The organism is Pseudomonas viridiflava, from assembly GCF_900184295.1.
Lineage (GTDB): Bacteria > Pseudomonadota > Gammaproteobacteria > Pseudomonadales > Pseudomonadaceae > Aquipseudomonas > Aquipseudomonas viridiflava.
This window is the reverse complement of sequence record NZ_LT855380.1, coordinates 56,150-112,879: the sequence shown is the minus strand read 5'-3', so window position 1 is coordinate 112,879 and position 56,730 is coordinate 56,150. Positions and strand designations below refer to the sequence as shown.

Sequence of the window (56,730 nt, the reverse complement as noted above, 5' to 3'; positions counted from 1 at the left end):
CAGGACAGCGACGAGATCATCGAAAACCGGATGCGTGAAGCCGTCAGCGAGATGAGCCACTACATCGAGTACGAATACATCGTGGTCAACGATGATTTCGCCGGCGCACTGGAAGACCTGAAGTCCATCTTCCGCGCCAATCGCCTGACCCAGCAGCATCAGCAAGAGCAATACAGCGAGCTTTTTCAGCAATTGCTGGCTTGATCGGGACGTTTCAACGCGGCAGACTGCAGGTCAGACAAAGACCGTTTGTGGCATGCCGCTTGCTGCTTGCAGCAGTCCGCTTGTAAACTACCGAGTCCGCTCGCCCATCCGGGCACCGCGCATACGCATTTGCTACGAGGAATACCCATGGCCCGCGTGACCGTTGAAGACTGCCTAGAACACGTCGATAACCGCTTCGAGCTGGTCATGCTCGCTACCAAGCGTTCGCGTCAACTCGCCACCGGCGGCAAAGAGCCGAAGCTGGCGTGGGAAAACGACAAGCCTACCGTTGTGGCCCTGCGTGAAATCGCGGCCGGCCTGATGGATTATGCCGTTATTGCAGAAGCCGAAATCGTTGAAGATGAACCATTGTTCGCAGCGTTCGAGGACGAGTCCAACGAGGCCGTCTAAGCCTATGCCGGGTCGACGTTGTACGGCGCAGGGTAAAAGCCATCGGCAGGGGGTAGCGCCTTGCCGAGCATAGACGCCCTCGCCGACAGACTGTCGGCCTACCTCGGCAAGGATCAGGTCAATCTGGTCCGCCGAGCGTATTTCTACGCCGAACAAGCCCACGATGGCCAGCGCCGTCGAAGCGGCGAAGCCTACGTCACGCATCCTCTTGCCGTAGCGAACATTCTTGCCGACATGCACATGGACCATCAGAGCCTGATGGCAGCGATGCTGCATGACGTGATCGAAGACACCGGGATTGCCAAGGAAGCGCTCAGCGCACAGTTTGGCGAAACCGTGGCCGAACTGGTCGACGGGGTCAGCAAACTGACCCAGATGAACTTCGAGACCAAGGCCGAAGCCCAGGCCGAGAATTTCCAGAAAATGGCCATGGCCATGGCCCGCGACATCCGCGTGATTCTGGTCAAACTCGCCGACCGCCTGCACAACATGCGCACCCTGGAAGTCCTTTCCGGTGAAAAGCGCCGCCGCATCGCGAAAGAAACCCTCGAAATCTACGCACCCATTGCCAACCGCCTGGGCATGCACAGCGTGCGTATCGAATTCGAGGACCTGGGCTTCAAGGCCATGTACCCGATGCGTTCCTCGCGGATCAATCAGGCGGTCAAGCGCGCCCGAGGCAATCGCAAGGAACTGGTCAACAAGATCGAAGAGTCCCTGAGCCATTGCCTTGCAGTCGACGGCATAGAAGGCGATGTCAGCGGGCGACAGAAGCACCTGTACGGCATCTACAAGAAGATGCGCGGCAAGCGTCGGGCTTTCAACGAGATCATGGACGTTTACGCGTTCCGCATTATCGTCGACAAGGTCGACACCTGCTATCGCGTGCTGGGCGCTGTGCATAATCTGTACAAACCGTTGCCCGGCCGTTTCAAGGATTACATCGCAATTCCCAAGGCCAACGGCTACCAGTCGCTGCACACCACGCTGTTCGGCATGCACGGTGTGCCCATCGAAATCCAGATCCGCACCCGCGAAATGGAAGAGATGGCCAACAACGGGATCGCGGCGCACTGGCTGTACAAATCCAGCGACGATGAACAGCCCAAGGGCACGCATGCCCGTGCCCGCCAGTGGGTCAAGGGCGTGCTGGAAATGCAGCAGCGTGCCGGCAACTCGCTGGAATTCATCGAGAGCGTCAAGATCGACCTGTTCCCGGACGAGGTCTACGTCTTCACGCCCAAGGGCCGGATCATGGAGCTGCCCAAAGGCTCTACGGCCGTGGACTTCGCTTATGCCGTTCACACCGACGTCGGCAACAGCTGCATTGCCTGCCGGATCAATCGCCGATTGGCGCCACTGTCGGAACCGCTGCAGAGCGGCTCGACCGTCGAGATCGTCAGCGCGCCCGGTGCACGCCCCAACCCGGCCTGGCTGAACTTCGTTGTCACCGGCAAGGCGCGCACGCACATTCGCCACGCCCTGAAGCTGCAACGCCGCTCCGAATCCATCAGCCTGGGCGAACGCCTGCTGAACAAGGTCCTCAATGGCTTCGAAAGCAGCCTGGACAAGATTCCTGCCGAGCGCGTGCAACTGGCCTTGAACGAATACCGCGTTGAAGTGCTGGAAGACCTGCTCGAAGACATCGGCCTGGGCAATCGCATGGCCTACGTCGTTGCCCGCCGCCTGCTGGGTGAGGGCGATCAATTGCCGAGCCCGGAAGGTCCGCTGGCGATTCGCGGGACCGAAGGCCTGGTGCTCAGCTACGCCAAGTGTTGCACGCCGATACCGGGCGATCCGATCGTGGGCCACCTGTCTGCGGGCAAGGGCATGGTCGTGCACCTGGACAACTGCCGCAATATCAGCGAAATCCGCCACAATCCGGAAAAATGCATCCAGCTGTCCTGGGCCAAGGATGTGACCGGCGAATTCAATGTCGAGCTGCGTGTCGAACTGGAACATCAGCGTGGCCTGATCGCCTTGCTGGCCAGCAGCGTCAACGCCGCCGACGGCAACATCGAAAAAATCAGCATGGACGAGCGCGATGGCCGCATCAGTGTGGTCCAGCTCGTCGTCAGCGTGCACGACCGTGTGCATCTGGCCCGCGTGATCAAGAAACTACGTGCACTGACCGGGGTCACACGCATCACCCGGATGCGCTCGTAGGCAATCCCTTTCTCAGGAGTTCTTCATGACCAAGACTGTCATCACCAGCGAAAAAGCCCCGGCGGCCATCGGCCCTTACTCGCAGGCGATCAAGGCTGGCAATACCGTCTACATGTCCGGCCAGATCCCTCTGGACCCGAAAACCATGGAGCTGGTCGACGGCATCGAAGCCCAGATCACTCAGGTCTTCGAGAACCTGAAGTCCGTCGCTGAAGCGGCTGGCGGCTCGTTCAAGGACATCGTCAAGCTGAACATCTTCCTGACGGACCTTGGCCATTTCGCCAAGGTCAACGAGATCATGGGCACCTACTTCGCACAGCCTTACCCGGCGCGTGCAGCCATCGGCGTTGCCGCACTGCCACGTGGTGCGCAGGTCGAGATGGACGCGATTCTCGTCATCGAATAAATCCCCCAGCGGAGCGTTGCTGCGTTCCGCTCTCCCTTAAGGAAGGAATCTGTTATGCGTTCCGCGCTCGCCATTTCACTGCTGGCCGTCGTTCTCGGCGGCTGCTCCAGCTTTGCCGACCGCAACCCGGACGGCACCTGGATCAACCAGACCGCCATCGATGCCGCAGTCAAGCAGGGCAACCTGCGTCAGGCGCTGCTCGCCAACGGTCCGAATCTGGAGTGGCAGATCAACTCCAAGGCCAATCAGGCGGTGTACTCCAACGGCTTCGAGCTGGGTGAAGGCAAGATTGTCAGTGCCGCTGAAGGCAAGCTGCACATCGACTTCTACGGCAACTTCTTCGAAGACCTGAGCGTCAAGGGTGACGAACTGGTTCAGGCAGCCAGCGAATCCGGCCCTGAACAGCACTTCGAAAAACCGAAGAACACCGTACCCGAAGGCGCACAGCCGGGCAGCACCTTTGAAAAAGCGCTGTATGCGGCCTACATGGGCGGCAAATGGACCATCGTCGAAGGCGACGGCCAAGGCAGCACCGTGCAGTTCATGCCGGACGGCAGCGTCCAGGGTCTTCCGGAAAATGATCGCTTCGCGCTGTGCCTGGCTGGCGACTGCGCCGCCATGAGCGGTGAGTACGACAGCATGTGGCTGGAAAAGGCCGAGCAGGGTAATCCCTGGATTTTCGCTCGCAAGGGTAAGCAACTGGAGATTTTCCAGGCGGTGAACAACGCAGGGGCCGATCAAATGCCCGAACTGCGTCCGGGCACTCGCCGCTGGTTGCTTGAGCAGCAGTAAGCCATAGCGTCACCCATAAAAAAGCGCCTTCAAGGGGCGCTTTTTTATTTCGGCTCATTCAGGCCTTGTCGGCGCCCAGCAAAGCCGCATATCCCGCTCGGTAATCAGGATACACCGGTACCCAGCCCAGCGCACGGGCACGCGCATTGCTGCAGCGTTTGCTGCCGACCCGCTGCACGCTGACGTCGTCAGACCATTCGGTAACGCCCAGGTACTCACGAATCCACGACACCACGTCAGCCAAAGCAGCCGGGTCGTCGTCCACGCCCAGATAGCAACTCTCCAGTGCAACGCCCCGATCATCGGCCTCAAGCAGATGCGCCAGCAGACCCGCTGCGTCGTCGGCGTGAATGCGATTGGCGTAGACCGGCGGGTCGATCCTGACGCTGTGGCCCTGGCGCACCCGGTTGGACAGGTCTGCACGGCCCGGCCCGTAGATACCAGTCAATCTCACGGCCGTGGCGGGAAGGCCGCTGTTCAGCGCCAGCTGTTCAGCCTCAAGCATGACCGTGCCGGTATAGCCGACAGGTTCGGTTGCGGACGTTTCATCGACCCATTCACCCTCCTGCTGGCCGTAAACACCGCTGCTGGACACGAAAAACAGACGTTTGGGCCGTTGACCCTGCTCTTTGAGCCAGCCAAGCACATGACGCAACCCGTTGACATAGGCGTCTCGATAACCGGCTTCGTCACGCTGCGAGGGCGTGGCGCAATACACCACATAGTCGATCCGGCCAGCCGGCCAGTCAGCGGGTCTCGCGGTCGCGAACAGATCCCCCTGGATTGGCAAGACACCCTCGGGCAGTTCGGAAACCGTGCGCCGCAGCCCATGGACAGACCAGTCATGAGCCAGCAGGCGCGTGGCCAGTCGGGAGCCGATATCGCCACAACCAGCGATCAAAACGGATGGGGCAGACATTGCATATCTCCACAGGAAGGTGATCAGTCACCGTGTAAGTCATCAGAAAACGTCAAATATTCGGGCCAATATGTAAAAAAGATACAGTATTACTTTTGTTAACAAGAACGATTTGCAATAATGGCGACCCATTTGTTCCCCTGGAACGCCGAACGCAACGCACGGCGACTGGAACGATCACTTTCTATTCTCCCAGGTCAGGCCAGCATGACACGTATCCAATCAATCGCTTCGCCAACCAAGCTATTCAGCCTGCCTAGCGCATGGCGCGGCATCGCGGCTCTCGTCCTGAGCCTGATGCTCGCACCCGTTGCACTTGCCGACCAGTCGGCACCCGCGACGCCGCCTGCCTCCACGGCCCCTGCAGCGACCAACGCCGCACCGGCGCCGGTTCAGGCTGACGCCGCAGCGCCTGTGGAGACGCTGGAACCTGCCGCCGAAGACAACAGCCTGGGCATGTCGCACGACCTGTCGCCATGGGGCATGTACCAAAACGCCGACGTGGTGGTTAAAGCAGTCATGATCGGTCTGGCCATCGCCTCGATCATCACCTGGACCATCTGGATCGCCAAGGGTTTCGAACTGCTGGGCGCCAAGCGCCGCCTGCGTACCGAAATCGCCAACCTGAAGAAGGCCCGCACCCTGTCCGAAGCCGGTGAAACCGCTGCGAAGGAAGGCACGCTGGCCAACCTGCTGGTTCACGACGCGATGGAAGAGATGCGCCTGTCGACCAACAGCCGCGAGCGCGAAGGCATCAAGGAACGCGTCAGCTTCCGCCTCGAGCGTCTGGTTGCAGCCTGCGGTCGCAACATGAGCTCCGGCACCGGTGTGCTGGCAACCATCGGCTCCACCGCGCCTTTCGTGGGCCTGTTCGGTACCGTATGGGGCATCATGAACAGCTTCATCGGCATCGCCAAGACCCAGACCACCAACCTCGCCGTCGTTGCTCCAGGCATCGCCGAAGCCTTGCTGGCAACCGCGCTGGGCCTGGTTGCCGCGATTCCTGCAGTGGTCATCTACAACGTCTTCGCCCGCTCCATTGCCGGTTACAAGGCACAGGTTGCCGATGCCTCGGCGCAGGTACTGCTGCTGGTCAGTCGCGATCTGGACCACCAGCCAGCTGCCGAACGCAGCCAATCGCCACACATGGTCAAGGTGGGCTGAACCTTGGGCATGCATCTGAAGGAAGGCGACGACGATCTCGCCGAAAACCACGAAATCAACGTCACGCCGTTCATCGACGTCATGCTGGTGCTGCTGATCATCTTCATGGTCGCGGCACCTCTGGCCACGGTGGACATCAAGGTTGACCTGCCTGCATCTACCGCAACGCCGCAACCCCGGCCCGAAAAGCCGATCTTCCTTAGCGTCAAGACCGACAAGAGCCTGTACCTGGGCGAGGAGAAGGTCGCACGCGAGCAGATCGGTCAGGTGCTGGATGCGCGCACCAAGGGCAAGAAAGACACCACGATCTTCTTCCAGGCCGACAAGGGCGTGGATTACGGCGATCTGATGGACGTCATGAACTCGCTTCGGGGTGCGGGCTACCTGAAAGTCGGTCTGGTAGGCCTTGAGACGGTTGGTAAGAAATGATCACTACGCGCCAAAAACTGACGCGCTATAGCGGTAGTCTGTTGTTGGTGCTGGCCGTGCACGCGATTGCGATCATCGTCGCTCTTCGCTGGCCGGCCTCTCAAGCCATCGAACTGCCTCCGGCAGCCATGATGGTCGAGCTGGCGCCCTTGCCGGAACCCGCACCGCCGCCACCGCCTCAGGTCGTCCAGCCGCCTCAGCCGCCCGCGCCGGAAGAACAGGTGCAGGTGCCAGAGGTCGTGGAAGCGCCGAAGCCGGAAATCGTCGTGCCCAAGAAGGTGGAAAAGCCCAAGCCAAAACCGCAGCCGCCAAAGCCGCAGAAGAAGCCTGAGCCGCCAAAGCCCGAGGAAAAACCTGCCGAAGAGAAACCGGTGGACACGCCTCCGACCACGGCTAAACCCGAGAAATCGGCTGCTCCGACACCGCCGGCACCTGCTTCGCCGCCAAGCAATGCGCTGCCAAGCTGGCAGGGCGACCTGCTGCGCCATCTGGGCAAATACAAGAAGTACCCTGAGGACGCCCGTCGTCGCGGCATGCAGGGTGTGGCTCGTCTGCGCTTCGTGGTTGATGCACAGGGCAATGTGTCGTCGTACGAGATTGCCAGCAGCTCCGGCAGTCCGGCACTGGATCGGGCGACCATGGAGATGATCCGTCGCGCGCAGCCTCTGCCGAAGCCGCCTGCAGAGATCCTCAACAACGGCACCATCGAAATCCTCGCACCGTTCGTTTATTCGCTGGATAAACGCTGAATCGCACTTTTGTTACTCAAGAGTGCTTCTGATAACGTGCGTCTATCGATTGCACCCGCTATGCTGGGGCCGCAACTTCATGGACGCACGTTATGACTCTTACAGAATTGCGCTACATCGTTACGCTTGCCCAGGAACAGCACTTCGGCCACGCCGCCGAGCGCTGTCATGTCAGCCAGCCTACGCTGTCGGTGGGTGTCAAAAAGCTCGAAGACGAACTCGGTGTGCTGATTTTCGAACGCAGCAAGAGCGCCGTGCGCCTGACGCCAGTGGGCGAAGGCATCGTCGCCCAGGCGCAAAAGGTACTTGAACAGGCTCAGGGTATCCGCGAGCTGGCACAGGCTGGCAAGAACCAGCTGACGGCACCGCTGAAAGTCGGCGCCATCTACACCGTCGGCCCTTACCTGTTTCCCCACCTGATTCCGCAACTGCATCGCGTTGCCCCGCAGATGCCGTTGTACATCGAGGAAAACTTCACTCACGTGCTGCGCGACAAGCTGCGCAACGGTGAGCTGGATGCCGTCATCATCGCGCTGCCGTTCAACGAAGCCGACGTGCTGACCCTGCCTCTGTATGACGAGCCGTTTTCTGTCCTGATGCCTGCCGACCACCCGTGGACTCAAAAAGAGACCATCGACGCCTCGGCCCTGAATGACAAGAGCCTGCTGTTGCTGGGCGAAGGCCACTGTTTCCGCGATCAGGTGCTGGAAGCCTGTCCTACACTGACCAAAGGCAGCGAGGGTGCCAGGCACACCACCGTGGAATCCAGCTCGCTGGAAACCATTCGCCACATGGTCGCGTCAGGACTGGGGATTTCGATTCTGCCGTTGTCGGCAGTCGACAGTCACCACTACGCGCCCGGCGTGATCGAAGTACGTCCGCTGACGCCGCCCGTACCCTTCCGCACGGTTGCCATCGCCTGGCGTGCAAGTTTCCCGAGGCCCAAGGCTATCGAGATTCTCGCTGACTCCGTGCGCCTGTGTTCAGTGGCACGTCCCAAGACAGAAGCGAGCTAGGCAGGAAGAAAATGAGCGAGCTTTCCAAAGTCTCGGTCACCGCGCTCAAGGGCGTCGGCGAGGCCATGGCTGAAAAGCTGGCAAAGGTCGGTCTGGAAAACCTGCAGGATGTGCTGTTTCATCTGCCGTTGCGTTATCAGGATCGGACTCGCGTCGTGCCTATTGGCGCGTTGCGGCCAGGCCAGGACGCGGTGATCGAAGGCGTCGTAAGCGGCGCCGATGTGGTGATGGGCAAACGTCGCAGCCTGCTGGTACGGCTGGGCGATGGCACGGGTGTCGTCAGCCTGCGCTTCTATCACTTCAGCAATGCCCAGAAAGAAGGCATGAAGCGCGGCACTCACCTGCGCTGTTTCGGCGAAGCACGCCCAGGCGCGTCCGGCCTTGAAATCTATCACCCTGAATACCGTGCGATCACGGGCGACGAGCCTGCGCCTGTCGAACAGACCCTGACGCCGATCTACCCCTCGACAGAAGGCCTCACGCAACAGCGTCTGCGCCAGCTCTGTCAGCAAAGCCTGGCGATGCTCGGCCCCAAAAGTCTGCCGGACTGGTTGCCGGATGAGCTGGCCCGAGATTATCAACTGGCTCCGCTGGACGATGCGATTCGCTACCTGCATCACCCACCGGCCGACGCCGACGTCGAAGAGCTGGCTCTGGGTCATCACTGGGCCCAGCATCGCCTGGCCTTCGAGGAGCTACTGACTCACCAGCTCTCCCAACAACGGCTGCGCGAAAGCCTGCGCTCGCAACGTGCACCGGCCCTGCCATTGGCGAAAAAACTGCCCAGGCAGTTTCTTGCCAACCTCGGCTTCCCGCCCACCGGCGCGCAACAGCGCGTCGGCAAGGAAGTGGCCTACGACCTCAGTCAGCCCGAACCCATGCTGCGCCTGATTCAGGGCGACGTCGGCTCGGGCAAGACCGTCGTAGCGGCGCTCGCAGCCTTGCAGGCGCTGGAGGCCGGTTATCAGGTGGCGTTGATGGCACCGACCGAGATTCTCGCCGAGCAGCACTACATCAACTTTCAGCGCTGGCTCGAGCCGCTGGGCATCGGTGTGGCGTGGCTGGCCGGCAAACTGAAGGGCAAAGCCCGCGTGACGTCGCTTGAACAGATCGCCAGCGGCACACCGATGGTGGTCGGCACACACGCGCTGTTTCAGGACGAAGTGCAGTTCAAGAATCTGGCACTGGTCATCATCGACGAACAGCACCGCTTCGGTGTTCAGCAACGCCTGGCGCTGCGCAAGAAAGGCGTGGGCGGCCTGATGTGCCCGCACCAGTTGATCATGACGGCCACACCGATTCCCCGCACGCTGGCCATGAGTGCCTATGCGGACCTGGACACGTCGATTCTCGACGAACTGCCGCCGGGTCGTACGCCGGTCAACACCGTGCTGGTCGCCGACAGTCGCCGGATGGAAGTGATCGAGCGGGTGCGCTCTGCCTGTGCGGAGGGTCGGCAGGCATATTGGGTGTGCACGCTGATTGAAGAGTCCGAAGAACTGACCTGCAAGGCGGCCGAAACGTCGTTCGAAGAATTGAGCAGCGCGCTGGGCGAGTTGCGTGTCGGGCTGATCCATGGGCGCATGAAGCCTGCCGAGAAAGCAGCGATCATGGCCGAGTTCAAACAGGGCGCACTGCAGTTGCTGGTGGCGACCACGGTGATCGAAGTCGGCGTCGATGTGCCCAATTCCAGCCTGATGATCATCGAGAACCCCGAGCGACTGGGCCTTGCCCAGCTCCACCAGTTACGTGGTCGAGTCGGCCGGGGCAGCGCTGTCAGTCACTGCGTGCTGCTTTACCATCCGCCGCTGTCGCAAATCGGGCGACAGCGACTGGGAATCATGCGTGAGACCAACGACGGTTTCGTCATCGCCGAAAAGGATCTGGAGCTGCGCGGCCCAGGCGAAATGCTCGGAACCCGACAAACGGGCCTGCTGCAATTCAAGGTCGCCGACCTGATGCGTGATGCCGATCTATTGCCTGCCGTTCGCGACGCAGCCCAAGCCCTGCTTGAGCGTTGGCCGCAACATGTCAGTCCATTGCTCGAACGCTGGCTGCGTCATGGCCAGCAGTATGGCCAGGTGTGATACAGGCTACGCTTTGGAAACCGCATGCGACCCAACTTGAATAAGGTGGTTATACTTCGGCCACTGTAGGAATTTGGACAAAGACCATGACAGAAGTTGCTCACGTCGATGATTCGCATCACGCCCCGTCGGTTATCCGGCAGTTGCTTGAAAAATTGGCGATCAGCTACAACGAAGTCGTCGATGACAAAAACCTGCAACCGGCGCGGAAGGTTCAAGCCGTCCTGGTCGAAGACGCCGTAGGCGCTCTTCTCATCCTGTTTCCGCAAAGTCAGCTGTTGGACCTCAGCCGGATTACCGAGCTGACGGGTCGGCAATTGACCGCTGTGCCGCACGAGCGGCTGCTGCGCATGCTGGCCAAACACAGCCTGCATGTACTGCCGGGCCTGCCCGCGCTGACTAGCTCACCCTGCCTTTACGATGAGCGCCTGCTGCAGGAACCCTCGCTGTTGGTAGGTTCGGGCGAACCCGGCGTGTTACTGGAAATCAGCAGCGAAGACTTCAAAGGCATGCTCAGCAAAGCCAGCGCCGCCGTTTTCGGGCAGCCTGTCAGCGCGATTCATCCCAACCTCGATCGTCCTGATGATGATCCCGCAGAAATCACCAAAGCCATGAGCAACTTCACGGCGCGCCGTATCCAGCAACGTCTGGAAGCGACACTGGAAATTCCGCCGCTGGCCGGGACTGCACAAAAGATCATCAAGCTTCGGGTCGATCCCGATGCGACCATCGACGACATCACCGGCGTGGTCGAAACCGACCCTGCGCTGGCGGCACAGGTGGTCAGTTGGGCTGCATCGCCTTACTACGCGTCGACCGGCAAGATTCGCTCGGTGGAAGACGCCATCGTCCGCGTGCTGGGTTTCGATCTGGTGATCAACCTGGCACTGGGCCTGGCGCTGGGCAAGACCCTGAGCCTGCCCAAGGATCAGCCGCAACAGACCACGCCTTACTGGCAACAGTCGATCTACACCGCAGCCGTAATCGAGGGCCTGACCCGCGCCATCCCGCGCGCGAAGCGACCTGAAGGCGGCCTGACGTATCTGGCCGGTCTGCTGCACAACTTTGGCTACCTGCTGCTCGCGCACGTGTTCCCGCCGCACTTCTCGCTGATCTGCCGTCAGCTGGAAGTGAACCCGCATTTGCACCACAGCTATATCGAGCATCACTTGCTCGGTATCAGTCGTGAGCAGATCGGTGCCTGGCTGATGCGTTACTGGGACATGCCTGACGAGCTCGCCACTGCGCTACGCTTTCAGCATGATCCGCATTACGCAGGCGAACATCACGCCTACGCCAATCTGGTGTTTCTGGCCGTGCGTCTGTTGCGTGCCAACGGCGTCGGGGCAGGGCCACAGCAGGAGATTCCGGACGAGCTGTTCGAGCGTCTTGGTCTGACCCGCGAAAAGGCCAACGAATCCGTCAAGAAAGTACTCGAAGCCGAAGTGCTGCTGCGCGAACTGGCGTCTCAGTTCAGCCAGTAAGCGCTCACTCTGCCCATCGCGTGGGCATGCACCCTGTGCGCTCTGCGTCACTTCGAAAGCGGACGCGGAGCGTCCTGAGAGGCGTTACCACGCTGTAGCGTGGAAACGATCAATATCCGAAGACGAACTTAGTCCGGCTCTCCCTCGCGCCCCGGCAAGTGCTCGTCCAGGTGCAGCCATGGCAATCGGTTTTCGATGAAGATGTGCCGCGAGGGCGCTGCCAGCTCCGGGTGGTCAAGCGTGGCGATGACCACGTCGATCTCCTGCGGGCTGTTGCGGGTGAACAGCGCCGTATGGGCTCCGCAGTTGCCGCAGAAGTAGCGGATGCAGGTCGGACCCGAGTCATAGGTGGCCGGGCTGCCCGCCAGCCATTGGAAAGACGCCAGTGGCACGGAGGTCCAGGTCATGACCGTCCCGCCGGACGTTCGTCTGCAGATGGAACAGTGGCAATGGGCGATGTCCTCCAGAGGCGCATCGAACTGATAACGCAGGTTGCCGCAATGGCAGCCGCCGGTGTGAATCTGGCTCATGACCGCGTCTCCCTGTTGTGCGTCGATAAGCGTGTCGCCTTAAAGTGACCACAAACACTGAATAAAGTGACCACAAACACCGATTGAAAGGTCGGTGAAAGCTTGCGCAATTAGCATCGCCTCACTTCCGGCAAAAAGACCGGCCAGCCCGGGTGTCGCTCAACGCGCTCTCAGGCCCAATTAACAACAATAATGGTGATTGCAATGCTTGCTGAATTTCCGATCCGTACCCTCCTTGCGCCTCCTCTCCACGTACCGCTCCTACTGAGCTGACTCGTTCGTTTCCATCGTTCTGTAGCCGTATTACGTCTGGAGTATTCCCATGCTGACTTTCCTTGGCTTCGCCATGGTCATTGCGTTCATGTACCTGATCATGAGCAAGCGACTGAGCGCGCTGATCGCCCTGATCCTGGTGCCTATCATTTTCGCCCTGTTCGGCGGCTTCGCGTCGCAGATCGGTCCGATGATGCTGGCCGGTATTACCAAGCTGGCGCCGACCGGCGTGATGCTGATGTTCGCCATTCTGTACTTCGCGCTGATGATCGACTCCGGCCTGTTCGACCCGGCCGTGCGCAAGATCCTGAAAATGGTGAAAGGCGACCCGATGCGCATCTCGGTCGGCACTGCGGTGCTGGCCCTGGTGGTCTCGCTGGACGGTGACGGCGCAACCACCTACATGATCTGCGTCGCCGCCATGCTGCCGCTGTACAGCCGCGTCGGCATGAGCCCGCGCATCATGGCAGGTCTGATCATTCTGGCCGGTGGCGTGATGAACATGACCCCGTGGGGCGGCCCGACCGCTCGTGCGGCCAGCGCCCTGCATGTCGATGCCTCGGACATTTTCGTCCCGATGATCCCTGCGATGCTGGCTGGCGTGGTTGCGATCCTGGCGATTGCCTACTTCTACGGCAAACGTGAGCGCGCCCGTCTGGGTGAACTGCACCTCAAAGGCGACGAAGTCGATCACAGCGAAATCAGTGTTTCGCAGTTCCCGGATGCCCGTCGCCCGAAACTGATCTGGTTCAACGGTGGCCTGACGCTGGTATTGATGGTCGCCCTGATCATGGGTCTGCTGCCGCTGCCGGTGCTGTTCATGATTGCGTTCAGTATCGCGATGATCATCAACTACCCGAACCTGCAGGATCAGAAGGACCGCGTTTCGGCTCACGCCGGTAGCGTTCTGGCGGTGGTCGGTCTGATCTTCGCTGCCGGTATCTTCACCGGCATCCTGTCGGGCACCGGCATGGTCGATGCCATGTCCAAGAGCCTGCTGGCCGTGATCCCTGACGCACTGGGCCCTTACCTGGCGGTCATCACCGCGCTGGTCAGCATGCCGTTCACCTTCTTCATGTCCAACGATGCGTTCTACTACGGCGTACTGCCAGTGCTGTCCGAGGCCGCCGCCCACTACGGCATCAGCCCGGTGGAAATGGCTCGCGCCTCCATCGTCGGCCAGCCGGTTCACCTGCTCAGCCCGCTGGTGCCTTCGACTTACCTGCTGGTCGCACTGGCCGGGATCGAGTTCGGTGATCACCAGCGCTTTACCCTGAAGTGGGCGATTCTGGTGTGCATGTGCATTCTGGTTGCAGCGCTGGTCATGGGGATTTTCCCGCTCTACAGCAGTCTATAACTTCAGGCTGTGACAGGCCCGCCATTGACCCGAGGGTTGATGGCGGGCTTTTTCATGTTTGAGGACACCCCATGGAATGGCTGACCAATCCCGAGATCTGGGCTGCATTTTTTACCCTGACCGCCCTGGAAATCGTTCTGGGCATCGACAATATCATCATGATTTCCATCCTCGTCGGGCACATGCCCAAGGCGATGCAGCCACGCACCCGGATCGTCGGGCTGGCGCTGGCGATGGTGACGCGGATTCTGCTGTTGCTCTCCATCACCTGGGTCATGCGCCTGACCGATGATCTGTTTTCGGTGCTGGGCAAAGGCTTTTCCGGGCGTGATCTGATCCTGTTCTGCGGCGGGCTGTTTCTGCTCTGGAAAAGCTCGCAGGAGATCTATCACGGGCTGGAAGGCGAAGAAGAGGGCGCAACGCCCAGAGGCGGCAACGGGCAGTTCTTCTACACCATCATTCAGATCGCCATTCTCGACATCGTGTTCTCACTGGATTCGGTCATCACCGCCGTGGGCATGGTCTCCGATATTCCGGTCATGATCGCGGCCATCGTGACGGCGGTCCTGGTGATGATGCTGTGCTCGGGCGCCATCAGCGACTTCATCAATCGGCATCCGTCATTGAAGATGCTCGCCCTGTCGTTTCTGATTCTGGTCGGAACCGTCCTGATCGCGGACGCGTTCGACGTGCACGTGCCCAAAGGCTATGTGTACTTCGCAATGGCGTTTTCGCTGGGGGTGGAAACCATCAATATCCGGATGCGCATGGCCAGGGCTGTCCGTAAGGAACCCATGAGTGACTCAAGCGATAGGCGCTGACTGGAAGTACAAGCCGCCTCTTATCAAACAACCTGTAACCCACTGAAGGAACGCGATTTTGTGGGAGCGGACTTGTCCGCGAATACTGTATTTCAGGCGATGAATATTCGTCGGATGTACTGGCCTTTTCGCGGACAAGTCCGCTCCCACTGAGTTTGATGCGCGACAGCGCTACGTCGAAGACGTAGTGGCGCCTCCCACAGTCCAGAGACTCTGCGTCACTCAGTGGGAGGGGGATTTATGACACTTTTATTTCAATGAAACCAAGGCTGTGCGATGCTGGCGTCAAGGCCAAAGGCCGACTAAAGCTTAGTAGAGCGCTACAAAACACTTCCCCGCTCGCTACACGCTGCACCTTTCAATCCAATGCCTGTATGGGCAAACCTCAGGGGCTCTCAGTATGCTGACCCTGCTCGATTTGCTATCCGCCGTGGCCCTGCTGATCTGGGGCACGCACATTGTGCGCACTGGCATCCTTCGTGTTTACGGCGCGCAATTGCGGCGCGTGCTCAGCCAGAACATGTCCAAACGTCCGCTGGCCTTCATCGCCGGTATTCTCGTGACCGCCATGGTGCAGAGCAGCAACGCCACGGCAATGCTGGTGACCTCGTTCGTGGGCCAAGGTCTGATGACGCTGACGCCAGCACTCGTGATCATGCTCGGCGCCGACGTCGGCACCGCACTGATGTCGCGAGTGCTGACCTTCGATCTATCCTGGCTGTCGCCGCTGCTGATTTTCCTCGGCGTGGTGTTCTTCCTGTCGCGCAAGCAGACCCGAGCCGGGCAGTTGGGCCGCGTCGGTATCGGCCTGGGGCTGATCGTGCTGGCGCTGCAACTGATCGTCGAAGCGGCCGCTCCGATTACTCAGGCGGCAGGGGTGAAGGTGCTGTTCGCGTCGCTGACGGGCGATCTGCTGCTGGATGCGCTGGTCGGTGCAATGTTCGCCCTGATCTCCTATTCAAGCCTTGCGGCCGTGCTGCTGACCGCCACACTGGCGGGCGCGGAAATCATCGGGCTGCCCGTGGCCATTGGTCTTGTGATCGGCGCCAACATCGGCAGCGGCCTGTTGGCATTCCTGAGCACCAGCATGCAGAACGTGGCGGGCCGGCAGGTCGCGCTGGGCAGTCTGTTATACAAGCTGCTGGGCCTGCTGCTGATCATTCCGGTGCTCAATCCGCTCGTAGCCTGGATCGACACCCTGGGCTTCAGCCCTCAAGAGCTGGTGATCGGCTTCCACCTGATCTACAACACCGCGCGCTGCCTGATCATGCTGCCCACTGTCGGCCCGATGGCACGCCTGTGCACCGCGTTGCTGCCACAGCAGAACGAAGTCGGCGGCCTGGCCAAACCGCGCCATCTGGACCTTACCGCACTGGCAACGCCAAGCCTGGCGCTGGCCAATGCCGTACGCGAAACGCTGCGCATGGGCGATCTGATCGAAAGCATGCTCGGCTCGATGCTGGCCGTGCTGCGCGGCACACAGACCGCCGTCACGCAGGAGGTACGTCGTCTCAACGATGACGTGGAAGCGCTCTATAACGCGATCAAGCTTTACCTGGCGCAGATGCCGCGTGAAGAGCTGGGCGAGCACGATAATCGTCGCTGGGCGGAGATCATCGAGCTGACCATCAACCTGGAACTGGCCGCCGGTCTTATCGAGCGCATGCTGCGCAAGATCCAGCAGCAGAAGACCTCGCAGCGTCGCTCGTTCTCGGAAGTCGGGCTGGAAGAACTGGCCGATCTGCACATCCAGTTACAGTCCAACCTGCGTCTGGGGCTGTCGGTCTTTCTCAGCGGCGACGAAGAAAGCGCCCGCCAACTGCTGCGTGAAAAACGTCGTTTTCGGGCGCAGGAACGGCGTCTGGCGCATGCTCATGTCAGTCGGCTGCAGCGGAAAGTCGTGCAGAGCATCGAGACCAGTTCGCTGCACCTGGAGCTGATCGCCGACATGAAGCGCCTCAACTCACTGTTCTGCAGCAGCGCCTACGCAGTACTGGAAACCTCCGATACCGGCGCGCTTGCCAGCGAAACCGCAGTGGAGCAATCGTTATGAACGTAAGGGGAGTGTCGAAGTCTGTTAAACATACCGGCCCGCAAGGAAAGCTGCGTTATGCGTTGCCTGCTGTTCGCTTGTCTGTTTCTCGTCACACTCCCTTCGTTCGCCCTTGACCGCTTCAAGGTCGAGGGCTATCTGCTGCCCAATGGTCTGCAAGTTCTTCTGAAACCCGGTTACGAAAAAGGCCACGTTGCCATCCGCCTGGTGGTAGGCATCGGCTTCGATGATTTTCAGTGTCAGGACAAGGAACTGCCGCACCTGCTGGAACACCTGCTGTTCAGCGGCATCGACGACACTGGAGAGGGCGGTCTGGAAGAGCGCATGCAGGCGCTGGGTGGCGAGTGGAATGCCTTCACCAGCAACACCGACACCACCTTCGTGCTCGAAGCGCCCGCCCGTAATCAGCGCAAGGTGCTGGACCTGTTGCTGGACGTCATGACAAAGACCGAGCTCACTCAGGACCGGCTCGACAATGTGAAGCGCATTGTCGAGCGTGAGGACGGGGGGCACTTTTCCCATTTGCAGCGCCTGCTTGATAATCGCGGCTCAAGCCACGGCGCCAGTAGCCAACTGGCGATAGAAATGGGGCTCAAATGCGCTGAACGTCCTGAAGTGGACAACATCACGCTGGAACACATCGAAGAGGTTTTTTCCAGCTGGTATGCTCCTAACAACATGACCCTGATCGTGGTCGGCGATCTCGACAAGCTGCTGCCAGCCTATCTTGAACGCACCTACGGCAAGCTGGCCCCGACCGATCCCATCGATCATCCACCACTGGCCGAGAGCAACGGCTCTGCCGAGCCACGACGCGAGCTGGAGCGCGGCGGGCTGGGAGATAACGCCAGACTGCATCTGTTCTACACCGAACCCGAACTCGACGATCAGCACGATGAGACCTGGGATCTGGTCAAGGCCTACCTGGACTGGTCGCTCTACACCGAGCTACGCCTCAAGCATGGCCTATCCTACGGTCCTTCGGCCGAACGCGAAGTGTTCGGCGATGTTGGCTTTCTCAGTCTGAATGCCGATGTCGAACGCGAAGACGCCGATGAAGCCGAGCGGGAAATGCGCGCGCTGGTCGAGCGTCTGCAGAAGGACGGCATGCAGCCTGAAACCTTTGCACGTCTGCAGGAAGCTGCCATTGCACGTCAGGCATGGGCCGTTCAAGGCAACAGCGCACTGGCCGATTACTACTGGGGCGCGATCAACGATTACGAGGACGGACGCTTTGTCGATCCAGCCAAACGCGTCAAGGCCGTGAGCCTGGAAACCGCCAACCGGGCGATGCGCCAGTTGTTGGCTCAGCCGGGCTACATGCGTATCGAAAAACCGCTGCTCAGCTATGACGGCCTGTACTGGGTGATTGCTGCATTGCTGGGCCTGATCGTGGTCCTGCTGGCGCTGTGGCGCTGGCGGGCGCGGCGTAAATAAGAGCCGAACCGGTGCACTGCACCTCTTCGCACAGGGACCCGCGCTGCGTTGTTATGCTGCGCGGGTTTTTGATCGTTTTGAACCGAGTGAACTGCCCAGATGCCTGACCTGAACCGCTTTGTGACACCCGTGCTCGACCTGATGCAACGCTATCCGGGGCTTATTGCGGCTTTTGGTTTCGTCTCCGGTATTGCCAGTTTCATTCTGGTGGATCGTCAGGAAGGTCTGGCCACCTGGATCGCGGTGGTCATGCTGATCAGCTGGCTGTGGCTGATGGTCGAGAACACCATGGTCGGGATGCTCAACAAGGCCATCGGGAGAGAGATTCCCCAGGGGCTGCTGCGTTACGGCACGCAGATGATTCACCAGGAAAGCCTGTTCTTCGTCCTGCCTTTCTTTTTCATCACGACCACCTGGAACAGCGGCCAGGCCGTGTTCACGGCGCTGTTGGGCGCTGCGGGGCTGATCTCGATCATCGATCCGCTGTACTACAAATGGCTCGCGCCACGCCGTTGGTTGTTCATGGCCCTGCACACCCTGACCCTGTTCGCGGCGCTGCTCACCGCGCTGCCTATCATTGTGCACCTGACCACCGCCGAGAGTTACAAGCTGGCGCTGGGTGTCGCGATGCTGCTGTCGTTTCCAAGCCTGGCGTCGAGCTTCCCGCTGACCAACTGGCGCAACGCATTGATGGTCATCACGATGATTGTGGTGGCGGGCGGCGCGGGCTGGCTGCTGCGTTCCTGGGTACCGCCTGCGACGCTGTGGCTGACCGAAGTGGCTGTCAGCCCGGACTTCGACGACAAGAACCGTACACCGGGCGACAGCATCCGCCAGATCAGCGCCAGTCAGCTGCGCGCGAGCGGCCTGTATGCGTACACCGCGATCAACGCGCCACGGGGCCTTGAGGAGCGCATCTATCACGTGTGGCGACATGACGGTAAGGAGATGGACCGGATCGCCCTGGACATCCATGGCGGACGCAAGGAAGGCTACCGCGCCTGGACCCACAAACAGAATTTCCCGCAGGACGTGGTCGGGCGCTGGCAGGTGAGGGTGCTGACAGAAGACGGACAGATGATCGGTGTGCTGCGCTTCAACGTCACCGAGGGTAATGAGCCTGCCGTCAAACGCCCGACCGGCAGGATCATCAAACTCAAGCCGGGTGGCGATACGGGTGAAGAAACCACACCGGAATCGACACCTGAAAAATCCGCGCCCGCTCAGCCGAAGCAGGAGGCGCCCGCTACTGAAGCAGCGCCAGAGACGCCAGCTCAATAATCCGTCAGGTGGCGGTGGCGCCGAAGAACCAGTAGCAGACGAAGATGGCCGCCACTACACCGGCGAACTCGGCGAACAGCGCACACCCTACGGCATGACGGGCGCGCTGAATGCCGACTGCACCGAAGTACACCGCCAGCACGTAGAACGTGGTTTCGGTGCTGCCCTGAATCGTTGCGGCAACCAGCGCAGCGAAACTGTCCACACCCTGGGTCTGCATGGTCTCGATCAGCAAGGCCCGTGCAGCACTGCCGGAGAACGGCTTGACCATCGCCGTCGGCAGCGCATCGACGAAGCGGGTGTCCCAGCCCAGCCACTCGACCATGTGCCTGATGCCTTCCAGGCCAAAGTCCAGCGCACCTGAGGCACGCAACACCCCGACAGCGCACAGCATGGCCACCAGATAGGGCAGCAGGCTCTTGGCGACGTCGAAGCCTTCCTTCGCGCCTTCGACAAACGCTTCGTAAACCTGCACCTTGCGCAGTGAGCCTACGATCAGGAACATCATGATCAGGCCAAACAACGTGAGGTTACCGAGAATGGACGACAGACCCGCCAGTGCAGCCGCCGACAGGGTCGCCAGAAAGGCCATGAAACCGCCGAGCAGCAGCGCGCCGGGAATCAGATAGGCCAGCACCACCGGGTCCCACAGCCGCAGACGCTGCATGAATGCAACCGACAGCAGCCCCACAATCGTCGAGGCGCTGGTGGCCAGCAGGATTGGCAGGAAGACCAACGTAGGGTCCGCAGCCCCTTGCTGGGCGCGGTACATGAAGATCGTCACCGGCAGCAGGGTCAGGGACGACGCGTTCAATACCAGAAACAGAATCTGCGCGTTGCTGGCGGTGTCCTTGCTGGGGTTGAGCTCCTGCAGGGAACGCATGGCCTTGAGCCCGATGGGCGTGGCGGCGTTATCCAGCCCGAGTGCATTGGCAGCGAAGTTGAGGGTAATCAGACCCAGCGCAGGATGGCCGGGCGGCACTTCGGGCATCAGCCGCAAAAACAGCGGTCCAAGCACCTTGGCCAGCCAGTCGACGATCCCGGCCTTCTCGGCAATGCGCAGAAAACCGAGCCAGAGGGTGAGGGTGCCGAACAACAGCACCATGACCTCGACCGACAGCTTGGCCATGGCGAAGATGCTTTCGACCATCGCCGCAAAGATGCCCGCATTGCCGCCAACCAGCCACTGCGCCATCGCGGAAATCGCCGCCACGACAAAAAAACCAAGCCACAGGCCATTGAGCATCGGATAAGTCCTTCACAAGATGCGGGGGATGATAACGGCGGGGTGGGCTGGAGGGAAATCGGCGGGCCATGTTCGGCCTTGCACGCGGGTTGTCGTCAACCATTTGAGGCAGAAGTTGACGCCTGCGTTGTTTTTTCGTACGGTGATCGGGTCGAAGCGACTGACCGGATGAGATCGAGCGCTTCCTGGCCTGACGAGTGATCGAAGGGTGTCCGCGCAAGGCGGGCCGAGGCGAAAGCCATAGCAGTGTCCGGATCTGTTTCACCGAATACGAAAAAGGCACCTTTCAAAAGGTGCCTTTTTTCGTTTCTGCATCTCAACGCCTGGTAGCGGTTGGTAGACCCTTGTAGGTCTTGCCGCACAACAGTACGAACGCCATGCTGCCTTTCAGGCGGGGGCCGCTGTCGTCATCTGTGTGGTACGCATTCTCTACGACCAACTGTAAATCCTGCCACTGGCGCCGATACTTTGCTGCTAAAGCGTCGCCCTTGCTTGAGCTTCAGTGCCGGCGAATTCTAGCCGTCAAAAGACTTGAAAAGCTAAATTCCCATGCCCTTCAACATCGGTAGAAACACAAAACCCCGGAAATCCGGGGTTTTGTGTTTTTTCAATCAAGCAATCACTCAACCGCAGGATTACCCAGCGGAACCGGTTCCTTGCTGCGCCAGTGCGGCAGGGAGTCCCAGTAGGCCTGGCCCTTGGCGTCGTCGTACATGCCTTCCCAGCGAGAGATGACCAGTACGGCCAGGGCGTTGCCGATCACGTTCAGGGCGGTGCGCGCCATGTCCATGATGCGGTCGACACCGGCGATGAACGCCAGGCCTTCCAGTGGAATGCCCGCGCTGCCCAGTGTGGCCAAGAGCACTACGAAGGACACGCCCGGAACGCCGGCAATACCCTTGGAAGTCACCATCAGGGTCACGACCAGCATCAATTGCGCGCCAATCGAAAGGTCGATGCCATACAGCTGTGCGATAAAGATTGCCGCAATGCTCTGGTACAGCGTCGAGCCGTCGAGGTTGAAGGAATAACCGGTCGGCACCACGAAGCTGCAGATCGCTTTCGGTGCGCCGTAGGCTTCCATCTTCTGGATGACGCGTGGCAATACAGTCTCGGAGCTCGCGGTGGAGTAGGCCAGGATCAGCTCGTCCTTGAAGATGCGCATCAGTTTGATGACCGAGAAGCCGAAGGCGCGGGCGATCAGGCCCAATACCACAAAGGCGAAGAAGGCGATGGCCACGTAAACCAGGATCACCAGCTTGGCCAGCGGCAACAGCGAAGCAAAACCGAAGTTGGCGACGGTCACGGCGATCAGTGCGAAAACGCCGATCGGTGCGTAGTTCATGATCATGTGGGTGACCTTGAACATGGTCTCCGACACGCCCTGGAACATTTTGACCAACGGATCACGCACATCAGCCTGCAGGCTGGAAAGACCCAGACCGAACAGCACCGAGAAGAAGATGATCGGCAGCATCTCGCCACGCGCCATGGCGGCAAAGATGTTGGATGGAATCAGGTTGAGGATCGTCGCGATGAACGCGTGATCGTGCTGAACCTCGGCGGTGGTCTGCTGATATTTGGAAATATCGACCGTACCCAGCGTGCTCATGTCGATGCCGGTGCCAGGGTGGAACACGTTGGCCAGGACCAGACCAACCAGAATCGCGATGGTCGTGACCACTTCGAAATAAAGGATGGTTTTGAGGCCGATACGCCCCAGCTTCTTGGCGTCGCCTACGCCTGCAATGCCGACCACGAGCGAGGCGACAACGATAGGGATGACGATCATCTTGATCAGGCGAATGAAGATGTCACCCGCTGGCTGAAGGATATTAGTGATCCACCAGGCCTTCTCGGCGCTGAAGTGATTGAGCAATGCGCCAACAGCGATACCCAGCGCCAGACCGATCAGGATCTGCCAGGCCAGACTCAGCTTTGCCTTCTTCATATTATTACCCTTGTTGAAAGTGGCTTGGGCAACTCCAAAACCGACACGCTGAAAAGGGCTTTTTCCACAGCCTTTTCAAGGGGCGGATACCTTTGGGCTGTCCACAGAAGGTCACCGCAGTCGAGCATCCCGGCTCTGTAGCAGGCGAAAAAAGTCGCAACTATTCCCACGACATGGATCCACGTCTAATGCCGTAAACGACTACCTCATGCGAAATCGGCATACAAAAACGACAAAAAGGATTGATTCACGACACGACGGATGCCGCTATTCGGCGCAAAGGTGGCTAAAACGTCGCCTACGTTGTAAAGAGGGCCGAACAATCGGGAGGGGAGTTTTGCGGGGTCGGACCGATGTTGTTACAGGATTTAATAGATATACGGTTGACCGGGATTGAACTAAACAGCAAATACGTAAAGCGCCGCACGAGTGAGGCAGTTCCCGACCGACGACGTCGATGCATGGAACCTTCCACTGTGCGGCTGCTTGCCTGACCCGGCCCTCAACGGAGGTACTCCCTGTACCCCTAGGTCGCGCCGATCATTTCAATCAACACAACCCGGCCCCTTGGTCATGCGCGTACCTTCCTCAGGTCGCGCAATAAGGAAGAGCCATCAAGCTCTTCCCCTCTGGATCAATACCAGTTCGGATCCTTGCGCAATTGCTCGTTGAGCAGTTGCTGCATGCCCTCGTCGGGCTTGCCCAGGTACCGGTAGGTGGCATGACGCGTTGGCGATTTGTCCGCAGGCAGACCGGCGGGCACTTCAACCAGCATTGCGTAGGCATCTTCCTTGTCGAGACTGAAAGCCACGATCAGGCGCTTGCTTTTGCACGTATCGGCGGTCTCGCAAAGCGGACCCACCAGATACGGATCACCATCCTCGGTCACTGCCGTCATCTGCTCGGAAGTGCCAGAAAGATTGATCACCCAGTCGGGCAGTCGCTCTTCCTTCTTCACAACCTTCGCCCAGGTCTGGCGGTATTCGGGCGCTGAAGACAGCAACTCGTTTACACGCGCCTGACCATCATTGGCGGCAATCACCACAGCACTGCCGCCCATCAACAGGGCGGCAGCCAGCGCACGGAGCGACGTATGCATCGTTAGCCTCGACCGCGACGACCGAAGAAGAACGAAACAACGAACATCACCAGGAAGACAACGAACAGGATCTTGGCGATGCCTGTAGCTGTACCGGCGATACCACCGAAGCCAAGTACTGCAGCGACAATGGCGATGATCAGAAACGTGATAGCCCAACTCAACATGGTGATACTCCTTTTTTTACAGCTGTTTGAATGTATTGGATGCAGTCATTTCAAGTCGGATCAGAAGACCCATTTTTGCTGCGGCGCTACGTCATTCGAAGAGATGACACCCTCTACAGGGCGCAGGCTCAATGCAGTGTTCTGGGCCGCTGGAGCGCTGACGCTCCGATACGAGACGCTGCTGTGAATGATTTGCTGTCTGGTTTCAGTCGCTTCGTTGGCCTGAGACCAACGCTGGAACTGCTGAATGGCGATCAGGGTGACGAGCAGGGCGAGAAGCAGAAACAGACCTTGCTGTACGTGCAGAGGGGAGATACGCAACTGTGCGATACGCTGGCTGTTCATCCGCAAACTCCCTCCGCCCCCTGGGGCATCCGATCAATCGTATGGGCCGTATGGACCGGCCTTCGTTGAAAGGGATATTGCAGACTGCGTGCCAGTTTTCAGATGCCAAATAAACTCAATAAAATCAACAGGTTGAAAGATTTTTAAAAGAGGGCCTGCGAGCAAGCTGCACGATTGCACCTTTGCAATCGTGCGTTCTGCACGAAGCGCAGCGACTGCTGCGCCGCCGATTATCAACCTGCGCTGCGAGCCATGACTTTCAAGGCGTCGGCGTTTACGCCTTTCACGCCCCGAATGTTGCGTGCAATCTCGACCGCAAGCTCCTTTTCAGCGAAGTTGGCCACCACACCGTTGAGCGTCACCAGACCCTCCTTGGTATCGACCTTGATATTGAGGCCGTCGAGGTTGCGGCTGTAGATCAGGCTGGATTTCACTTTGCTGGTGACCCAGGCGTCGCTGAGTTGCTCGACAGGGTTGAGGTTCTGCGGCTGGGTCTTGGCAGCGATGGAGTCCGCCGCACTCAGGCTGATGAGGTTATTGACGCTGACAACCCCATCCGTGTTGCTGGCGAGGCTGCCTGCAAGCTCCTTGGCTTCCGGGCTTTGGGCGCGACCCTTGAGCGTGACCACGCCATCCTTGCTGTCCACATCAATGTTCAGTGCCTCGGTCACGCTGCTCCACAGCAGCTTGGACTTCACAGTCGCCACCAGTGTGGCGTCTTCAAAGCGCTGAGCCATATTGGCTTTGGTGCCGGGCTCACTGGCGAGGGCCGCGTCGGTCTCAAGCTGGTTATCGACCTTGTCGATACCTTTGATGTCCAGCGCAATACGCTCGGCCAGTTCGCGGTCGACTTCGTTTTCTACCTTGCCCTTGAGCGTCGCGGTGCCTTGCTCAACATCCACATCGATCTTGAAAGGGCTCAGATGTTTGTTCAACGCGAAAGCGGTCCAGATCGAACCTTCCTGACGCGCTTCAGCCAACTGGGTGGGCAGATCGCCTTGAGCCTGCGCGAGCAATGGGCTGCTGCCCAACACCGCAGCGGTCGCGGTGATCAACGCGATCTTTTTCAGTGAGTGCATGGCGTTCTCCTTCTGAGGTTGGCGTTTCGTCTTTGAACAGACGGTTTTAGCGACATAAACACGGATTAATCGGTCTGTTCGTCATTAGATGAACAGATCGCTAGCATGCATGCCGCAGAATCAATCAGAATTGACCATGCAACTTGCCCGATGATTCCGAGACTAACCAAGACAATTCACTAAGGAGCGTAGGAAAAATGGAAGCAGCCACTGAGAATCAGGGCCGTATTCTGCTTGTGGACGATGAGTCCGCCATCCTCCGCACTTTCCGGTACTGTCTGGAAGACGAAGGCTACAGTGTCGCCACTGCCAACAGCGCAGCGCAGGCGGACACATTGATGCAACGCCAGGTATTCGACCTGTGCTTTCTCGATTTACGCCTGGGCGAAGACAATGGCCTGGATGTGCTGGCACAGATGCGGGTGCAGGCACCATGGATGCGCGTGGTCATCGTGACCGCTCATTCGGCGGTGGACACAGCGGTTGATGCCATTCAGGCCGGCGCGGCCGATTACCTGGTCAAACCCTGCAGCCCTGATCAACTGCGACTGGCCACCGCCAAGCAGCTTGAAGTCAGGCAACTGTCGGCTCGCCTGGAAGCACTGGAAGGCGAGATTCGCAAACCCAAGGATGGTCTGGATTCCCACAGCCCGTCGATGATGGCGATTCTGGAAACAGCCCGTCAGGTGGCCGTGACCGACGCCAACATTCTGATCCTCGGCGAGTCGGGCACCGGTAAGGGTGAGCTGGCGCGCGCGATTCACGGCTGGAGCAAACGCGCCAAGAAGTCCTGCGTGACCATCAACTGCCCGTCGCTCACTGCCGAGCTGATGGAAAGCGAATTGTTCGGTCACAGCCGCGGGGCCTTTACCGGCGCCAGCGAAAGCACGCTCGGTCGCGTTAACCAAGCGGATGGCGGCACCCTGTTTCTCGACGAGATCGGCGATTTTCCGCTTACTTTACAACCCAAGTTGCTGCGTTTCATTCAGGACAAGGAATACGAGCGTGTCGGCGACCCAGTCACTCGCCGTGCCGACGTACGCATCCTCGCCGCCACCAACCTGAACCTGGAAGACATGGTGCGCAGCGGCCGTTTCCGCGAAGACCTGCTCTATCGCCTGAACGTGATCACCCTGCACCTGCCTGCCTTGCGCGAACGCAGCGAAGATATCCTGACCCTGGCGGACCGTTTTCTGGCCCGCTTCGTCAAGGAATACGCGCGTCCGGCCCGCGGCTTCAGCGAAGAGGCGCGTGCGGCACTGCTCAACTACCGCTGGCCGGGCAACATCCGCGAGCTGCGCAACGTCATCGAACGGGCCAGCATCATCTGTCCGCAGGAGCGGGTGGAAATCAGCCACCTGGGCATGGCGGAACAACCGGCCAACAACGCGCCTCGCGTCGGTGCTGCGTTGAGCCTGGACGAGCTGGAAAAAGCCCACATCGGGGCCGTTCTGGCGACCAGCGACACACTCGATCAAGCAGCGAAGACATTGGGTATCGATGCCTCGACGCTTTATCGAAAACGCAAACAGTACAACCTGTGATTGAGCGCATATGAAACTGGCCATGAAGTTGCGCACTCGACTGTTCCTGAGTATTTCAGCCCTTATCACCGTGGCATTGCTGGGTCTGTTACTGGGCCTGGTCAGCGTCATGCAGATGGCCAGAACCCAGGAATCGCTGATCCAGCACAACTTCGCCATTCTCGATACCGGATTGAAACTGCGGCAAAACCTCGGCGACCAGTTGGTATTAATGACCGGCTCACGGCATAACGAGGCGGAACTGGAGAAAGTCCAGGAAGCGTTCAAGGATCTGCTGGATCAGAACGCCGCCAGTGACAACCGGCTGACGGTCATGGGCGCGTTCGAAAAGACTCGAGACGACTATCAGCGCTTCATCGACGACTGGAAACGCCTGGGCGACGACCCGCGCGGCATACGCGGCAACCCTGAACTCAGCGAAAGCTTCGACAAACTGCGCAACGGCTTGCTGGACATACATCGGCAGGCACTGGAAAGCATCAGCAACGCCGAGATCAGCTCTCGAGAGCGGGCATTGTGGATCGCAGGCCTTCTGGGACTGGTTGGGCTGGCTGTGCTGTGCATCGGTTTTGTAACGGCACACGGCATCGCCCGCCGTTTCGGCGCGCCCATCGAAGCGCTGGCCAAGGCCGCCGACCGAATCGGCCAGGGCAACTATGAGGTCACGCTGCCCATCTCTTCAGCGGCTGAAATGAATCTGCTGACCCGACGCTTCGGCATCATGGCCGAGGCGCTGCGCCAGCATCAGGCGACGAATGTCGATGAACTGCTGGCAGGCCAGCAACGCTTGCAAGCGGTGCTGGACAGCATCGACGACGGCCTGCTGATGATCGACCGGCAGGGCCGCCTTGAACACTTGAACCCTGTGGCCCAGCGTCAGCTTGGCTGGGACGAAAGCCGACTCGGACAAGGGCTCGGCGAAGCATTGGGCCATCCCGAACTGGACGAGCAGCTGCACCTGATTCTGCGTGGCGGCAACCTGGAGCGCGCCCCTGAAGACCTCGCCATCGAGATCGACAGCGAATCGCGTCTTCTCACCTACAGCATGACGCCAGTAAGCCATACCAAAGGACATATCCTCGGCGCGGTGATGGTCTTGCACGACGTTACCGAGCAACGTGCTTTCGAGCGCGTGCGCAGCGAGTTCGTGCTGCGCGCTTCGCACGAACTGCGTACGCCGGTCACGGGCATGCACATGGCATTTGGTCTGCTGCAGGAGAGGCTGCATTTCGCGCCCGAATCCCGTGAAGCGGACCTGCTCAATACAGTTACCGAAGAAATGCAGCGCCTGATGCAGCTCATCAACGACCTGCTGAATTTTTCGCGTTATCAGAATGGCCTGCAGAAGCTCAAGCTGGCGCCTTGCTCCATCGAAGCGCTGCTGGAGGAGGCCAAGGCGCGCTTCGAAGAACAGGCTCAGGAACAGGGCATCGTTCTGATGCTGGACATTCACGAAACCCTGCCGCGCCTGCATGCCGACCAGGCCCAGCTGGAGCGGGTACTGGACAACCTGCTCGACAACGCCCTGCGTCATACCCCGGAAAACGGCCTGATCCGCCTACAGGCCAAACGTCATGGCGAACGCGCTGTTATCAGCGTGGAAGACAACGGCGAAGGCATTGCCTACGGTCAACAGGCGAGGATCTTCGAGCCCTTCGTGCAGGTCGGACGCAAGAAAGGCGGAGCAGGACTCGGACTGGCGTTGTGCAAGGAGATCGTCCAGCTGCACGGCGGCCGAATGGGCGTCTATTCGCGCCCAGGGCAGGGCACGCAGTTCTACATGGCGCTGCCGCTTTAGCCAATACCGTGAAATGCACGCACACCTGCTTCTGCAGCTCTCGGGGGTTACGACGGCAGCGATGGGCTGCGCAGCGGCCCCAGATTGCATCTGACACACCTCGTGTGCAGGTTTTGCTGCCGATTCCCTGCAGATCGCCTCTTATCAAACAACCTGTAATCTGCTGGATGAACACGTTTTTGTGGGAGCGGACCGGGCGGCGTTCCGTTTGTCCGCGAATACTGTAGTTCAGCCGATGAATATTCATCGGATGCACAGGTCTTTTCGCGGACAAGTCCGCTCCCACTGAGTTTGCTGCGCGACAGCGCTACGTCGAAGACGTGGTGGCGCCTCCCACAGATATAGCGCTTTTTCAGTGATTTATGGATTGTTTGATCGGCGGTGCATTTTGATGACACCTCACGCCACGTCATTCCTGCGCCTTGCCGCGCTGCGGCGGCCGCCTGTCACCCGCTCGGCAAACGCGGCGGCGGTGAGGGGTCGGGCGAACAGCCAGCCCTGACCGTAGATCACCCCCTCGCTGTTGAGCAACGCCGCCTGGGATTCGAACTCGATGCCCTCGGCGATCACCTTGAGTTGCAGGGCATGGGCCATACGGATGATATGCGGTGCCACACCGCTGCTGGCAGCATCGTGGCCCAGCGCATCGATGAAGGCCTTGTCGATTTTCAGGCAATCCACCGGCAGTGTCTGCAAGTAGGCCAGACTGCAGTAACCGGTACCAAAGTCATCGATCAACACCTGATGGCCGCGATCACGCAGCGTCTGCAAATGATTGCGCGCCACCACCGCATCGATCAGCCCCCGCTCAGTGACCTCGAACGCTATCTGCCGTGCAGACACCTTGTGCAACGCCAGTAACCGGGCAGTGATGCGCCCGATGCGCGCCGACATGACGTCGCAGGCCGCCAGATTGACCGAGATGTACAGGTGCGGATTGGCGCGCAGCAAAGGCCCCAGTTGCTCCAGTGTTTGTTGCAGCACGAAGTCGGTGATCTGGCGTATCTGGCCCGTGTTTTCAGCCAGCGGAATGAACAGATCAGGGCTGGTTACCGTGCCGTCCGGCCGATGCCAGCGCACAAGCGCCTCGCCCCCCACGCACAGCCTGGTATCGAGGTTGAAGATAGGTTGATACAGAACTTTCAATTCGCCACGACGCAGCGCACGGTTCAGCTCGGCCCCCAGCGATTTGCGCTGACGCAGCACTTGAAACACCAGCGCCCCGACGCACAGCGATATCAGCAGGCTGGCGGGCACCAGCAGCCACCAGGCGCCGGTCATGTCGTCGCGCAGACCGGTACGCGGCGTGATCAGCACCAGTTGATACTCCGGACTCTGGGTGGCCATGCGGTAGACCAATTGCGTGGCCGTGGTGATCAGCGGCTCGCTGCCGTGCGCCTTCCAACCCGGAACAGGCCACACCTGTGCGGGGCCAAGCACTGGTATCGCGCGGGCTGCGTCATCAAGAACCACCAGCAGACTGCCCCCGACAGGAAGATCGACGACATCCGTCAGATGACCACGCGACGTGGACACCCGAAAGTCGCCACGCCCCATCACCAGCGCCGCCAGGTTATCGTCCGGCTGGGCCGAGGTGTTCAGCCAGTAGTCGTACGTAGGCCCCCGAATGTCGGGCGTTCGGGTTTCCGCCAGCAGCGTTTTTCGCGGCCAGCTTGAGCAGGCGCGGGCATCGCCGACATAAGCGGCTTCGTAGATAAAGCGGTGGCTGGAAATGACCTCTCGCAGACGCCCCAGCATCTCCGGACTGCAACGTCGCAACGGTTGATGCTCGAGCTGGTCCAGCCCCGACTGCAACTGGCCAAACAGCTGCTCGAGCCTGACCAGAAAGCGCTCGCCCTGAGCGTTCATCTGCTGACTCTCGGTCTGCCGCGCCTGCTGCAAGGCCAGCATCAGACTGCCCGTCAGCAACACGGCCGCGCTGAGCAAGGCTGCGAGCAATGCCAGCAGCCAAGGGCGGGAAAGGGTCGTTCGAAGACGCGGTGACGCAATCGGCATCGGTGGATACTCAGAGAGAGTACCCATCAGTTATAGCAACAAGCGCGGAGTTGGCCCGTCGAAAGAACGGGCCGGATCTGCGCTCAGTTCGCGCGGTTGAGGACCTGCAGGATGGCAGCGCTCTGCGCATCTGGCTCGCCGTCGAAACGCTCTGGCCGGAAATGCATCTGGAAAGCGGCCATAACCTCTCGTGTGGCGGTGTCCAGCTCACCCGTCTGAGGTGTTGTGTAACCCAGGCGTGCCAGTTGCTGCTGGAACCAGCCGATCGTTGGCAGGTTGTTCATCATCAGCGCCTGACGCTGCGCCACCAGCCGTTCGTCGGGCCAGACGCCAAGGCCGTCTGCGGCCAGTCGCTTCCAGGGAAACAATGGCCCCGGATCCATCTTGCGCGCCGGTGCGATGTCGCTGTGTCCGATGATGTGTTTCGGCTCGATCCTGTTGCGTTTGACAATGTCCTTGAGCAGCACCTTGATCGACTGGTACTGCGCCTCGGTGTACGGATACCACAGACGGCCTGTCGGCGTTTCGGTGTACCCCGGATTGACGATCTCGATGCCGATGGAGCTCGAGTTCAGCCAGGTGCGGCCATCCCACTCGCTTTCACCCGCGTGCCAGGCGCGAGCGCTTTCATCGACGAGTTTGTAGATGGTTGCAGAGGCGTCATCGCTGATCAGGTAATGGCTGCTGACCTCGCCGTGGGTCAGCAATTGCAGGGACCGCTCGAGTGAGGCGGAGGTGTAATGCATGACAACGTATTGAATACGTCCGTCAAAGTTTGCCGAGGGATGACTGGTGTCCAGTCTTGGGCCGCTGGAGCAGGCGGTCAGGGCAATCAGGAGAAAAGCAGCGAGGTACAACTTCATGGGATCAGACTACGTGCGCGATTAATGCAACATCATAACAAACCGTGCACCAATAGCTCATGGGCTATGACAGCTGTTTGTCCGGAACAGCGCATCAGCCCTGTTCGACCTTGTTCCGGCCGTTTTCCTTGGCCCGGTACAGCGCCTGATCGGCGCGCTTGATAGCCACTTCACTGCGCTCGCCGGAGCGAAACGCTGTCACGCCCATGGAGACCGTGATGGTCACGCGCTCGCCCTTGAAGTGAAACGGGCAGAGTTCGACGGTTTCCCGCAGTTCGTTCAGCAATTGCAGACCTATGGTGACAGGCGTGGCCGGCATCAGCACCACAAATTCTTCGCCACCGAAACGGGCCAGAAAATCACCTGGCCGCAGGCGTTTTTTCAGAACGCTGGCGACGATCTTCAACACCTTGTCGCCCGCCAGATGCCCGTAGCCGTCGTTGATCCGCTTGAAATGGTCCAGATCCAGGATGCCGACCAGCAAACTGTCCTTGTGCTGCTGCCAGAGGATCATTTCCTGCTCGAGTCGCTCTGCCCAGGCCGCGCGGTTCGCAAGCCCCGTGAGCGGGTCGATCAGGGCCTTCTGCCGCTGCTCTTCAAGGTTGGTTCGAAAGCCCAGCGCTTCCTGCTCCATGCTCGCGACCCGGGCGGCGAGACTTTGCAGGCGGGACGCGACTTCCTGCTCACGCGTATCACGCTTGCGCTGGTAGTCGTCCATGGTGCTGAGCAGGCCTTCCAGGCGATTGTCCAGCACCAGCTTGAGGCTGGGCAGGTCGGACGCGTCCTGAACGCTGCTCTGCAATCCGCCCACCTGCTCGCGCAGTTGCTCGTTGAGGTCGCGAACCGAAGACTCGCCCTGAGCATGGTCTTCACTGGCCGCCTGCAGGTGGCTCTGAAAGGACTCGAGTCGCTCGTTCAGTTGCTTGAGGTAAGTACCGAATTCCTGCTGCCCGCCGTTGTTGATCGCCAGCATCAGCACGGCGAGATCATCCAGGATTGGCAACAGTTCGTACCAATTTAACCCGTGCCTGAGCCGCAGTTGCATGGCCTCGACCTGAGGCCGGTAGTGCTCGGACAGCGTCAGGTCGGCAAGCAGCCCCAACAAGGTTTCTTCGATGTGTGCGGCCACCGAGCTGTAACTCGGTTCGGGCGCAGAGGGCAGGGCATAGCCATCGTCTTCGGCCTGCTCATCAACATCGCTGTCAGCGTCCTCTTCAGGCACCTCATGCTCGCTGACTGGCACCGGTAACTGCTGGAAAGGCACGCTCGGCGTCGGCGTCAGCATGCCCTCGATATCACTGTCGAGCATGAGCTCGGCCACAGGCACGACGACCATCGGGGCAGATGGTGTTGCATCAATCGGTGGAAGAACCGGCTCGGCAGCCTGACTGATTGCAGGCTCTTCAACGTCAAGCGCCTGCGCTGGCGGCTCGGAAGGTATGACAGCGACAGGCTCAGGCGTGGCAGCGACTGCCGGCGCATCGTGTGGAGCGACAGCGACTACTTGCGCAGGCTCGACCGAACGCTCAACGGGTGCTCCGGGCTCCGGATCCTCGTGTGCATACTGTTCTGCGTGGGGGGCATCGCGCTCATGATCGGAAGAAGACGGCGTTTCGGCAGGTATGACAGCATCGGGATGGGGTTGAGCCTCGCCATGCTCATCCCGTGAGCCGAACAGACGCTCCAGCAACCCGGGTCGATGGCCTTCTTCAGGTTTTTCCAGCTGGGTCAGTGCCTTGCCTTGCAGGCCGCTCAGTTCACTGAGCAGCAACGGCAGCTCGCGTGCCTGCGAGGCCCGCTCTTCAAGGTCTTTGGCAAACCGCTTGAGCGGCTTGCGCACGTCGCGCGGCAGCGGCAGGGCTTGCAGTTGCGTCACCAGCGCGGTCAGGGCGGAGCTGATCTGACCGACCCGGACTTCGCGCCGGTGCTCGGAATCCAGCACGGCTTTTTCAAGACGCGGAATCAAGGCCGCAAGGCCCGCATCCATATCGTCCTTGCGCACGATTTCGCGCATTTCCTTCATGCATTCGTCGACAGCACGGTCAGAGCCTTCTGCCGCCAGACTGCTTCGCACCAGACCTCGCCGCAACAGGTCGAGCCGCGCATCCCAGCGCTTTTCAAGCTTGTCCTGTTGTTCGATTCCCTTGAGGTACTTCTCTCTCCAACGCTCCGCGTCGTCGCTCATGCAAGGCTTCCACCAGAGGGCACAGGCAGCGAGTCCCCACACAGTGAAGCAGGCAGGCGAATCTCGACAGCAACCGGCAGGTGATCGGAAATGGGTTGAGCCAGCACCTGTACGCGCTCAAGTGTCAGGGTCGGGCTGAGCAAAATATGATCAAGGCAGCGTTGTGGCCGCCAGCTGGGGAACGTCGCTTCGATCTGTGGAGCCAGCAGGCCCAGATCCCGTAGCGGCGAATGCTCCAGCAAGTCATTGGCGTGGGTGTTCATGTCGCCCATCAGCACCTGATGACGATAGCCGCCAATCAGTTCACGGATGTAGGCCAACTGTCGCGTTCGGGTTCGCGTGCCGAGGGCCAGGTGCATCATGACCACCACCAGCGCATCGTCACCCTCGCCGAAGCGCACCAGAATCGCGCCACGTCCGGCAGGGCCGGGCAGCGGGTGGTCTTCGATCTTGGCGGGACGCAGACGGCTCAGCACGCCATTGCTGTGCTGAGCGAAGCGGCCAAGGTTGCGATTGAGTTGCTGATACCAGTAAGGAAAGGCACCCAGCTGGGCAAGGTGCTCGACCTGGTTGACGAAGCCGGAGCGCATGCTGCCGCCGTCGACTTCCTGCAAGGCAACCAGATCGAAATCATGAAGCAGATCGCCGATCTTCTTCAGGTTGCCTGCCCGCCCGACGTGCGGCAGCAGGTGCTGCCAGCTGCGCGTCAGGTAGTGCCGGTACCGCTCGGTGCTGATACCGACCTGGATATTGAAACTGAGCAATCGCAGCCTGCCGTCTTCGGGCAGACCACTTTTGCTCAGATGATGTTCGTTGACCCGCGGATCATGCAGGCCAACGACTCGCTTTGTGCCCTCGCCCCAGCGGCCCATGACCGGCGCTTACTTCGCCGCCTGGTTGGCCGCCCGCTCTTTGGCGATCAACTGGTCGGCCACCTGCAGGGTGGCTTCCGGACCACCGGCAGAACCGAGGTCAAAGCGGTACTTGCCGTTCACGATCATCGTTGGAACGCCGGTTACTTCGTACTTCTTGGCCAGTTCCTTGTATTGCGCGATCTTGCCCTTCACAGCGAAGGAATCGAATGTCTTGAGGAACTCGTCCTTGTTCACGCCCTGTGTAGCAACAAAATCAGCCATGTCGTTCTTGTCGGTCAGGCGCTTGCCACCCTTCTGGATCGCATCAAATACCGCCGCATGAACCTTGTGCTCGACGCCCATGGTATCGAGCGTGATGAACAGTTGGCCGTGGGCATCCCATGGGCCACCGAACATGGCAGGAATACGGACGAAGTTTACGTCGGACGGCAGTTTTTCAACCCATGGATTGATGGTCGGCTCGAACGCGTAGCAATGCGGGCAGCCATACCAGAACAGCTCCACAACTTCGATCTTGCCTGGTACTGCAACAGGCACAGCGCTGCTCAGCTCGACGTATTGCGGCTTGCCTGCCTGAGCAGGCTCGGCAGCTTGAGCGGACATACCGAACAGACTGGCGGCAACCAGTGCGGCGCTGATGATCAGATTACGCATGCTTTACTCCTGGGCAGATTGAATCGCCTTCAAGCGACGGTCTTTTCGACCGAACGCGAAAGCCTGAGTTCGTTAGTGTAACGCTGGCGACCACAAAAAAGGGCAGCCGTAGTGGCCCTTTTTGCAGACGACGTGAATCAAGTCACCCCGACAAGCACGGCCGCTCAGTGCAAGCCCTGAATATAGTGCGCCAGCGCCTCGATGTCCCGGGTGCTCAGTTTGGCAGCAATGGCACGCATGACTTGCGTATCGCCATCATTGGTCCGGTCACCTTCACGAAATGCCGTCAGCTGCTTCTTGATGTAATCGGCATGCTGGCCGCCAAGATGAGGAAAACCTGCCTGGACATTGCCGCTGCCATCCGGCGAGTGACAGCCGGTGCAGGCGGGCAGACCCTGATCCAGCCTTCCGCCCCGAAACAAGGCTTCGCCCTGCGCGACCAGATCCGGGGACGCAGCGCCGACACTGCCTTTCTGACGAGCGTAGTAAGCGGAGATGTCCGCAAGGTCCTGATCGGTGAGAGTGTTCAGCATGCCGGTCATTTCCACGACCACACGCTTGCCGTCCTTGATCTCGCGCAGTTGCTTGAGCAGGTAGCGCTCACCCTGGCCCGCCAGTTTGGGGAAGTTGGGCGCCAGGCTGTTGCCATCCGGACCGTGACAGGCGCCGCATACCGCGATTTCTGCCTGTCCGGCGGACGCGTCGCCCACCGGGTCGGCAGCCTTGGAAGCGGCGCAGATGCCCAGCGCCAGCAGCAGACTCACGAATAGTTTGTTCATCAGGTCATCCGATCAGCCAAGGGGGTGAAAAGTCGGGTAGCCCGTGACTTGCGTATCCAGAAGGATAGTCGGCAAATCCTGGCCACTGCTGTCCTTGCACGTTCCACACAGCGCAGCGGCATCGCCTTTGACCCTGTGACAACTGCCCTGAAGCCCGATGACTCAGCAAAAACCTTTCAGGTTGAAAGCGGACTGCGTTCTAATGCGCATATTGATTTCGCTTAACTGTGCACGCTCCCACCGGGAGACGAAAGCACACACAAAATTTGCGGCATTATATACTCGCGCTACCCAAACGGAAACGACACCCCTTGCCGCTTGCCTTGCAGGCAGGGCCTTCACCGGAAATCACATGCAACTCAAGAACCCCATCCTCGGTCTGTGCCAACAGGCCACCTTCATGCTCAGCGCCGCCAAGGTCGACCAATGCCCCGACGACGAGGGTTTTGAAGTCGCGTTCGCCGGTCGTTCCAACGCGGGCAAGTCCAGCGCACTGAACACCCTGACCCACGCCAGCCTGGCGCGCACCTCCAAGACGCCGGGCCGTACCCAGTTGCTGAACTTCTTCGGCCTGGACGAGGATCGCCGTCTGGTCGACCTGCCGGGTTACGGCTATGCCAAAGTGCCTATTCCGCTCAAGCAGCACTGGCAGCGCCACCTGGAAGCCTATCTGGGCAGCCGCGAAAGCCTGAAGGGTCTGATCCTGATGATGGACATCCGTCATCCAATGACCGACTTCGACCTGCTGATGCTGGACTGGGCAGTGGCAAGCAACATGCCGATGCACATTCTGCTGACCAAGGCCGACAAACTGACCTACGGCGCAGCCAAGAACACGCTGCTCAAGGTCCAGTCGGAAATCCGCAAGGGCTGGGGCGAAGCCGTCACCATTCAGCTGTTCTCGGCGCCCAAGCGCATGGGCCTGGAAGAAGCCTACACCGTGCTGGCCGACTGGATGGAGCTGGAAGACAAGGCACCCGCCGAATAAAAACAGCGGGCAAAAAAAACCCCGGACTTCGAATGGGGAGGGGGAAGTTCCGGGGTTCAAGGTCCAGACCTTAGGGTGGGGTCCGGATATCTGCCAACACTTAACACAACATAGGAGCGCGATTAGCTTTTCAACCAATCGCGACGTCTGACTCCTGCCTGGATGGTTAAGTTCCAGCAATGAAGAAAAGTTCACATTTCCTACAGCATTTGACGAACTTGATGACAAGTTCGCCATTATGCCGTCAGTGCGCCTCGTCCCAGTTGTTGCCCACACCGACTTCCACCAGCAGCGGAACCGCCAGTTCAGCCGCGCCACTCATGTGCGGACGGATCTGCTCGCTGATCTGATCGACCAGATCTTCGCGTACTTCCAGTACCAGTTCGTCGTGCACCTGAAGGATGACCCGCGCGTCCAGACCGGACTCATCCAGCCAGCCGTTCACGGCCACCATCGCCTTCTTGATGATGTCGGCAGCGGTGCCTTGCATGGGCGCGTTGATCGCCATACGTTCCGCGCCCTTGCGCAGCGACGGGTTCTTGGCATTGATGTCCGGCAGGTACAGGCGACGCCCGAAGATTGTCTCGACGAAGCCCTGCTCAGCCGCCTGAGCCCGAGTGCGCTCCATGTAATCGAGCACGCCGGGGTAACGGGCGAAGTAGCGATCCACGTAAGCCTGCGACTGCTTGCGGTCCACGCCGATCTGCTTGGCCAGACCAAAGGCGCTCATGCCGTAGATCAAACCGAAGTTGATCGCCTTGGCGCTACGGCGCATGTCGTTGGTGACGTTTTCCAACTCGACGCCAAAGACTTCCGCTGCCGTCGCGCGGTGCACATCCAGATCGTTGCGGAAGGCGTGCAACAAGCCCTCGTCCTGGGCCAGATGCGCCATGATCCGCAGTTCGATCTGCGAATAGTCGGCCGCCAGCAGTTTGTAGCCTTTCGGCGCCACGAACGCCTGACGGATACGACGGCCTTCAGCGGTGCGAATAGGAATGTTCTGCAGGTTTGGATCACTGGACGACAGACGTCCGGTCACCGCCACGGCCTGATGGTAGGAGGTGTGAATCCGGCCGGTGCGCGGGTTGATCTGCTCGGGCAGGCGGTCGGTGTAGGTGCTCTTTAGCTTGCTCATGGAGCGGTACTGCATCAGCACCTTGGGCAGCGGGAAATCCTGCTCGGCCAGCTCGGCCAGAACGGCTTCAGCGGTGGAAGGCTGCCCGGTCGCAGTCTTGCTGAGGATCGGCATGCCGAGCTTTTCGTAGAGGATCACGCCCAGTTGCTTGGGTGAGCCCAGGTTGAACTCTTCACCGGCGATGGCGAAGGCTTCGCGCTCCAGCGCAGTCATCTTGTCGCCCAGTTCCACGCTTTGGATGCCCAGCAGGTTGGCGTCGACCAACGCGCCTTGACGCTCAATACGCGCCAGCACCGGCACCAATGGCATCTCGATGTCGTTCAGCACCGGTTGCAGGGTCGGAATGGCTGCCAGTCGGGCTTCGAAGACTTCGTGCAGGCGCAGGGTCAGGTCAGCTTCTTCTGCGGCATAGGGGTAAGCCTGCTCCAGGGCAATCTGATCAAAGGTCAGCTGCTTGGCGCCTTTGCCGGCAATGTCCTGGAAATTGATCGGGGTGTGCGTCAGGTACTTGGCCACCAGACTGTCGCGGTCGTGACGAGTGGCCGTGGAGTCCAGCACATAGGACTCCAGGATCGTGTCGAATTTGACGCCCTGCAGATCAATGCCCTGGCTCTGATCGCCACCCAGCGCACAGTTGGCGAGCAGGTTGATGGCGAACTTGGCGTGCTGGCCGACCTTGATCTTGTCCGGGTCTTCAAGCAACGGCTTCAGGGCCTTGAGCACGGTGTCGCGATCCAGTTGCTGCGGCACACCCATGTAGGAGTGGGTCAACGGAATGTAGGCCGCTTCGTGGGTCTGGATGGCAAACGACAGGCCGACCAGCTGTGCGCGCTGCGCGTCGGTGCCGTTGCTCTGGGTAACGATAGCGAACAGCGGCGCAGCCTGAAGCTTCTTCAGCCAGGCGTCGAATTGCGCCTGCTCGAGGATCACCTCATACGCGGCCTCCTTGGTCACCACGGGCGCTTCTTCGACCGCCAGTTCCTGTCCGGCACGCTTGGCGTCGCGTTGCAGGTCTTCGATCCAGCTCTTGAATTCGAGCTCGGCGTACAGCTCCATCAGCGCATCGCGGTCCGGTTCGCCGCAATGCAACTGGTCCAGTTCGATGTCCAGCGGCACATCGATCTTGATGGTCGCCAGTTCATAGGACAGGAACGCCATGTCACGATGCTCTTCGAGCTTGGCAGCCAGCGTCTTGGCGCCACGGATCGGCAGGCCTGCCACTGCTTCAAGATTGCCATACAGTTCTTTCAGGCCGCCGCCGACGCCGACCAGCAGACCAACGGCCGTTTTCTCGCCCACGCCGGGAACGCCGGGAATGTTGTCGACCTTGTCGCCCATCAGCGCGAGGTAATCGATGATGTGCTCAGGACCGACACCGAATTTCTCTTTCACGCCAGCGATGTCCAGCACGCTGCCGGTCATGGTGTTGACCAGCGTAATGTGACCATCGACCAGTTGCGCCATGTCCTTGTCGCCGGTGGAGATGATCACCGGACGATCGGCTGCCGCGCTGCTGCGGGCCAGGGTGCCGATCACGTCGTCCGCCTCTACGCCATCGACGCACAGCAGCGGGTAGCCCAGGCCTTTGACACAGGCGTGCAACAGATCGACCTGCACGCGCAGGTCGTCCGGCATGCTGGGACGATTGGCCTTGTATTCGGCGTACAGCGTGTCGCGAAAAGTACCGCCCTTGGCATCGAACACCACTGCAAACGGGCTTTCCGGGTATTGCCGGCGCAGGCTCTTGAGCATGTTCAGCACGCCTTTGACGGCGCCGGTCGGCAACCCTTTGGACGTGGCCAGTGGAGGCAGTGCGTGAAAGGCACGGTAGAGATAAGAAGAACCGTCCACCAGGACGAGGGGTGCTTGGCTCATGAGCAGAATCAACCTTTTCGGCGGGTCCGGCGCTAGAATGCGAGGACCATTGACGACAAAGGGGCAAGGTTATCATGCGCAAGGCAAATCGACTGTTGTTGACCGGCTTGTTGGTAATCTGTCCTTTGGTCGCAATCGGCGCTGAAGATTCGCCCTCGGCGGCTCCGGACGTCACGATCCGCACCGACGGTGACAAGACCATTCAGGAGTACCGCCAGAACGGCTTCCTGTATGCGGTGAAGATCACGCCCAAGCATGGCAAACCCTATTTTCTGGTGCGCGCCGATGGGACAAGCCCCAATTTCATTCGTTCGGACCAACCGGACATGCTGATCCCGCAGTGGGAAATATTCAGCTGGTAACACCCTACATTCACTTATTGCTGGCAGTCCTGATATGTCCGTTTTTACCCCACTGGCTCGGCCCGAGCTGGAAACATTCCTCGCCCCCTATGGGCTCGGCCGTCTGCACGACTTTCAAGGCATTGCCGCCGGTAGCGAAAACACCAACTACTTCATCAGCATGGAGCAGGGCGAGTTCGTTCTGACGCTGGTCGAACGCGGTCCGGTGCAGGAGATGCCGTTCTTCATCGAGCTGCTGGACGTGCTGCACGACGCCGATCTGCCGGTGCCCTACGCCTTGCGCACCACCGACGGCCAGGCGCTGCGCGAGCTGGCGGGCAAACCGGCGCTCTTGCAGCCGCGCCTGCCGGGCAAACACATCAGCCAGCCGAATACGCAGCACTGCGCACAGATCGGTGAGCTGCTGGCCAACCTGCATCTGGCGACACGTGAACACGTGCTGGAACGCAAGACCGATCGCGGTCTGGACTGGATGCTGAGCGAAGGTCGCAATTTCCTGTCGCATCTGGGTGATGCGCAGAACGCATTGCTGGACACGTCGCTACAGGAAATCGAAGACCTCAAGTCGCAGATACTGGCGCTGCCTCGGGCCAACCTGCACGCCGACATGTTCCGCGACAACGTGTTGTTCGAAGGCACGCACCTGACCGGGCTGATCGATTTCTACAACGCGTGCTCAGGCCCGATGCTCTACGACCTGGCCATTGCGCTGAACGACTGGTGCTCGCGTGAAGACGGTCAGATCGACCCGGTCCGCGCCCGTGCCATGCTGGGCGCCTACGCTGCCCTGCGGCCGTTCAATGCGGCTGAAGCCAAACTCTGGTCAACCATGCTGCGCGTTGGCTGCGTGCGTTTCTGGCTGTCACGCTTGATTGCGGCAGAGACCTTTGCCGGGCAGGACGTACTGATTCACGACCCCGCAGAATTCGAACAGCGCCTGGCACAGCGTCAGGAAACGCACATACCGCTGCCGTTTGCATTGTAATTGATCGATCGTTCCCACGCGCTCATCGTTCTACACAAGTCCGCCTCGACACTGATCGTGCCCATCGCTCCGCTTGGGCATGCCGCCCGTGACGCTCCGCGTCACATTCGAGGGCGGACGCGGAGCGTCCTGAGAGGCATTCCCACGCAGAGCGTAGGAACGATCATCATAGCCAGATGACTTGTGTATAACGATGAGCGCGGAGCGTGGGCACGACTCACCGGGTTTAAATCCCCGACAGACACCCACTCAGATCATCCGCCAGTTTCTGCACGACCTGCTCGTAACCCTGAGCGGTCGCTGGCGTGTAGCCGCCCAGCGCGTCCAGCTCGGCCAGTTTCACCGGCAGGCCTGCGCTCAGGGTTTCCGCCAGACGTGGTCGCAACGGGGGTTCGCTGAACACGCAGGTCTTGCCGGCCTCTTTCAAACGCTCACGCATCGCTGCCACGTGCTGGGCGCCGGGCTGAATTTCGGCAGCGATGGCGAATACACCGGTGTGCTTGAGGCCATACGCCTCTTCGAAGTAATCAAACGCTTCGTGGAACACGAAAAACGGCTTGCCCGTGACCGCGCTCATCTGAGTCTTGATGCGGCTGTCCAGCGTATCCAGCCGCTTGGCAAATGCCTCGGCATTGCGTGTGTAACGCGCTGCGTTGGCCGGGTCCGCAGCGCCAAGGTCCGACGCCATCTTCGCAGCGATCACCCGCGCGTTGACGGTCGAAAGCCACAGGTGCGAGTCCAGACTGCCGGGCATGTGATCGTGGTCGTGCTCATCCGCACCATGCGCGTGGTCGTCGTGATCATGATCATCGTACGAGGCATTGTCCGCACCGAAGTGGCGCAGGTGCATGCCGGGCAACTTCTCTACCGCGACCGAAGGCTGGCTGCGCCCTTGAAGCACTCGCGGCAGGAAGGTTTCCATGCCGGGGCCGATCCAGTAGAGCAACTGCACGTCCCTGACGCGCCGTACGTCGGATGGCCGCAGCGCATAGTTATGGGGCGATGCACCCGGTGGCAGCAACACCTCAGGCGTACCGACACCATCCTGCACAGCCGCGGCAATCAGTTGCAGCGGCTTGATGCTGGTCAGAACTCTGACCTCGGCCTGGGCGGATGGGACGGCCAGCAGACTGGCCCACAAAATGACGCAAAGGTTAAGAAAACGGCGCACGTAAAACACTCATATCGGGCGGGAACAGGTAACATAATAACGTCTCTGGCAAATATCGTCGCTGCTCATGCCCAATACTCCCCTGGCTAGTCGCCCCCATGATCACTCCCATTGCGTGCATTCGGCCCTCGCCGAAGCCGATGCGCTGTGCGCCAGACAAGGTCTGCGCCTGACCGCGTTGCGCCGCCGCGTACTGGAACTGGTCTGGCAAAGTCACAAGCCGCTGGGTGCCTACGACATCCTTGCGGTCCTGAGCGAAGAAGATGGCCGTCGCGCTGCGCCGCCAACGGTCTACCGCGCCCTGGATTTCCTGCTGGAAAACGGCCTGGTCCATCGCATCGCGTCCCTTAACGCCTTCACCGGCTGCAACCACCCGACCCACGCGCATCAGGGCCAGTTCCTGATCTGCCGCGAGTGTCACGCGGCTATCGAGTTGCAGCACCCGGCCATCAGCAATGCCGTGGTCAACGCTGCGGTCGAGGTCGGTTTCGAGGTCGAAGGTCAGACCGTCGAAATCGTCGGGATCTGCGCTGGTTGCAAGGCTGCCTGATGAGTGACGCGCTGATTCGCCTGGAACAGGTGGCCGTCACGCTGTCCGGGCAAAACGTGCTGGATAACATTCAGCTGAGCGTCAAACCCGGCGAAATCGTGACCCTGATCGGCCCCAACGGCGCAGGCAAGACCACCTTGGTGCGTGCTGTGCTGGGTTTGCTCAAGCCTGACTCGGGCACTGTGTGGCGCAAGCCTAAGCTGCGCATCGGCTACATGCCGCAGAAGCTGCATGTCGATCAGACCCTGCCGCTGTCCGTGCTGCGCTTCCTGCGTCTGGTGCCCGGCGTTGACCGTGCTGCCGCCATTACCGCGCTGGAAGAAGTTGGCGCAGAGAAAGTCATCGACAGCCCGCTTCAGGGAATTTCCGGCGGCGAGATGCAGCGTGTTCTGCTGGCGCGTGCCCTGTTGCGCGAACCGGAACTGCTGGTGCTCGACGAGCCGGTGCAAGGCGTCGATGTGGCCGGACAGGCCGAGCTGTACAGCCTGATCACTCGCCTGCGCGATCGCCACCAGTGCGGCGTGCTGATGGTGTCCCACGATCTGCATCTGGTGATGAGCACCACGGATCAAGTGGTGTGCCTGAACCGCCACGTCTGCTGCTCCGGTCACCCCGAGCAGGTCAGCCATGACCCGGCGTTCGTCGAGCTGTTCGGCAAGAACGCGCAGAGTCTGGCGATTTATCACCACCACCACGACCACGCCCATGATCTGCATGGCGAAGTCGTGAGCGATGCCTCGAACGCTACCCCGCATTCCCACACTCATGTTCACGGAGACAGCTGCAAGCATGGCTGATTTTCTACTGTATGCCTTGCTCGCAGGCGTTGCTCTGGCCGTGGTTGCTGGCCCGCTGGGGTCATTCGTGGTCTGGCGGCGCATGGCGTATTTTGGCGACACCCTTTCTCATGCAGCCCTGCTGGGCGTGGCCCTGGGCTTTCTGCTGGATGTCAGCCCGACCATCGCGGTGACCTGCGGCTGCCTGTTGCTGGCCGTGCTGCTGGTCACGCTGCAACAGCGCCAGCCACTGGCGTCGGACACCCTGCTGGGCATACTCGCGCCCAGTACTCTGTCGCTCGGGCTGGTGGTGCTCAGCTTCATGCACGAAGTGCGCATCGACCTGATGGCGTATCTGTTCGGCGACCTGCTGGCGATCAGCCCGACCGATCTGGCCTGGATTCTGGGCGGCAGCGCCCTGGTGCTGGTGATGATAGTGGCGCTGTGGCGGCCTTTGCTGGCCGTGACCGTGCATGAGGAACTGGCGAAGGTCGAGGGCCTTCCCGTGGCGGCACTGCGTATGGCGCTGATGCTGTTGATCGCCGTAGTGATCGCCGTGGCGATGAAAATCGTCGGTGTGCTGCTGATTACATCGCTGCTGATCATTCCGGCAGCTGCGGCACAACGTCACGCTCGTTCGCCGGAGCAGATGGCACTCGGCGCGAGCGTGCTGGGCGTGACGGCCGTGTGTATTGGGCTATCGTTATCGTGGTTCAAGGACACCCCGGCCGGACCGTCTATAGTGGTATCCGCTGCGGCGTTGTTCTTGCTCAGCTTTGTTCTCCCCAAGCGAGCGGTGTAGACTTGCTCGTTTTTTGCGCAAACTAGAGAATCGCAGGAATGAAGCCGCTCGCCCCACGCCATCTGCTGCTGATCGCCTTTTCCATCCTGTTGGGTGCCTGTCAGAGTGCGCCCACCGTCGAGACGCCTGTGGCCGAAGCTCAGCCGAGCGGGTTCGCACAGCTCGATCAGAGCATCACCAGCAATGAGCTGGCGACGGCTGAAGATCAGCTCGCTGCCTTGCAGGCAGCGGCGCCCACCGATATTCGTCTTGAAGCCTTCCAGCGTCGGCTGGCCGAGGCCTACCTGAGCCGCAGCCAGATCGGCCTGCAGAAAGGTGACATGAACGCTGCCGCCAACGCCCTGAGCCGTGCGCGCGCACTGATGCCCAAGGCACCAGCGCTCACCAGCGGCGTGAACGGCGCTATCGCGCATGCCCGCAAGGCTGAGCTGGAAAAGGCAGAGGCTGAATTGCGCGAAGCCGAAGCGCGTCGCGTGGCGAAACTGATCGATCCATCGGCCATGAGCACCACCATCGACCTGAAGATCGGCGACATGCCGAAACTGCGTCGGCAACTGGATGACATTGCGGCAGATACCGTGGCGTTCAATTGTGATGTGCTGCTGGTCGTGCCGCGCACCGACGATTATCCGTGGTTGGCGACGCTGTTGACCAAGCGTGTGGTGAAGATCAATCCGGACTTCGAACTGGACATGAGCCGCCAGATCAATCGCAAGGAACAGGCCTACATCGTGCTGACGCCTGCAAGGTCCTGATCGAGCTTCCCTCCAGAACCTGATCGTGCCCATGCTCCGCGTGGGCATACAGCCGTGACGCTCTGCGTCACATTCAAGAGCGGACGCGGAGCGTCCCAAGAGGCATTCCCACGCAGAGCGTGGGAATGGTCATTGATCGTCGAGGCCTGCCTCGACGGGCTAGATGCTCAAGCCGGAACAGCCTTGGCTTTCGGCTCACGCGCCCAGACACGGTGCTGTGCAATGGCGTCGAAGAAGGCTTCGAACGAAGCGCTGTCCGATACGCACAGCAGGCCGGCGTCTTCATCCAGATGCAGCAGCTTCAGCAACTCTTTGGCTTCTCCGGACAGCGAGATGGCCTTGAGGTGCTTGTAGGCTTCCAGAATGAAGTGCAATGCCACACCGTCAGTGCTCAAGGCTTTCACCGAGTCGGCACCCCCCGGTACGAACACTGCGTCGAACGCTACCGATGGCAGGCCCTCGGCTGAAGCATCGACCGGCAGGCTCTTGCCATCGGCTGTTTTGACCGGGGCAGAGGTCGGGCCGAGTACCTTGGCATGGGCGCCTTTGGCTTCCAGTGCGGCCTTCATTGCATCGACTGCTTTCCCATCAACACCGTTGGCAACCAGAATCGCCACCTTGCGCGAAGCGATATCGCCGGACAGCAGATTGTCCTGGCTCAGCGCTGGAGACGGTTTCACGGAGGCCTTGCTCGCTGGAACCGTACGCGCGGTTGGCGCTGGCAAACCGAGGTTCGCTGCAACACGGCCAGCCAGTTCCAGGTCGATGTTGGCCAGAATCTCGTTGACCTGACGGGCACGGATGTACTCGCGCTCGACCTTGCCCAACTCGAAGCTGTAGGCCGCGATGATGTGCTCTTTCTCGTGGTGGCTCATGCTATTGAAGAACAGTGTGGCCTGGGAGAAGTGATCGCCGAACGACTCGCTGCGCTCACGCACCTTGTGCGCTTCCACGCGTTCAGGATAGGTCTCGAAACCGCCATCGACGGCTGCCGCTGGAGTTTCTTTCGGCCAGCCGCCATCGATCGAGTTCGGCTCGTAGGAAGCGCGGCCCTTGTCGATGGTGGTGCGATGCTGTGCGTCACGCTGACCGTTATGGTTAGGCGACACAGGACGGTTGATCGGGATCTCGTGGAAGTTCGGCCCACCCAGACGGCTGATTTGCGTGTCGGTGTAGGAGAACAGACGACCCTGCAGCAGCGGGTCGTTTGAGAAGTCGATGCCCGGCACCACGTGGCCCGGACAGAACGCGACCTGCTCGGTCTCGGCAAAGTAGTTGTCCGGGTTGCGGTTGAGCACCATCTTGCCCAGCGGCGTGACCGGCACCAGTTCCTCGGGAATGATCTTGGTCGGGTCCAGCAGGTCAAAGTCGAACTTATGCTCGTCTTCTTCGGACACGATCTGCACGCCCAGTTCCCACTCGGGATAGTCGCCCATCTCGATGGATTCCCACAGGTCGCGGCGGTGGAAGTCGGTGTCTTTACCGGCCAGCTTCTGGGCTTCATCCCAGACCAGCGAGCAGACGCCGTACTTCGGCTTCCAGTGGAACTTCACGAAGCTGGATTTGCCTTCGGTGTTGATCATGCGGAAGGTGTGAATACCGAAGCCCTGCATGGTGCGCAGGCTTTTCGGAATGGCACGGTCAGACATGGTCCAGAGCACCATGTGCGCGGATTCCGGCACCAGCGAAACGAAGTCCCAGAACGTATCGTGAGCGGACCCGCCCGTAGGGATTTCGTTATGCGGCTCAGGCTTCACGGCATGCACGAAGTCCGGGAACTTGATGGCGTCCTGAATGAAGAAGATCGGCATGTTGTTGCCGACCAGGTCGAAGTTGCCTTCTTCGGTGTAGAACTTGACCGCAAAGCCGCGCACGTCACGCACGGTATCGCCCGAGCCACGTGGACCCTGTACGGTCGAGAAACGCACGAACACCGGGGTCTTGTGGCCCGGATCACGCAGGAAACCCGCCTTGCTCAGCGCGCCATGGTTTTCATACGTCTGGAAATAGCCATGCGCAGCAGTACCGCGGGCGTGGACGATACGCTCCGGGATGCGCTCATGGTCAAAGTGCGTGATCTTTTCACGCATGATGAAATCTTCGAGCAGCGATGGACCACGGCTGCCTACTTTGAGGGTGTTCTGGTTGTCGGCAATCTTCACACCCTGATTGGTGCGCAGCGCCTGTTGAGTGGCGTCGGAACGGAACTGCTCGAGGCTGTCGAGCTTGGCGTTGGTGTTGCCACGATCCAGTGTGTCGGTGCCGGCCAATTCGCTCTTGGACGTTTCGGTCACCGGTGTTTTCTCGTTAGCCATCAGAAAAACTCCTCATGTTCGACCCAATCATGGAGTTGGGTTCGCTGATTACGACTCCCTGGGCGTTCGCCGGAAATCACGGTATCCAACAAGTGACCGGGTTGAAAAACAGCCGTTCCGTTTATTTTTTGATCATTGGCACCAGTGGTCACGTTATGTCCGTCCGGCAGGTCGCCCTGCAAATAAATGCTAAGCACAGCGGGCCGGACAGGCTAAAATGCGCGCCCGGCTCAATCCGGCCGAGGTAACGAAGCAAGCAGGCACCGCCCGCTGCGCTGATTTTTTAACGCGCCCCCACAAGGTTCGCTCCGTGATCGAGTTTCATAACGTCCACAAAACCTATCGGGTGGCAGGCAAGGAAATTCCGGCCCTGCACCCCACCAGCCTGCGCGTCGAAGACGGCCAGGTGTTCGGCCTGATCGGTCACTCCGGTGCCGGCAAAAGCACGCTGCTGCGCCTGATCAACCGCCTGGAAACGCCCAGCGGCGGACAGATCGTGGTTGACGGTGAAGACGTCACTGCGCTGGACGCCAATGGCCTGCGACGTTTTCGTCAGCAGGTCGGGATGATCTTCCAGCACTTCAACCTGCTGGCCTCCAAGACCGTGGCCGACAACGTCGCCATGCCGCTGACCCTGGCAGGCGACATGCCGCGCAGCCAGATCGACCAGCGCGTCGCCGAGTTGCTGGAGCGGGTTGGACTGTCCGATCACGCGAAAAAATACCCGGCGCAATTGTCAGGCGGCCAGAAGCAGCGCGTCGGCATTGCCCGCGCCCTGGCCACCAAGCCGAAGATTCTGCTGTGCGACGAAGCCACCAGCGCACTGGACCCGCAGACCACTGCGTCGGTCCTGCAACTGCTGGCCGAGATCAATCGTGAGCTGAAGCTGACCATCGTGCTGATTACCCACGAGATGGACGTGATTCGTCGCGTCTGCGATCAGGTCGCCGTCATGGACGCCGGCGTGATCGTCGAGCAGGGCAAGGTGGCCGATGTGTTTCTGCATCCGCAGCACCCGACCACCAAGCGCTTCGTGCAGGAAGACGAACAGATCGATGAGAACGAGCAACGCGACGACTTCGCCCACGTTCAGGGCCGTATCGTGCGCCTGACCTTTCAGGGCGAGGCGACCTACGCGCCGCTGCTGGGCACCGTGGCGCGGGAAACCGGTGTCGATTACAGCATCCTGGCCGGTCGCATCGACCGCATCAAGGACACACCTTACGGGCAACTGACGCTGGCCATTACCGGCGGCGACATGGACGCTGCATTCGCGCGCTTCACCGCCGCTGATGTCCACATGGAGGTGCTGCGCTGATGGACGCCTTTCTGAACCTGTTCTCCAACGTCGACTGGTATGAAATCTGGGTTGCCACCGGCGATACGCTGATCATGCTCAGTGTGTCGCTGGGCTTCACCATCCTGCTCGGCCTGCCGCTGGGCGTGCTGATGTTCCTGACCTCGCCACGCCAACTGCTGGAACACAAACAGCTGTACGCCACGGTCGGGCTGATCGTGAACATGCTGCGTGCCTTGCCGTTCATTATTCTGCTGATCGTCATGATGCCGCTGACCGAGATCATCACCGGCACATCGCTGGGCATTCTGGGTACGCTGCCGCCGCTGATTGCCGGTGCCACGCCGTTCTTTGCACGTCTGGTGGAAACCGCTCTGCGTGAAGTCGACCGCGGCATCATCGAAGCCACACAAGCCATGGGCGCCACCACCCGGCAGATCATCCTCAAGGCGCTGCTGCCCGAGGCGCGGCCTGGCATCTTCGCAGCGATCACGGTCACCGCCATTGCGCTGGTGTCCTTCACCGCCATGGCAGGTGCTGTGGGCGCAGGCGGGCTGGGCGATCTCGCCATTCGTTATGGATACCAACGTTTTCAGAACGATGTGATGTTCGTGACGGTCGTATTGTTGCTGGTGCTGGTGCAGATTCTGCAAACCGTCGGCGACAGACTGGTCGCGCACTTCACACACCGTTGATCGAATCAGTTGGCATCGGCCTGCCGCAGGCGGGCCTCAAAGGAGTTGTTGCATGAAAAAGCTATTGGCCGTATTTGCCGCCGTAACCGCACTGTCCGCGCAGGCCAACGAAACCCTGACCGTCGCAGCCTCGGCCGTGCCCCACGCCGAGATTCTGGAGTTCGTCAAACCGACCCTGGCCAAAGAAGGCGTGGACCTGAACATCAAGGTCTTCAACGACTACATCCAGCCGAACGTGCAGGTCTCGCAGAAGCGCATGGACGCCAACTTCTTCCAGCATCAGCCGTACCTGGATGAGTTCAACAAGGGCAAGGGCACCGATCTGGTCGCCGTGACCAAAGTTCACGTCGAGCCGTTCGGTGCCTACTCGGACAAATTCAAGAAGCTGGATGAGCTGCCAAATGGTGCCAACGTCGCGCTGCCCAACGATGCCACCAACGAAGGTCGTGCGCTGTTGCTGTTGGCCAAGGCCGGTCTGATCACTCTGAAGGACCCGACCAGCATTCTGTCCAAGCCGTCGGATGTGGTGAACAACCCGAAAGACCTGAAATTCCGCGAACTGGAAGCCGCCACGCTGCCACGCGTGCTGACACAGGTCGATCTGGCGCTGATCAACACCAACTATGCGCTGAGCGCCAAGCTTGATCCGACCAAGGACGCGCTGATCATCGAAGGTGCCGAGTCGCCTTACGCCAACATTCTGGTTGCCCGCCCGGACAACAAGGACTCGGACGCGATGAGGAAACTGGCCGCTGCGCTGAACAGCCCGGAAGTCAAAACCTTCCTGGCCGAGAAGTACAAAGGCGCCGTGGTTCCGGCGTTCTGAATCCCTGACCGCTAACTGCCTGATCGTGCCAACGCTCCGCGTTGGCACGCAGCCCGTGACGCTCTGCGTCACATTCGAGAGCGGACGCGGAGCGTCCTGAGCGGCGTTACCACGCAGAGCGTGGGAACGATCAAGCCTGATCCGACACTGATCGTGCCCATGCTCCGCGCTCATCGTTATACACAAATCGACCTGAAGGAATGCGGTATCTGAAAGTGGGAGCGGACTTGTCCGCGAATACTGCATTTCATACGCTGCATCTTCATCGGATGTACCAGCTTTCGCGGACAAGTCCGCTCCCACGGTCGAAATAGTGCTCGCTCCAGATGCTCATTGCGACTTGTGTATAACGATGAGTGCTCCGCGTGGGTATGCAGCCCGTGACGCTCTGCGTCACAAATGGCACGGATTGCAGATTAGTGAGCCGGGCGCATAACGTGCATAACGATGAGCGCAGGAGCGTGGGAATGATCCCTCGATCCGTGCGCTTCCAGCTGCGCCTCAATCCCTTTCCAGCAACACCGGCAACTGCGCCACCAGCTTCTGCGCGTTCAGTGGCGAGCGGATGAAGCCGCGCTGTCTGCCATCCGGCCCGATCAGGGCCAGGTTGCCGCTGTGATCGACGGTGTAGCCCGGCTTGCTGGTGTCTGCCGGAATGAACGGAATACTCAGTGCGCTGGCCAGTTTCTGGATGTCTGCAACAGGCGCAGTCAGGCCGATGTAGCGCGGGTCGAAGTAGCCCAGGTACTGCTTGAGCTGCTGCGGCGTGTCGCGGTTGGGGTCGACGCTGACCAGCACAACGCGCATGTTGTCCACGGCTTCCTGAGGCAGCTTCGTTCTGATGTCACGTAGCTGCGCCAGCGTGGTGGGGCAGATGTCCGGGCAGTAGGTATAGCCGAAAAACACCAGCGTCCATTGACCCTTCAGTTCGTCCACAGCAACAGGTGCGCCGTTCTGATCATTCATGCTCAACGAAGGCAGGCTGCGGCTTTGCGGCAGCAGGATGACGCCTGCGTCGATCAATGCCGTCTGATCCCCCGGTCCTTTGCCGGACAGCACGCGGTTGATGGTCAGGCCCATGATCAGGGCAACGACAGCGACAAGGATGAAGACGGTTTTCTGGGTTCGGGTCATGGCATCAACAGTAGGTAATGATCGGCGAGCAGCGCGATGAACAGCAGGAACAGGTACCACACAGAGTACTTGAACGTGTCGATCGCGGCGTGCGGTCGAGTGCCACGGTACAGCACCCAGCTCCATCGCAGGAAGCGCAACCCCAGCGCCAGCGCGCAAAGCAGATAAAGCAGGCTGCTCATGTGAATCACGTACGGCAGCAGACTGACCGCCAGCAGGATGCAGGTGTACAGCACGATATGCAGCTTGGTGTAGTGCTCGCCGTGGGTCACCGGCAGCATCGGGATCTCGACGCGGACGTACTCGGCCTTGCGATGGATGGCCAGCGCCCAGAAGTGCGGCGGCGTCCAGGCAAAGATGATCAGCACCAACAGCAAGGGCTCGGCGCTGACCTGCCCGGTCACCGCCACCCAGCCCAGCAGTGGCGGCGCAGCCCCGGCCAGCCCGCCGATGACGATGTTCTGCGGCGTGGCACGCTTGAGAAAGCCGGTGTAGATCACCGCGTAACCCAGCAGCGATGCCAGTGTCAGCCAGGCGGTCAGGGCGTTGATGAAGATGAACAGCAACGCCTGACCCGACAGCGCCAGCAACAGCGCAAAGCTCAGCGCCGCGACAGGCGGGACGCGTCCCTGAGCAATCGGCCGATGATGAGTGCGCGCCATCTGCGCATCGATACGCCGGTCCACCACATGATTCACCACAGCCGCGCCCGCCGCGCACAGACCGATGCCCAGATTGCCGACGATCAGCGTTATCCATGGCACCGCCGTGTCAGTCGCCAGAAACATACCGATCATGGACGTGATCAGCATCAGCAGGACCACCCTGGGTTTGGTCAACTCAAGGTAGTCATGCCACAGGCTGTACAGCGAACGCTGTCGGGTCAGTGAATTCATTTCAATGCATCTCTCGAGCGCAGTCCGGTACCGGCGATCTTTGCCAGGGCATCGTGTTCGATGCGCGGCAATGACCACGGCACAGCGACCCGGTAGTTGATCAAGGTCATGCACAGCATCAGAACCGCGCCGCCCGCACTGTGTGCCACCGCAAGGACCAACGGCAGGTGCAATAGCACGTTGCCCAGCCCGAACAGAAGTTGCACCCCGAGCGCCGACACCAGCAGCACCGCCAGCCTGTTGAGACCGACACGCCTGAGCTGCCAGGCCAGCGCAACCAGGGTCAGCGAGACAAGCACCGCGCCCATCCGGTGCGTGAGGTGGATGGCCGTACGCGCCTCACTGTCGAGATGGCCACCCTGATAATTCGGGCCGATGTGCTGGGTCAGATGAAACGCATTGCTGAAGTCTGCCTCCGGCCACCAGCGCCCCTGACACGTGGGCAGATCCGTGCAGGCCATCGCCGCGTAATTGGCGCTCACCCAGCCGCCCAGCGCGATCTGCAGGACCACAAAGATCAGCCCGAGCCGTGCCAGCACCCTGAGGCGAGCAGGCACCCGCGACAGAGCAGGGCAGACGCCGCTCAGTCGCAGGCTCAGCAGAAACAACAGGCTCAAGGTTGCGACGCCACCCAGTAGATGAACCGCGACCACGGGCGGCCAGAGCAGCAGCGTAACGGTCCACATGCCGAACGCTGCCTGCGCGGCCACGATGCCCAGCAGTCCCGCCGCCAGCTTGAACGGATGCCCCGCCAGATGCCGGTGCCTCCAGGCCTGCGCCGCCAGCAGCAGGATGAGCAGCGTCAGGCCGCCCGCGAAATACCGATGGGTCATCTCGCTCCAGCCTTTGTCCGCCTCCACGGGCGTATCCGGAAAATTCAGCTGCGCATGCTCAAGCTGCCGCTCGGTGCCGGGCACGCCGATAAAGCCGTAGCAGCCCGGCCAGTCGGGACAGCCCAGTCCCGCGTGGGTCAGGCGCGTGTAGGCACCAAGCATCACGACCACCAGCGCAAGGACGGTAGCCATTAACGCAAGACGAAATCCGGGGCGGGTCATGACCATCTCCCTTCAGCCGATGTTCGAGAGTTTCAGCAGGCGGCGCAGGTCTTCGAGCAGGTCCTTGCCGTTGACGTTTGCGTCGTAGCGCAGCACCAGATTGCCGTGCGGATCGATGATCCACAGGTAAGGCGTCTGCAGGTCGGGCGCGAGCGTGCGGTAGCGCGACAGGTCCAGTGGATAACGCAGCAGGCGCGGGTATTCCCGGTTCAGCTTCGCGGCGTATTCGGCGTCCAGCGGCTGAGCACCGGCCAGCGCATGACTGGCACGAGCCGCGTCCCGCCCCAGCCCGATCTGCACCTGCCGCGCCAGATACACCAGTTGCTGACACGTCGTCTCGCAGCGACCGGGCGCGCTGACCAGCAGTTGCCAGCGTCGTTCTCCGGCCGAAACACCGAGGTCCATGCGGCTCTGGCCATTGCCGATCAGGAAACCGTGATAACTGCGACTCTCGGGCACCCAGAACCCGAAGACGTACATGCAGGTGGCCAGAATCATGGGTGCAAAGGCGATCAGCACCACCAACAGCAATTGCAGACGTCCTTTGCGCCGACGCCTTGCATCAGGCATGTCGATGGGGTTCATGGCGGCTCCCATGCTTGTCCTCCTGCGCGGTTCGACCGAGCACCCGGCCTCGGTACAGATAAAGGCACAGCAGCGCGGTGGACAGCGCAAACCACTGCACGGCGTAGCCCACATGCTTTTCAGGACTGATCGCTACCACCGGCCAGTCGACCCGGAAAGCCATAGGGCCAGGCTCCAGCCTCAGCTCATGGGGATAACCTTCACGTCCCAGCTGGCTCCACAGCTGATCGGCAAAGACTGCGTTTACCAGCCTTGGCCAGGAGCCTTGTGGCGCATCAGGCTCCAGTTGAAAGGGCGCACGGGCGGGCACGTAGACCCACGCGTCCAGCGCCTGCACGTGATTGGGCGTATTGACGACCGGCCTCGTGCGTCGGTCCTTCCAGGGCAGCCAGCCGCGATTGACCAGTACCCAGAGCCCGCTGGCGTGATCCATGAAGGGCTGGAGCAGCTCGACGCCCGCACGGCCGTCGCGAATGCTGTTGTCCAGCAACACGCTATGGGCTGAATCGAAGTGGCCACGAATGTGCACACGACGCCAGGCGGGGTCCTCGGCGTACAACAACTCGCCGATGTTGACGGGAGCGGCGGCGCGGCGCTCGGTGAACTGACTGAGCATGGAACGCTTCTGTTCGCCCCGTTCCAGTTGCCAGAACCCCAGAGAAATCAGAACCGGTAGCAGGAGCAACACGATCAGCGTCGGCCACAGTCCCGGTGCGAAGCGCTTCATCACAGCCTCCGGTCCGGCATGACGGCCGGACCTATACTCCACTGCATCATCGTGATTGCTCCTGGAGTCCTCTCATGCTCAAAGCAGCGATTGTTCTAATGCTGGCTGCCACGGTGGCCAGCCTGTTCAGCGGCCTGTTCTTTCTGGTCAGGGACGACAATCACTCGACCCGCCTGCTCAAGGTTCTGGCGTTGCGCGTCATCCTCGCCGGGCTGACCCTGATTCTGATCACCTGGGGGTTCTACAGCGGGCAACTGCCGTCACCCTGATGATGATCGTGTCCATGCTCGCATGGGCATGCAGCCCGTGACGCTCTGCGTCACAAAGCGGACGCGGAGCGTGGGAACGATCAGAGCCAGCCGCGTACACAATCGGAAGGCGCTCTAAATCACGTACACGAACACAAACAGCCCGACCCATACCACGTCCACGAAATGCCAGTACCAGCTCGCCGCTTCGAAGCCGAATTGATGCTCGGCGTCGAAATGCCCGCGCAGGATGCGGATCAGCATCACCAACAGAATGAGCGTGCCCATCGTGACGTGGGCACCGTGAAACCCGGTCAGCAGGAAGAAGGTCGCGCCGTAGATGCCGGATCCCAGCGTCAGGCCCAGTTCCTGATAAGCATGGATGTACTCTTCGACCTGAAAGAACAGAAAGGTACAACCCAAAAGGATGGTCAGCGCCAGCCAGCGCTTCAGCGCGGAGCGGTGTCCTTTCTTCAGGGCATGATGGGCGAACGTGATCGTCACGCTGGAACTGACCAGCAGCACGGTGTTGAGCAACGGCAGTTTCCACGGATCAACAATGCCGCTGGGTGCCGGATAGAGTTTCGGGTCCGGCGTATCGAGCATCGGCCACGTGTATTGGAAGTTCGGCCAGAGCATGTTCGAGATCCCGTTCGCCCCTTCGCCGCCCAGCCACGGTCCGACCCAGATGCGCACGTAGAACAGTACGAAAAAGAACGCCAGAAAGAAGCTCACCTCGGAGAAGATGAACCAGGCCATGCCCCAGCGAAACGAGCGGTCCATCTGCGCGCTGTACAGACCTGCCCGACTTTCCTTCACCACTGCGCTGAACCAGCCGTACATCATGTACGCCACCAGTAGCGCGCCGATGAAGAAGATCAACGGACCATTGGAATCGGGCCGCTCGGCTTTCATGTCGTTGAACCAGGTACCCAGCCCGAACATCGTGATCAACAGCGCCACGGTGGCAATGATCGGCCATTTGCTCTGGGCCGGAACGTAGTAATGCTCGTGGGGCGTTGCCATTTCAGTCTCCTTTGACCACCGCTCTTTCGAGCCTTTTGGCCACTGGCACAGCGGGCGTGCGGCGCTCGGTGATGTCGAACAGCGTGTAGGCCAGCGTGAGGTTCTTCACCTCTGCGGGCAGGTCGCGATCGACGATGAAACGCACCGGCATCTCGATACGCTCACCCGGTTGCAGCACTTGTTGGGTGAAACAGAAGCACTCGGTTTTGTGAAAATAGGCCGCGGCCTGACCCGGCGAGATACTGGGTACGGCCTGGGCTTTCATCGGTTGGTCGGTCGGGTTCTGCGCCACGAATATCATCTCGTTGATTGCACCCGGATGAACCTCTATCTGGTCCGTCCGGGGA

At 60.3% G+C, this 56,730-nt stretch carries 53 protein-coding genes (2 of these 53 only partly in view); 29 read left to right on the top strand and 24 right to left on the bottom strand.

The genetic code is table 11. The features are described from left to right. The 5 genes from gmk to CFBP1590_RS00525 form a co-directional block, all read left to right on the top strand. A protein-coding gene (gene gmk / locus CFBP1590_RS00545; protein ID WP_004887178.1) for a guanylate kinase crosses the window boundary here: on the top strand, positions 1-204 show its 3' portion. Its footprint begins 417 nt before the window's first position; 204 of the gene's 621 nt are visible here — the last part of the coding sequence; its start codon lies off the left edge, out of view; its stop codon occupies positions 202-204. A 147-nt stretch (positions 205-351) separates the two neighbouring features. Beyond that, positions 352-615, top strand: a complete 264-nt coding sequence (gene rpoZ / locus CFBP1590_RS00540) for a DNA-directed RNA polymerase subunit omega (RefSeq protein ID WP_004887180.1) — start codon at positions 352-354, stop codon at positions 613-615. Between the two features lie 60 nt (positions 616-675). Further along, on the top strand, positions 676-2,781 hold the full coding sequence (gene spoT, locus CFBP1590_RS00535) for a bifunctional GTP diphosphokinase/guanosine-3',5'-bis pyrophosphate 3'-pyrophosphohydrolase (RefSeq protein WP_004887181.1): 2,106 nt from the start codon (positions 676-678) through the stop codon (positions 2,779-2,781). Positions 2,782-2,806: 25 nt separating this feature from the next. After that, on the top strand, positions 2,807-3,187 hold the full coding sequence (gene ridA / locus CFBP1590_RS00530; RefSeq protein WP_004887183.1) for a deaminase RidA: 381 nt from the start codon (positions 2,807-2,809) through the stop codon (positions 3,185-3,187). 54 nt (positions 3,188-3,241) lie between these two features. Next, a complete protein-coding gene (locus tag CFBP1590_RS00525) occupies positions 3,242-3,979 on the top strand; it encodes a hypothetical protein (RefSeq protein ID WP_004887185.1) in 738 nt (245 codons plus the stop codon). A gap of 58 nt (positions 3,980-4,037) precedes the next feature. On the opposite strand, the gene CFBP1590_RS00520 is transcribed toward CFBP1590_RS00525, so the two are convergent. Beyond that, a complete protein-coding gene (locus tag CFBP1590_RS00520; protein ID WP_088234275.1) occupies positions 4,038-4,898 on the bottom strand; it encodes an SDR family oxidoreductase in 861 nt (286 codons plus the stop codon). Between the two features lie 207 nt (positions 4,899-5,105). On the opposite strand from CFBP1590_RS00520, the gene exbB reads away from it, so the two are divergent. The 6 genes from exbB (at position 5,106) to CFBP1590_RS00490 (ending at position 11,827) form a co-directional block, all read left to right on the top strand. Beyond that, entirely contained in the window at positions 5,106-6,062 is a 957-nt protein-coding gene (exbB, locus tag CFBP1590_RS00515) for a tonB-system energizer ExbB (RefSeq protein WP_088234274.1), read from the top strand. 3 nt (positions 6,063-6,065) lie between these two features. After that, positions 6,066-6,491 (top strand): TonB system transport protein ExbD, encoded by a 426-nt coding sequence (gene exbD, locus CFBP1590_RS00510; protein WP_004887194.1) that lies wholly within the window; start codon positions 6,066-6,068, stop codon positions 6,489-6,491. Next, entirely contained in the window at positions 6,488-7,240 is a 753-nt protein-coding gene (locus tag CFBP1590_RS00505) for an energy transducer TonB (RefSeq protein WP_004887195.1), read from the top strand. Before exbD ends, CFBP1590_RS00505 begins: the two co-directional genes overlap by 4 nt. A gap of 92 nt (positions 7,241-7,332) precedes the next feature. Then, the gene (locus CFBP1590_RS00500; RefSeq protein ID WP_004887197.1) at positions 7,333-8,256 is read left to right on the top strand and encodes a hydrogen peroxide-inducible genes activator; all 924 of its coding nucleotides are present in this window, start codon (positions 7,333-7,335) and stop codon (positions 8,254-8,256) included. Positions 8,257-8,267: 11 nt separating this feature from the next. After that, entirely contained in the window at positions 8,268-10,343 is a 2,076-nt protein-coding gene (recG, locus tag CFBP1590_RS00495) for an ATP-dependent DNA helicase RecG (protein WP_029241375.1), read from the top strand. A gap of 86 nt (positions 10,344-10,429) precedes the next feature. After that, entirely contained in the window at positions 10,430-11,827 is a 1,398-nt protein-coding gene (locus tag CFBP1590_RS00490) for an aminoacyl-tRNA deacylase and HDOD domain-containing protein (protein WP_029241376.1), read from the top strand. A 128-nt stretch (positions 11,828-11,955) separates the two neighbouring features. On the opposite strand, the gene CFBP1590_RS00485 is transcribed toward CFBP1590_RS00490, so the two are convergent. Continuing rightward, the gene (locus CFBP1590_RS00485) at positions 11,956-12,357 is read right to left on the bottom strand and encodes a GFA family protein (protein ID WP_088234273.1); all 402 of its coding nucleotides are present in this window, start codon (positions 12,355-12,357) and stop codon (positions 11,956-11,958) included. Between the two features lie 322 nt (positions 12,358-12,679). Between CFBP1590_RS00485 and CFBP1590_RS00480 the strand changes: the two genes are divergently transcribed. The 5 genes from CFBP1590_RS00480 to CFBP1590_RS00460 all read left to right on the top strand — a co-directional run bounded on the left by CFBP1590_RS00480 (position 12,680) and on the right by CFBP1590_RS00460 (position 19,579). Next, entirely contained in the window at positions 12,680-13,987 is a 1,308-nt protein-coding gene (locus CFBP1590_RS00480; protein ID WP_029241378.1) for a CitMHS family transporter, read from the top strand. A gap of 71 nt (positions 13,988-14,058) precedes the next feature. Continuing rightward, positions 14,059-14,808, top strand: coding sequence for a TerC family protein (locus CFBP1590_RS00475; RefSeq protein WP_088234272.1), 750 nt, complete (start codon positions 14,059-14,061; stop codon positions 14,806-14,808). A 400-nt stretch (positions 14,809-15,208) separates the two neighbouring features. After that, a complete protein-coding gene (locus tag CFBP1590_RS00470) occupies positions 15,209-16,861 on the top strand; it encodes a Na/Pi cotransporter family protein (protein WP_029243046.1) in 1,653 nt (550 codons plus the stop codon). Positions 16,862-16,918: 57 nt separating this feature from the next. Next, a complete protein-coding gene (locus CFBP1590_RS00465; protein WP_088234271.1) occupies positions 16,919-18,298 on the top strand; it encodes a M16 family metallopeptidase in 1,380 nt (459 codons plus the stop codon). Between the two features lie 99 nt (positions 18,299-18,397). Next, a complete protein-coding gene (locus tag CFBP1590_RS00460) occupies positions 18,398-19,579 on the top strand; it encodes a DUF5924 family protein (RefSeq protein ID WP_029243048.1) in 1,182 nt (393 codons plus the stop codon). Between the two features lie 4 nt (positions 19,580-19,583). Here CFBP1590_RS00460 and CFBP1590_RS00455 read toward each other — a convergent pair whose 3' ends face one another. The 6 genes from CFBP1590_RS00455 to CFBP1590_RS00430 form a co-directional block, all read right to left on the bottom strand. Beyond that, positions 19,584-20,825 carry a spore maturation protein gene (locus CFBP1590_RS00455; protein ID WP_029243049.1) on the bottom strand — a complete coding sequence of 414 codons (1,242 nt, stop codon included), beginning with the start codon at positions 20,823-20,825 and terminating at the stop codon, positions 19,584-19,586. A gap of 619 nt (positions 20,826-21,444) precedes the next feature. Continuing rightward, complete coding sequence (gene gltP / locus CFBP1590_RS00450; RefSeq protein ID WP_088234270.1) at positions 21,445-22,776, bottom strand: glutamate/aspartate:proton symporter GltP; 1,332 nt, start codon at positions 22,774-22,776, stop codon at positions 21,445-21,447. A gap of 634 nt (positions 22,777-23,410) precedes the next feature. After that, positions 23,411-23,875, bottom strand: coding sequence for an inhibitor of vertebrate lysozyme family protein (locus CFBP1590_RS00445; RefSeq protein ID WP_004887662.1), 465 nt, complete (start codon positions 23,873-23,875; stop codon positions 23,411-23,413). 2 nt (positions 23,876-23,877) lie between these two features. Further along, on the bottom strand, positions 23,878-24,042 hold the full coding sequence (locus tag CFBP1590_RS00440) for a DUF1328 domain-containing protein (RefSeq protein ID WP_002555679.1): 165 nt from the start codon (positions 24,040-24,042) through the stop codon (positions 23,878-23,880). A gap of 60 nt (positions 24,043-24,102) precedes the next feature. Then, entirely contained in the window at positions 24,103-24,387 is a 285-nt protein-coding gene (locus CFBP1590_RS00435) for a hypothetical protein (protein ID WP_025996452.1), read from the bottom strand. A gap of 233 nt (positions 24,388-24,620) precedes the next feature. Further along, positions 24,621-25,466, bottom strand: a complete 846-nt coding sequence (locus CFBP1590_RS00430; protein ID WP_025996453.1) for a BON domain-containing protein — start codon at positions 25,464-25,466, stop codon at positions 24,621-24,623. Positions 25,467-25,663: 197 nt separating this feature from the next. Here CFBP1590_RS00430 and algB point away from each other — a divergent pair, with 197 nt between their 5' ends. Together algB and CFBP1590_RS00420 are read left to right on the top strand one after the other, a co-directional pair. Next, the gene (gene algB, locus CFBP1590_RS00425) at positions 25,664-27,010 is read left to right on the top strand and encodes a sigma-54-dependent response regulator transcription factor AlgB (protein WP_025996454.1); all 1,347 of its coding nucleotides are present in this window, start codon (positions 25,664-25,666) and stop codon (positions 27,008-27,010) included. A 10-nt stretch (positions 27,011-27,020) separates the two neighbouring features. Further along, entirely contained in the window at positions 27,021-28,808 is a 1,788-nt protein-coding gene (locus CFBP1590_RS00420; RefSeq protein ID WP_029243051.1) for a KinB sensor domain-containing domain, read from the top strand. Between the two features lie 399 nt (positions 28,809-29,207). On the opposite strand, the gene CFBP1590_RS00415 is transcribed toward CFBP1590_RS00420, so the two are convergent. From CFBP1590_RS00415 to CFBP1590_RS00390, 6 genes are all read right to left on the bottom strand, one after another. After that, a complete protein-coding gene (locus CFBP1590_RS00415; protein WP_029243052.1) occupies positions 29,208-30,824 on the bottom strand; it encodes an EAL domain-containing protein in 1,617 nt (538 codons plus the stop codon). An 83-nt stretch (positions 30,825-30,907) separates the two neighbouring features. Then, entirely contained in the window at positions 30,908-31,687 is a 780-nt protein-coding gene (locus CFBP1590_RS00410) for an N-acetylmuramoyl-L-alanine amidase (protein ID WP_088234269.1), read from the bottom strand. Positions 31,688-31,781: 94 nt separating this feature from the next. After that, a complete protein-coding gene (locus CFBP1590_RS00405) occupies positions 31,782-33,872 on the bottom strand; it encodes a GGDEF domain-containing protein (RefSeq protein ID WP_088234268.1) in 2,091 nt (696 codons plus the stop codon). After that, entirely contained in the window at positions 33,869-34,744 is an 876-nt protein-coding gene (locus CFBP1590_RS00400; RefSeq protein WP_004887642.1) for an endonuclease/exonuclease/phosphatase family protein, read from the bottom strand. Before CFBP1590_RS00400 ends, CFBP1590_RS00405 begins: the two co-directional genes overlap by 4 nt. 9 nt (positions 34,745-34,753) lie before the next feature. Next, positions 34,754-35,401 (bottom strand): thiol:disulfide interchange protein DsbA/DsbL, encoded by a 648-nt coding sequence (locus CFBP1590_RS00395; RefSeq protein ID WP_029243055.1) that lies wholly within the window; start codon positions 35,399-35,401, stop codon positions 34,754-34,756. A 164-nt stretch (positions 35,402-35,565) separates the two neighbouring features. Then, positions 35,566-36,180, bottom strand: a complete 615-nt coding sequence (locus CFBP1590_RS00390; protein WP_029243056.1) for a c-type cytochrome — start codon at positions 36,178-36,180, stop codon at positions 35,566-35,568. Between the two features lie 352 nt (positions 36,181-36,532). On the opposite strand from CFBP1590_RS00390, the gene yihA reads away from it, so the two are divergent. Next, complete coding sequence (yihA, locus tag CFBP1590_RS00385; RefSeq protein WP_004887638.1) at positions 36,533-37,168, top strand: ribosome biogenesis GTP-binding protein YihA/YsxC; 636 nt, start codon at positions 36,533-36,535, stop codon at positions 37,166-37,168. Positions 37,169-37,412: 244 nt separating this feature from the next. Here yihA and polA read toward each other — a convergent pair whose 3' ends face one another. After that, complete coding sequence (gene polA, locus CFBP1590_RS00380; protein ID WP_088234267.1) at positions 37,413-40,178, bottom strand: DNA polymerase I; 2,766 nt, start codon at positions 40,176-40,178, stop codon at positions 37,413-37,415. A gap of 74 nt (positions 40,179-40,252) precedes the next feature. On the opposite strand from polA, the gene CFBP1590_RS00375 reads away from it, so the two are divergent. After that, positions 40,253-40,540, top strand: coding sequence for a DUF2782 domain-containing protein (locus CFBP1590_RS00375; protein ID WP_004887635.1), 288 nt, complete (start codon positions 40,253-40,255; stop codon positions 40,538-40,540). Between the two features lie 34 nt (positions 40,541-40,574). Next, on the top strand, positions 40,575-41,525 hold the full coding sequence (locus tag CFBP1590_RS00370; RefSeq protein ID WP_029243058.1) for a homoserine kinase: 951 nt from the start codon (positions 40,575-40,577) through the stop codon (positions 41,523-41,525). Between the two features lie 226 nt (positions 41,526-41,751). Here the strand turns inward: CFBP1590_RS00370 and znuA are convergent, their stop codons facing one another. Then, positions 41,752-42,696, bottom strand: coding sequence for a zinc ABC transporter substrate-binding protein ZnuA (znuA, locus tag CFBP1590_RS00365; protein WP_088234266.1), 945 nt, complete (start codon positions 42,694-42,696; stop codon positions 41,752-41,754). Positions 42,697-42,763: 67 nt separating this feature from the next. Here znuA and CFBP1590_RS00360 point away from each other — a divergent pair, with 67 nt between their 5' ends. Genes CFBP1590_RS00360 through CFBP1590_RS00345 form a run of 4 tightly spaced genes read left to right on the top strand, consistent with a single transcriptional unit; the run spans position 42,764 to position 45,579 of the window. After that, positions 42,764-43,246, top strand: a complete 483-nt coding sequence (locus CFBP1590_RS00360; protein ID WP_057408094.1) for a Fur family transcriptional regulator — start codon at positions 42,764-42,766, stop codon at positions 43,244-43,246. After that, entirely contained in the window at positions 43,246-44,043 is a 798-nt protein-coding gene (gene znuC / locus CFBP1590_RS00355; RefSeq protein WP_088234265.1) for a zinc ABC transporter ATP-binding protein ZnuC, read from the top strand. The genes CFBP1590_RS00360 and znuC overlap by 1 nt, the downstream gene beginning before the upstream one ends. Then, positions 44,036-44,824: a zinc ABC transporter permease subunit ZnuB gene (gene znuB, locus CFBP1590_RS00350; protein ID WP_004882531.1), complete on the top strand. Its 789-nt coding sequence runs from the start codon at positions 44,036-44,038 to the stop codon at positions 44,822-44,824. Before znuC ends, znuB begins: the two co-directional genes overlap by 8 nt. A gap of 38 nt (positions 44,825-44,862) precedes the next feature. After that, the gene (locus tag CFBP1590_RS00345; protein WP_029243062.1) at positions 44,863-45,579 is read left to right on the top strand and encodes a PA5502 family lipoprotein; all 717 of its coding nucleotides are present in this window, start codon (positions 44,863-44,865) and stop codon (positions 45,577-45,579) included. A 167-nt stretch (positions 45,580-45,746) separates the two neighbouring features. On the opposite strand, the gene katE is transcribed toward CFBP1590_RS00345, so the two are convergent. Beyond that, positions 45,747-47,894 carry a catalase HPII gene (gene katE / locus CFBP1590_RS00340; protein WP_004882529.1) on the bottom strand — a complete coding sequence of 716 codons (2,148 nt, stop codon included), beginning with the start codon at positions 47,892-47,894 and terminating at the stop codon, positions 45,747-45,749. A 310-nt stretch (positions 47,895-48,204) separates the two neighbouring features. Between katE and CFBP1590_RS00330 the strand changes: the two genes are divergently transcribed. From CFBP1590_RS00330 to CFBP1590_RS00320, 3 genes are read left to right on the top strand one after another with little or no spacing between them, the layout of a single operon-like run. Next, a complete protein-coding gene (locus CFBP1590_RS00330) occupies positions 48,205-49,212 on the top strand; it encodes a methionine ABC transporter ATP-binding protein (protein ID WP_057408096.1) in 1,008 nt (335 codons plus the stop codon). Beyond that, positions 49,212-49,886: a methionine ABC transporter permease gene (locus CFBP1590_RS00325; RefSeq protein ID WP_004882526.1), complete on the top strand. Its 675-nt coding sequence runs from the start codon at positions 49,212-49,214 to the stop codon at positions 49,884-49,886. Before CFBP1590_RS00330 ends, CFBP1590_RS00325 begins: the two co-directional genes overlap by 1 nt. Before the next feature lie 52 nt (positions 49,887-49,938). Next, positions 49,939-50,712: a MetQ/NlpA family ABC transporter substrate-binding protein gene (locus CFBP1590_RS00320; RefSeq protein WP_058430479.1), complete on the top strand. Its 774-nt coding sequence runs from the start codon at positions 49,939-49,941 to the stop codon at positions 50,710-50,712. Positions 50,713-51,213: 501 nt separating this feature from the next. On the opposite strand, the gene CFBP1590_RS00315 is transcribed toward CFBP1590_RS00320, so the two are convergent. From CFBP1590_RS00315 to CFBP1590_RS00295, 5 genes are read right to left on the bottom strand one after another with little or no spacing between them, the layout of a single operon-like run. After that, positions 51,214-51,846 carry an SCO family protein gene (locus CFBP1590_RS00315; protein ID WP_088234264.1) on the bottom strand — a complete coding sequence of 211 codons (633 nt, stop codon included), beginning with the start codon at positions 51,844-51,846 and terminating at the stop codon, positions 51,214-51,216. Further along, positions 51,843-52,742: a heme o synthase gene (gene cyoE, locus CFBP1590_RS00310; RefSeq protein ID WP_088234263.1), complete on the bottom strand. Its 900-nt coding sequence runs from the start codon at positions 52,740-52,742 to the stop codon at positions 51,843-51,845. The genes CFBP1590_RS00315 and cyoE overlap by 4 nt, the downstream gene beginning before the upstream one ends. Then, complete coding sequence (locus tag CFBP1590_RS00305; RefSeq protein WP_331717157.1) at positions 52,739-53,797, bottom strand: COX15/CtaA family protein; 1,059 nt, start codon at positions 53,795-53,797, stop codon at positions 52,739-52,741. Before CFBP1590_RS00305 ends, cyoE begins: the two co-directional genes overlap by 4 nt. Before the next feature lie 12 nt (positions 53,798-53,809). Then, entirely contained in the window at positions 53,810-54,394 is a 585-nt protein-coding gene (locus tag CFBP1590_RS00300) for a PA_0111/PP_0108 family redox-active disulfide protein (RefSeq protein WP_088236340.1), read from the bottom strand. Next, positions 54,360-55,109: an SURF1 family protein gene (locus CFBP1590_RS00295; protein ID WP_088234261.1), complete on the bottom strand. Its 750-nt coding sequence runs from the start codon at positions 55,107-55,109 to the stop codon at positions 54,360-54,362. Before CFBP1590_RS00295 ends, CFBP1590_RS00300 begins: the two co-directional genes overlap by 35 nt. Before the next feature lie 74 nt (positions 55,110-55,183). Between CFBP1590_RS00295 and CFBP1590_RS00290 the strand changes: the two genes are divergently transcribed. Next, complete coding sequence (locus tag CFBP1590_RS00290) at positions 55,184-55,378, top strand: twin transmembrane helix small protein (protein ID WP_088234260.1); 195 nt, start codon at positions 55,184-55,186, stop codon at positions 55,376-55,378. 114 nt (positions 55,379-55,492) lie between these two features. Here CFBP1590_RS00290 and CFBP1590_RS00285 read toward each other — a convergent pair whose 3' ends face one another. Both CFBP1590_RS00285 and CFBP1590_RS00280 read right to left on the bottom strand, forming a co-directional pair. Then, positions 55,493-56,383 (bottom strand): cytochrome c oxidase subunit 3, encoded by an 891-nt coding sequence (locus CFBP1590_RS00285; RefSeq protein ID WP_029243070.1) that lies wholly within the window; start codon positions 56,381-56,383, stop codon positions 55,493-55,495. Position 56,384: 1 nt separating this feature from the next. Beyond that, positions 56,385-56,730 carry the 3' portion of a cytochrome c oxidase assembly protein gene (locus CFBP1590_RS00280; RefSeq protein ID WP_029243071.1) on the bottom strand. 233 nt of this gene lie beyond the right edge of the window, so only the last 346 of its 579 coding nucleotides appear in the window; its start codon lies beyond the right edge, outside the window — the gene reads right to left on this strand; it ends in the stop codon at positions 56,385-56,387.

What these genes read in the sequence shown, in the direction of transcription:
- CFBP1590_RS00525 (WP_004887185.1), top strand. Translation starts at nt 3,242, where the DNA reads ATGCGTTCCGCGCTCGCCATTTCACTGCTGGCCGTCGTTCTCGGCGGC.
- polA (WP_088234267.1), bottom strand. Translation starts at nt 40,178, where the DNA reads ATGAGCCAAGCACCCCTCGTCCTGGTGGACGGTTCTTCTTATCTCTAC.
- CFBP1590_RS00360 (WP_057408094.1), top strand. Translation starts at nt 42,764, where the DNA reads ATGCCCAATACTCCCCTGGCTAGTCGCCCCCATGATCACTCCCATTGC.
- recG (WP_029241375.1), top strand. Translation starts at nt 8,268, where the DNA reads ATGAGCGAGCTTTCCAAAGTCTCGGTCACCGCGCTCAAGGGCGTCGGC.
- CFBP1590_RS00415 (WP_029243052.1), bottom strand. Translation starts at nt 30,824, where the DNA reads ATGCCGATTGCGTCACCGCGTCTTCGAACGACCCTTTCCCGCCCTTGG.
- CFBP1590_RS00370 (WP_029243058.1), top strand. Translation starts at nt 40,575, where the DNA reads ATGTCCGTTTTTACCCCACTGGCTCGGCCCGAGCTGGAAACATTCCTC.
- CFBP1590_RS00375 (WP_004887635.1), top strand. Translation starts at nt 40,253, where the DNA reads ATGCGCAAGGCAAATCGACTGTTGTTGACCGGCTTGTTGGTAATCTGT.
- katE (WP_004882529.1), bottom strand. Translation starts at nt 47,894, where the DNA reads ATGGCTAACGAGAAAACACCGGTGACCGAAACGTCCAAGAGCGAATTG.
- CFBP1590_RS00440 (WP_002555679.1), bottom strand. Translation starts at nt 24,042, where the DNA reads ATGTTGAGTTGGGCTATCACGTTTCTGATCATCGCCATTGTCGCTGCA.
- CFBP1590_RS00435 (WP_025996452.1), bottom strand. Translation starts at nt 24,387, where the DNA reads ATGAACAGCCAGCGTATCGCACAGTTGCGTATCTCCCCTCTGCACGTA.
- CFBP1590_RS00290 (WP_088234260.1), top strand. Translation starts at nt 55,184, where the DNA reads ATGCTCAAAGCAGCGATTGTTCTAATGCTGGCTGCCACGGTGGCCAGC.
- CFBP1590_RS00470 (WP_029243046.1), top strand. Translation starts at nt 15,209, where the DNA reads ATGCTGACCCTGCTCGATTTGCTATCCGCCGTGGCCCTGCTGATCTGG.
- CFBP1590_RS00315 (WP_088234264.1), bottom strand. Translation starts at nt 51,846, where the DNA reads ATGACCCGAACCCAGAAAACCGTCTTCATCCTTGTCGCTGTCGTTGCC.
- CFBP1590_RS00345 (WP_029243062.1), top strand. Translation starts at nt 44,863, where the DNA reads ATGAAGCCGCTCGCCCCACGCCATCTGCTGCTGATCGCCTTTTCCATC.
- CFBP1590_RS00505 (WP_004887195.1), top strand. Translation starts at nt 6,488, where the DNA reads ATGATCACTACGCGCCAAAAACTGACGCGCTATAGCGGTAGTCTGTTG.
- CFBP1590_RS00445 (WP_004887662.1), bottom strand. Translation starts at nt 23,875, where the DNA reads ATGCATACGTCGCTCCGTGCGCTGGCTGCCGCCCTGTTGATGGGCGGC.
- CFBP1590_RS00405 (WP_088234268.1), bottom strand. Translation starts at nt 33,872, where the DNA reads ATGAGCGACGACGCGGAGCGTTGGAGAGAGAAGTACCTCAAGGGAATC.
- CFBP1590_RS00285 (WP_029243070.1), bottom strand. Translation starts at nt 56,383, where the DNA reads ATGGCAACGCCCCACGAGCATTACTACGTTCCGGCCCAGAGCAAATGG.
- CFBP1590_RS00490 (WP_029241376.1), top strand. Translation starts at nt 10,430, where the DNA reads ATGACAGAAGTTGCTCACGTCGATGATTCGCATCACGCCCCGTCGGTT.
- CFBP1590_RS00295 (WP_088234261.1), bottom strand. Translation starts at nt 55,109, where the DNA reads ATGAAGCGCTTCGCACCGGGACTGTGGCCGACGCTGATCGTGTTGCTC.
- CFBP1590_RS00410 (WP_088234269.1), bottom strand. Translation starts at nt 31,687, where the DNA reads ATGAAGTTGTACCTCGCTGCTTTTCTCCTGATTGCCCTGACCGCCTGC.
- CFBP1590_RS00395 (WP_029243055.1), bottom strand. Translation starts at nt 35,401, where the DNA reads ATGCGTAATCTGATCATCAGCGCCGCACTGGTTGCCGCCAGTCTGTTC.
- rpoZ (WP_004887180.1), top strand. Translation starts at nt 352, where the DNA reads ATGGCCCGCGTGACCGTTGAAGACTGCCTAGAACACGTCGATAACCGC.
- CFBP1590_RS00520 (WP_088234275.1), bottom strand. Translation starts at nt 4,898, where the DNA reads ATGTCTGCCCCATCCGTTTTGATCGCTGGTTGTGGCGATATCGGCTCC.
- CFBP1590_RS00465 (WP_088234271.1), top strand. Translation starts at nt 16,919, where the DNA reads ATGCGTTGCCTGCTGTTCGCTTGTCTGTTTCTCGTCACACTCCCTTCG.
- CFBP1590_RS00455 (WP_029243049.1), bottom strand. Translation starts at nt 20,825, where the DNA reads ATGCTCAATGGCCTGTGGCTTGGTTTTTTTGTCGTGGCGGCGATTTCC.
- CFBP1590_RS00320 (WP_058430479.1), top strand. Translation starts at nt 49,939, where the DNA reads ATGAAAAAGCTATTGGCCGTATTTGCCGCCGTAACCGCACTGTCCGCG.
- znuC (WP_088234265.1), top strand. Translation starts at nt 43,246, where the DNA reads ATGAGTGACGCGCTGATTCGCCTGGAACAGGTGGCCGTCACGCTGTCC.
- ridA (WP_004887183.1), top strand. Translation starts at nt 2,807, where the DNA reads ATGACCAAGACTGTCATCACCAGCGAAAAAGCCCCGGCGGCCATCGGC.
- CFBP1590_RS00430 (WP_025996453.1), bottom strand. Translation starts at nt 25,466, where the DNA reads ATGCACTCACTGAAAAAGATCGCGTTGATCACCGCGACCGCTGCGGTG.
- CFBP1590_RS00480 (WP_029241378.1), top strand. Translation starts at nt 12,680, where the DNA reads ATGCTGACTTTCCTTGGCTTCGCCATGGTCATTGCGTTCATGTACCTG.
- znuB (WP_004882531.1), top strand. Translation starts at nt 44,036, where the DNA reads ATGGCTGATTTTCTACTGTATGCCTTGCTCGCAGGCGTTGCTCTGGCC.
- cyoE (WP_088234263.1), bottom strand. Translation starts at nt 52,742, where the DNA reads ATGAATTCACTGACCCGACAGCGTTCGCTGTACAGCCTGTGGCATGAC.
- CFBP1590_RS00485 (WP_088234273.1), bottom strand. Translation starts at nt 12,357, where the DNA reads ATGAGCCAGATTCACACCGGCGGCTGCCATTGCGGCAACCTGCGTTAT.
- CFBP1590_RS00475 (WP_088234272.1), top strand. Translation starts at nt 14,059, where the DNA reads ATGGAATGGCTGACCAATCCCGAGATCTGGGCTGCATTTTTTACCCTG.
- exbB (WP_088234274.1), top strand. Translation starts at nt 5,106, where the DNA reads ATGACACGTATCCAATCAATCGCTTCGCCAACCAAGCTATTCAGCCTG.
- CFBP1590_RS00325 (WP_004882526.1), top strand. Translation starts at nt 49,212, where the DNA reads ATGGACGCCTTTCTGAACCTGTTCTCCAACGTCGACTGGTATGAAATC.
- CFBP1590_RS00500 (WP_004887197.1), top strand. Translation starts at nt 7,333, where the DNA reads ATGACTCTTACAGAATTGCGCTACATCGTTACGCTTGCCCAGGAACAG.
- CFBP1590_RS00300 (WP_088236340.1), bottom strand. Translation starts at nt 54,394, where the DNA reads ATGGGAGCCGCCATGAACCCCATCGACATGCCTGATGCAAGGCGTCGG.
- CFBP1590_RS00420 (WP_029243051.1), top strand. Translation starts at nt 27,021, where the DNA reads ATGAAACTGGCCATGAAGTTGCGCACTCGACTGTTCCTGAGTATTTCA.
- CFBP1590_RS00390 (WP_029243056.1), bottom strand. Translation starts at nt 36,180, where the DNA reads ATGAACAAACTATTCGTGAGTCTGCTGCTGGCGCTGGGCATCTGCGCC.
- CFBP1590_RS00400 (WP_004887642.1), bottom strand. Translation starts at nt 34,744, where the DNA reads ATGGGCCGCTGGGGCGAGGGCACAAAGCGAGTCGTTGGCCTGCATGAT.
- gltP (WP_088234270.1), bottom strand. Translation starts at nt 22,776, where the DNA reads ATGAAGAAGGCAAAGCTGAGTCTGGCCTGGCAGATCCTGATCGGTCTG.
- CFBP1590_RS00305 (WP_331717157.1), bottom strand. Translation starts at nt 53,797, where the DNA reads ATGACCCGCCCCGGATTTCGTCTTGCGTTAATGGCTACCGTCCTTGCG.
- CFBP1590_RS00460 (WP_029243048.1), top strand. Translation starts at nt 18,398, where the DNA reads ATGCCTGACCTGAACCGCTTTGTGACACCCGTGCTCGACCTGATGCAA.
- algB (WP_025996454.1), top strand. Translation starts at nt 25,664, where the DNA reads ATGGAAGCAGCCACTGAGAATCAGGGCCGTATTCTGCTTGTGGACGAT.
- yihA (WP_004887638.1), top strand. Translation starts at nt 36,533, where the DNA reads ATGCAACTCAAGAACCCCATCCTCGGTCTGTGCCAACAGGCCACCTTC.